This is a genomic window from Nocardia sp. NPDC051900 (genome assembly GCF_044452545.1).
Lineage (GTDB): Bacteria > Actinomycetota > Actinomycetes > Mycobacteriales > Mycobacteriaceae > Nocardia > Nocardia sichangensis.
The window spans coordinates 314,082-368,886 of sequence record NZ_JBITBU010000005.1; the positions used below are offsets into that span (position 1 = coordinate 314,082).

Below are 54,805 nucleotides of genomic sequence, written 5' to 3' on the forward strand. Positions count from 1 at the left end.
CAGCCAGGGCAGCGCCAGGCAGCCGAGTACCCCCACCAGTGCGAACGCCAGCACTTTCGGCCAGCTGTCGAGGTAGAGATCGCCGAACTGGACCATCGACTGGTGCTCGACACCGTTCTCGTCGACATTCGTCGGGTGGATCAGTGCCCATGGGATCGGGGAGAGCGCGGTGAACATGGTCATCGCCACCGCGACGAGCACCAGGTAACCCACCGCGACGCCGAGCACCGCCTGAGCGAGCAGGAACAATGCCGCTCGCCATGCCGCCCGATCGGTGAAGGCGCTGCGGAAGAATCCGATCAGGCCGGACGCGGGTGCGAACGGCGGGGGCGGCGCGACGACGATGCCGAGCAGATCTTTGGCCAGGGCGCGGTAGATCCGGCCCCACAGCCGTCCGCCGAGCAGCACGCCTGCCAGCACCGGCAGGCCGATGACGGTGATCGCGAGATACAGCCCGCCGCCGAAGCCGAGGAACAGGTAGGCGACCGCCAGGCAGCCCAGCACGAAAACGGTGAGAACGTAGACGAGTTCCTTCCAGAACTGGGCGCGCACGGGTGCGAGCAGGACCGATCGAAGGACATGCTCTTCCGGTTCCGGCGCACTGGCCGGCGCGTCGAGCACGAGGGTCGGTTCGGTGTGTGTCTCTGTCATGGAATCCATGGTGGTCGCGGCGATTCCGGGGGTCGATGGAGCCGACCGCCGAAAAAGTGGTGTAGGCAGCCACACCTACTACGATCCTGCTGATGAGCTACCCGCCGCAGCCGCCGCCGTACGGCTATCCAGCCTATGGGGCCTACGGAGCACCGGACCACCCGCAGTCCACCACGATCTTGATCCTGGGCATCCTGAGTCTCGTGCTGTGTCAGTTCATCGGACCTTTCGCGTGGGTGATGGGCAAGCGGGCGCTCAACGAGATCGACGCGTCCGGTGGAACCATCGGTGGCCGAGGGAATGTCAACGCGGGATATATCTGCGGCATCATCGCGACCGGGCTGCTGTGCGTGAGTCTGCTGTTCCTGCTGTTGATGTTGGTGCTCGCCCTGGTCGGCGTGTTCGCGGGAAGCTCGTCCGGCTACTGAGCCACGCGTCGCGGGCGCGGTGCCCGGAATTAGCATCATGAAGGTGAGTCACCCAGCGCCGGACGCGGCGGAGCAGGATCTACCCGGCCCGACGGAGTGGGGCGAGCACCCCAACGGCGTCGGTCCGTGGGCGAGCGAGCACGCCGAGCCGCCGCCGGATGATCCGCGCCTCGATCCCGAACTGCTGGCCGGTGGCGACCGCCGCAACGTGGTCGACGCCTACCGCTACTGGAGCCGCGAGGCCATCGTGGCCGACATCGACCGGCGCAGGCACCCGTTCCACGTCGCGATCGAGAATTTCGGGCACGACGCGAACATCGGCACGGTGGTCCGCACGGCGAACGCCTTCGCCGCCGCGGCCGTGCACATCGTCGGGCGTCGGCGCTGGAATCGCCGGGGCGCCATGGTGACCGATCGCTACCAGCACATCCGCCACCATGCCGACATCGGCGAACTGCTGGCGTTCAGCGAGCGCGCGGGCCTGACCGTGGTCGCCGTCGACAACGTTCCGGGTTCGGTGCCGCTGGAGACGGTCACGCTGCCGCGCGCGTGCCTGCTGCTGTTCGGCCAGGAAGGCCCCGGTGTCACCGACCACGCCAAGCAGGCCGCCGTGATGACGGTGTCGATCGCGCAGTTCGGCTCGACCCGCAGCATCAACGCGGGTGTGGCCGCCGGGATCGCCATGCACGCCTGGATCCGGCAACACGCCGATCCGGCGACCGCATGGTGAGTGCCGGACCCGCGCTCGATCGTCTGAGCTGGCGATCTTCGCCCCCGGAAGCCCACCGGCACGATTGCACATCGCTTTCGTAACAAATCGGGCGCATAAATGCGTTCTGGCCTGGCACCATTGACCCATGACCTCGCGGAGCGACGATATCGAGGTGCCGAGCGTGGAGCACGCCGAGACGGGCTCCGCGGCACCGCGTCCGCCGGCCGGCCGGGCACCGGCGGGCCGGGAGGCCGTCGCGCCGGCGACGCTGTGGTCCGAACGGGCCGATATGGCCGAATCGTCGATCATCTCCCGGCATCTGCGCGCGCTGTGGGCGCTCCCCGGCACCGAACTCGGTGTGGTCGGCTGGCCGGCGACCAAGCGGGAGCGAATCTTCGGCGCGTGGCACTACTGGTGGCAGGCGCATCTGATCGAGTGCGCGACCGACGCCGCGAATCGGGCACCGACTCCGCTGCGCCGCAGGCGAATCGCCGCGCTGGCGCGCTCACACCGCATCCGCAACATCACCGGCTGGACCAACCGTTACTACGACGACATGGCCTGGCTCGCCATCGCGCTGGAACGCGCCGAGCGCACCCAGGGCACCGACGTGCGCAGTGCGCTGGTCGCGCTGGAGAAGCAGCTGCACGACGGCTGGCAGCCGCAGGTCGGCGGCGGACTGCCCTGGCGCATCGGTTCGGACTACTTCAACGCGCCCGCGAACGGTCCCGCCGCGATCGCGCTGTTGCGCCTCGGGCGCGTCCAACGCGCTCGAGAGATGTCCGACTGGCTGGACGCGACCCTGCGCGATCCGGAGACCGGGTTGATCCTGGACGGCATTCACCTACCATCCGGCGAGATCGAGCGTCCCGTGTTCAGCTACTGCCAGGGTGTGGCGCTCGGCCTGGAGACCGAGCTCGCCGTGCAGACCGGCGAGCCCAGGCACACCGAACGCGTGCACCGGCTGCTCGCGGCCGTCGAGGAACACATGACCACCGACGGTGTGGTCGACGGTGGTGGCGGCGGCGACGGCGGCCTGTTCAACGGCATCCTGGCCCGATATCTGGCGCTGGTCGCGGTGATGCTGCCGGGCGAGGACGCCCAGCGAATCGCCGACCGCCGCGCGGCCGCCGCTATCGTCACCGCGTCCGCCGAGGCGGCGTGGGCGAACCGGCTGCAAGTCGAGGGCGAGCCACTGTTCGGGCACGACTGGAGCAAGCCCGCGCGGCTGCCCGGCGGCAGCGCGGGAGCTGGTTACCTCACCTCCGGCGGCTCGGTCACCTCGTCGAAAGTGCCGGGACGCGACATGTCGGTGCAGTTGTCCGGCTGGCTGCTCATGGAGGCGGCCTACCAGGTCAGCGCCGCTGGGCTGTGACCGAGGATCAGCCCTCGGGCTCCAGCACGGCGCTCGGAGCCGTTTCCAGCGCGAAGTCCTCGGCGGGCTGCGACATCTCCTGCCGGTAGTGCCGCACGCCGAGCGCCGTCCCGATGATCAGGCCCACCACCAGCGTGCCGATCACGATCGGCATCAGCCATTGCACGCGCTGCAGGAAGCTGCCCGCGTAGTACCCGATGAGCAACAGCACCGGCGCCCAGACGATCGCGCCGATCGTGCTGGCGACTGTGAACTTGCGGTGGTCCATCCGCGCGGCGCCTGCCACCGAGGGGCACAGGGTGCGCACCCACGGGATCCACCGGGCGATCAGCACCGCGACGAAGCCGTGCCGATGCAGCAGTTCCGCGACGCGTTGCAGGTTGCGGACGTTGATGTATCTGCCGTTCTTCCTGGCCACCAGGTGTCGTCCGGTGCGGTGCCCGATGACGTAGCCGACCTGATTGCCCGCGATGGCCGCGACCATCGCGCCCACCGACAGCGCCCAGACGTGCGTCTCACCCGAGGCGTGCGACGCCATCACGATGCCCGCGGTGATCAGCATCGAGTCACCGGGCAAGAACAGCCCGAGGATCACCGCGCACTCGAGGAAAACGAAGGTCAGCACCACCGTCCAGACGAGCGCGGGGCCCGCCGACAGTAGCGGATCGAAACTGCCCACGGCTAGGGGCGACGATTCCGTCGTCACCGGCTTCAGCGGGTGGACTCGCTGGTCGAGGCGGGCAGCTTCGCCTCGGCCTGCTCTCGCGCCTGCGCATTGCGGCCGAGCAGCTTCTTCGCCACCGCGCTGATGCCGGGCAGGATCGATACGAAGACGATGAGCAAGAAGATCGCCTCGACGTGGTCCCGGATGAACGCGACGTTGCCCAGGAAGTAGCCGAGCACGGTGACACCGCCGCCCCACAGCAGCGCGCCGACGATGTCGAACGCGACGAACTTGCGGTAGTCCATCTTGGAGACACCGGCCAGCACCGGCATGAAGGTGCGCACGATCGGCACGAAGCGGGCCAGGATGATCGTCTTCGGCCCGTGCTTTTCGAAGAACTCGTGCGTTTGCGTCACGTAGTGCTTCTTGAAGAAACGGGTGTCCTCTTTGTGGAACAGCGCGGGCCCGATCGCCCGGCCGATCCAATACGCGCACTGGTCTCCCGCGAACGCGACCAGGACGACGGCGGGCACAAGCACCCAGATCGACACCGGCGGATTCGGCTGCGCGGCGAGCAGGCCGCCGGTGAACAGCAGCGAGTCGCCGGGCAGGATCGGGAACAGCAAGCCGGTCTCGATGAAGACTATGACCAGGATGGCCGGCAGCACCGCGTCCTTCAGCCACGTCTCCGTGAGCAGGTGCATCGGATCGAGCAACTCGGTCAACGCGAGGTTACTCGTCACCGATTCTGTCGCTGCCTGCAGAATCACGTGGCCTCCTGTCCCGATACGGCTGGCCTGCATCGCTTGCCACCGCGTCGGAAGCTGCCAGCGCAAATTACCGGCCCCACAGTACCGGCTCCACCTGAAAAAGCTCGTGCTGTGCGCAAAATTACCGGCGGGTCAACTGCGCACTCCCTCCCTGCATACCAGGCGAAACACCGCTGCCTTAGGGTGAAGGCTGACAAAATAGGTCTTTGCCGCACAACACGGAGGTCTTACAGTGCCCATCGCGACTCCGGAGGTCTACGCCGAGATGCTCGGTCGGGCCAAAGCCAATTCCTTCGCATTCCCGGCCATCAACTGCACGTCGTCGGAGACGATCAACGCGGCCATCAAGGGTTTCGCGGACGCGGGCAGCGACGGCATCATCCAGTTCTCCACCGGCGGCGCGGAATTCGGCTCCGGCCAGGGTGTGAAGGACATGGTCACGGGCGCGGTGGCGCTGGCCGAGTTCGCGCACGTGGTCGCGGCCAGGTACGACGTGACCATCGCGCTGCACACCGACCACTGCCCGAAGGACAAACTGGATACTTTCGTCCGTCCACTGCTGGCGATCTCCCAGGAGCGGGTCAACGCCGGCCAGAACCCGCTGTTCCAGTCGCACATGTGGGACGGTTCCGCGATTCCGATCGACGAGAACCTCGAGATCGCCAAGGAGCTGTTGAAGGCCACCCACGCCGCGAACATCATTCTCGAGGTCGAGATCGGTGTCGTCGGCGGTGAGGAGGACGGCGTCGAGGCCGAGATCAACGAGAAGCTCTACACCTCGCCGGAGGACTTCCAGAAGACCATCGACGCCCTCGGCGCGGGCGAGAACGGCAAGTACCTGCTCGCGGCCACCTTCGGCAACGTGCACGGCGTGTACAAGCCGGGCAACGTGGTGCTCAAGCCCGAGGTGCTCGCCGAGGGCCAGCGCGTCGCGGCGGCCAAGCTCGGCCTCGGCGCCGACGCGCAGCCCTTCGACTTCGTCTTCCACGGCGGTTCGGGCTCGCTGAAGTCCGAGATCGAGGACTCGCTGCGCTTCGGCGTGGTGAAGATGAACGTCGACACCGACACCCAGTACGCGTTCACCCGGCCGGTCGCCGGGCACATGTTCGCCAACTACGACGGCGTGCTGAAGATCGACGGCGAAGTGGGCAACAAGAAGGCCTACGACCCGCGCAGCTACCTGAAGAAGGCCGAGGCCTCGATGTCGGCGCGTGTGGTGGAGGCGTGCAACGACCTGCACTCGGCCGGACGCTCGATCAGCGCCTGACCCTGATACACCCGTCAGGGGCTTGGTGCACATGAGTTTGGATGTGCGCGTGCTCGGGCCCGTGCGGCTGCTCGTCGGTGGTGAACCGGTGGCCGTCGGCGGGCCCAAACCGCGAGCTCTGCTCGCCGCGCTCACGGTGAATCGGCGGCGCGCGGTGTCGTCGGCCGCGCTCGCCGATCTGGTGTGGAACGAGGAACCGCCCGACGCCTATGCCGCCAGCCTGCAGGTCTTCGTCTCCAACATCCGCAAGGCGCTGCGTAATTCCGGGGTGGACCCGGCGACGGTGCTGCGCACCGAGTCGTCGGGCTATCGGTTGGAGATCGACGAGACCGCGTGCGATCTGGGACGTTTCGAAGCGGCGCGGGAGGCGGGCGCCCGTGCCGCGGAGGCGGGTGATCACGCCGGGGCGGCGCAGCTGTTCGGCTCCGCGCTGCGCGAGTGGAGCGGCCGGGCGCTGGCCGATCTGGCCGGATTGCAGTTCGCCGACGGGTTCGCCACCGCCATGGACGAGGAGCGGTTACTGGCCGCGGCGGCCCGGATCGACGCCGAGATCGCTTGCGGGCGAGCGTCCTCGGTGATCGGCGAGCTGGTGGCGATGACCAACGAGCACCCGTTGCGCGAACCGCTGTGGGGCCAGTTGATCACCGCGCTGTATCTGTCCGGACGGCAGGCGGACGCGCTGGAGGCGTGCCGGAAGGTGCGCGGCGTGCTCGCCGACGAGCTCGGCATCGACCCGGGGCCGGCGCTGATCGACCTGGAGCAGCGCGTGCTGCGGCAGGAGCCGCTGAGCACGGTCGAACTCCGGCAGGTCGAGCGCCTGGCCGCGGCGATGACCGAGACGGTCACCGAGGTGCCGCGTGCGGTGCGCAGCGGTCAGCTGCGGATGCCGGACGGTCGCGTGGTGGCGATCGCGCAGGGCGGCCTGCGTATCGGGCGGATGACCGACAACGACTTGGTGCTGGAGGACCCGCGGGCCAGCCGCTACCACGCGCACATCATGCCGAGTCGCTCCGGTCTGCTCATCAAGGATCTGCATTCGGCCAACGGCGTCTACGTCAACGACGACGCGATCGACAGCGGCGTGCTGCTCGCCGACGGCGACCTGATCCGGATCGGCGCGACGATCCTGACCTTCCAGGCGCTGCACTAGTCGCAGGCGATCCCGTCGCCGTCCCGGTCCAGCTGGGCGTTGAAGCCGGGCTGCCCGCGGTACAGCGGCCCGGCGCCCTCGGCGCGCACCTGGTCGCAGTCGGTGTAGATCTTCGGCGACCGCTCGGCGGGTTCCTCGGGTCGCTCGCTGTCCCCCTTCGGCCCGGTCCGGTTGTGCGGGATCGGATGGTCGTCGTGCGGTCCGGCGATCGCGACGGCCGGGGGCGGGACGGCGGACGCCGCCGACGGCACGAGCGCGCACGCTCCGGCCGCCAGCAGCGCCGCCCCGATCGCGGGTGCGAAGCGGAGAACTGACATGGTCACGTCTCCATCCTGCTCCCGGATCGTCCGGCGCGCCTCACTCGCAAGCGATTCCGTCGTTGTCCCGGTCCAGGTGAGGGGCGTAACCCGGCTGTCCACGCCGCGGTGGGGCCTTACCGGCGTTGCGGACCTCCGTGCAGTTCTTGTAGTAGGGACCCGGGGGCGCTTGCGGTGGCAGGTTGTTCGGCGGCGGCGGATTGTTCGGGGCCGGTGGATTGCTCGGCTGCGGCGGAGTTTGCGGCGGTGCCGGGCGTGTCGTTCTGACCGCCTTCGAAAGGCGAACGGGGTAGGGTCGTTCCGCTGGTTCGTCTTCGCAAGATTCGTGTCCGCAAAGGATTTCGAGGGGTTGCTATGGCGATGCGAATGTTCGCCGCGGTCGGTGCGATCGTGGTCGGCGCGGGAATGCTCGTCTACGCCGACGGGCCTGCCGCCGCCGCGCCCGAAGCGGCGGGCCCGCTCGCGGGAGTGGGTCCGTGCGCGACCGACCCGGTGGCGACCCACGAGCCTTTGGTGCCGAAAACGCTGGAGGTGCCGATTCCCTATCCGGTGATCACCGTGCTCCCGCCACAGCCGCCGGAATCCGCGCCGAAGCGAACGCGGATGGAGCTCCCGCCGGATCCCTGCGCGAATCCCTGCCCGGATCTCACCGATCTGCCCGGCGCGCCACCGAGTCTCGCCGGACAGCTCGGGATCCCCGAAATCCTGCTCGATCCCAAACCGTTCCACTTCGCGATCCCCGGCCCCGGCCCGGACCCCGGTCAGGTGCCCCCACCACCCGCGCCGGTGCGGCCGCCGATCGAGCCCGCGGCGCAGTCACCGGCTCGCCCCGCGCCGCGGCTCGGCCCAGCTCGCGAGGTGGCGAAGCTGACCGGCGCGAACTCGGTGAACCGCACCGACAAACGCTGGCAGGTGGACGGCACCGACCTCGGCATCATGTGGGAGAGCGCACCGGGCGAGATCGCGACCGCGTTCGGCGACACCGTCGGGCGCGGCTTCCATCCGCCGGGCGGCATGGGGCTGGATTGGCGCAGCAACGTCCTCGCCTTCAGCACCGACCGGGATCTCGCCGACGGGGTGACCTTCGACCGGATGGTGACCGACGACCGCTGCCACGCGGCCGAGGTGCTCTCCAGCCGCAAACTCGACAATGTCGAGGTCACCACCATTCCCACCTCGGGTTTCGCGCTGGGCGAGCGACAGTATCTGAGCTACATGTCCATTCGGACCTGGAACAGCCTGCCCGGCACGTTCTTCACCAACTACGGCGGCATCGCCTACTCCGACGATCACGGTCAGACCTGGACGAAAGACCCGCACGCGCGCTGGGACAACATCTTCGGGCTGGCGAATTTCCAGGTGAGCGCGATGGTGCCGCACGGGGGTTACGTCTACATGTTCGGCACGCCCAATACCCGCCTCGGCGCGGTGGGCCTGGCCCGGGTGCCCGAGGACCAGCTGCTCAACACCACCGCCTACCAGTATTGGCGGGATGGCGCCTGGACCCCCGTCGGTGGCTTCGGCTCGGCCACGCCGATCGTGGACGGTCCTGTCGGTGAACTGTCGGTCCGCTACGACGCCGCCCGCGAGGTCTGGCAGATGAGCTATCTGGACACGACGAAGGCGGCGCTGGTCGTACGCGAGGCGGACACACCGCAGGGCGTGTGGTCGGAGAGCACGCCGACGGTGTCGGCGCTGAGCTATCCGGAGCTGTACGGAGGCTTCATCCACCCGTGGTCTTCGGGTACGGATCTGTACTTCACCATGTCGACCTGGAGTGACTACAACGTGTACCTGATGCACTCGGTCGTCGGCGAGTGAGCCGCTCGGGTCAGCGGAGCCGGACCTCGGCCAGGGCGCGACCGAACAGCTTGCGACCCTCGGACGAGCTGCCGAGCAGGATGGTCGCGGTGCGCGCGGCGGCGTCCAGCGACTTGATCCGGCCGGTGAACTCCACCGTGCCCGCCGTGTCGGCGGGAACCGGAACGAAGCCGGAGAAGCGCACGCTGAACTTCTGGATCGCGGTGGGATCGCCCAGCCACGAGGTGAGGTAGTCACCCGCCAAGCCCATGGTCAGCATGCCGTGCGCGACCACCGTCGGCAGCCCGGCCAGCTGTGCGGCGTGGTCGCTGAAGTGGATCGGATTGGCGTCGCCGGACACGCCCGCGTAGTTCGCCAGGTCGCCGCGGGTCAGCTGGAACGCGCGGTCGGGCAGCTGGTCGCCTGGAGCGAGCTCGTCGAAAGAGAGCAGCGTGTGCACGGGCGTGGACTCGTGCTCGACCGGCTCCACCAACGGGCTGACGCCGAGCGACACCAGCACATCGTTGTGCGCGGGGTCGGTACTCCGGGATTCGACCGGGCGCCCGTGCATCATGACGTTCTCGACGATGTCGTCGAGCGTGTCGTCGACCTCGGCTCCGCGGCGCGCGACGATCGTGGTCGACCCGACGATGGCGACCTCGCCGTGCTGGTTGCTCAGCGTGAAGCGCACCAAGATGAAGTCGTTGTCGCCGAACTGGCGGATCGATTCGATGACGATCTCGCTGCGCATCCGGTCGCCGGCCAGGATCGGCCGGTAGATCTCGAAGACCTGATCGGTCTGCAGGAACTGGGAGAGGTCGTACTCGGTGAGCACCGTGTCGAGCAGCGCCCTGGTCCCGGTCATCCCGATCACCGAGGCGAAGGTCGGCGGCGCGATGAGGCCGGGATACCCGAGCGCGCGTGCGTCGGCTTCGTGCTGGTGCGCCGCGTGGTGGTTCTGTACCGCGCGGGCGAACTCCCGGACTTTCTCCCGGCCGACCTCGTAGTGGTCACGCACCCGGAATCGCTGTCCGATCGGCGTCACCGGGACGACATCGATATCCGGCCGCGCCATTGTCTGCTCCCTGCTCATGATCCGGGCCATGCTACTGCGGGGCCGGACCATTGACCAGGTGAGTGTGACGTGTGTGACCGGCATCGATGCGTGGCGGCTATCACGCTGCCAGGTGGTTACTGGCTGCTGGAGGGCGGATCGCAGACCTTCCATCCGTCGTCGGTGCGCTGCAGGTCGAAGGTGCGGGCGGACCGCTTCGCCGGGTCGGCCTCGGTGTACACCGTGGCCTGGGCGATGGCGGTGGCGTCGGTGATGCGGATGGCGTCGATGCTGTCCACCACCGGGATGTTCTTGCGTTCCATCGACAACTTGTGCACGCCGGCGAACTGGTCGCTCGGAATGCCCTGATAGAAGTCGTGCAGCGGACCGCAGGTGGTGGAGCGGAGCGCGTCCAGATCGCCGCTCTTCAGCGCGTCGGTGTAGCTGGTGATGGCGCTGCGCACCTGAGCCTCGGGGGAGTCGTCGCCGGACATCGTGACAAGCGACACGATCACCGCGATGAGCGCGATCACCGCCACGGCCGCCGCTCCGAGCACGATCAGCCGTCGATCGGGCCGAGTGGGACCGGTGGCGGTCGCACCGGCGGCCTGCGAAGCAGGGGGGATCCGTTGCGGCGGCGCGACGGGCCGGGTCTGCGGCGCACGCGGACCCCCCATCGACTGCGCGGGCACGGTCTGCTGGACGTCCGCGGGGGACGGCGCGGTCGCCACCTGTCGCGGTCTGCCGCCGGGACGCTGCGGCGACGGGCGGGTGTCCTCGACGCCAGGTCCGTGCTGCGGCGGCGCGGCAGGGCCGTGCGGGCCGGGCTGTTTGGGACCGGGAGCCGGACGCGGCGTGCTCGGCGGCTTGGTGACCGGTACCGGACCCGCCGATGGAGTGACCACGCGATCGGTGCCCGGCCTGCCGCCGTCGCCGGGGCGCTGGATGGGCAACGCGACGGTCTTCGCGTCGTCCAGGCCGACCACCGGCATCGCCATCGTCACGTCATCCGAACCGGGCGGGTTCTGCGCCTCGGCCGGGGTGGATTCGCCGGTCCGCTCCGGCGCGGGAGCCGGTCCGGCCGACGGCTTGCGTATCACGACGGTGGCGGATTCGCCGCCCCCCGGGATCGCGGCGGTCTCGGCCTCAGGCTTGCCGCCGGGCGGAGTAGAGGCACCGGCGGTCTCGGGCGGCGTACCCGGGGTCGTCTCGGCCGTCGCCGCGTTCTTCGAGGCGGCCGCCGGTCCTGCCTTCGCGCCGGAGGCGGGTGCCTTGTCCGTCGCTGGTCGATCCGGCTGCGCCGCTGCGTCTTTCGAAGCGGACCCACTCGCGGGGGCCGCGCCGGACGGAAGCTGATCCCGTTTGATCACCACGGTGCGCGACTGATCCGGAGCGGAACCAGGCTTCGAGGCGCTACCGCCGGTCTCCGGCGCGGACTCGCGCTCGGGCGCGGCCGTTTCCGCATCGGCGCCCGATGCTGGGCGTGGGCTGGATGTGCCTGGCCCGGAGGGTGCCGGTGCGCCGCCCACCTTCCCCGCCGGGCTGTTCGCCGGTCCGGGACGAGCTGTGCCTTTGGTGCCGGGCGTGTTCGATGCGGCGGCCGGGGCGGAGGGCGTTGGTGTGCTGCCGGTTCTCCCTGGGGTGTTCGCCGGTCCGGAAGGGGCTGTGCCTTTGGTGCTGGGCGGGTTCGATGCGGCCGGGCCATTGGGTGCTGGTGCGCCGCCGAGTTTCCCTGCCGGGGTGTTCGCTGGTCCGGAAGGGGCTGTGCCTTTGGTGCCGGGTGCGTTCGACGCGGTCGGGCCGGAGGGCGGCGGTGTGTTCCGGCTGGCTGCGACTTGCCCCGCAGGTGGTTTCGCGGCTGGTTGCCCCGCCGGGGACGGCGCGGAAGAAGCAGGAGGGTTCGGCTTACCGGTACCGCCTGCTGACGCCGCCCCAGCGGCCTTCGCCGCGCTCGAGGGGCCGGCGGCAGGTGTGCTATCGGCGCTGGTCCCACTGGTCGCGTTGGACCCAGCCGGGGTCCCGGCCGCTCGGGGGCTCGCGGCTGCGGGCCGGTTGGTGGCATTCGCCTGGTTGCCGGGGGTCTTCGGACCGCCGGAAGCTCCGGACTGCGTCGAAACCTGTGGCGCGGGACCCGCGGGTGCGGAGCCGCTCGCATTGGAAGCCGGTGGATTCGTAGCCGGTGAGTTCGTACCGCTCGCTGGACCGTTGGCCGGTTTCGTGCCCGCCTCGGCCGTGTTCGCGCCCTTCCCGGGGACCGGACCTCCACCGGGAGCCTGTTTCGGTTGGCCGCCGGGGGCTGGACTACCGGTGCCCGCGCCAGCCTTCGATCTCGCCGCGGAAGCATCCGAGGCGGCTGCCGCGGCGCCGCCGGACGGCGTCGCACCCGGTCGCTGCGCCTTGGCGATGCGCTCGGTGGGGGCAGCCGACGAAGCGGAACCGCTCTTGCCCGAGGCGGGGATACGTTCGGTGGCGGCCTCGGGGCGTGCGTCGGCCCCGGCGGCGTCGGCCGGTCCGGCGCTGTCTCGCGCCGTGCTCTTCTCGTCGTTCGGGTCGGACACGCACACCCCTCGCTAAGCGGAACTGTTTGAACTCGACGGCCAGCCTAATGGGCGCGGCCCGGCGAGGTCCGGCATCAGCCCACGTCGAGCCGAACGAATGCCGACCCGTCACCTGACCTCCTTGTTCGGCCTACGCCGTGACGCGAGGAGGCGAGGCGGTCGGCTGTCGAGCAAACCGTCGTGCGGTGCACAATGAACCGCATGACCTCGTTCGGTGACCTGCTCGGACCGCAACCGGTATTGCTACCAGAAATCTCCGACGCCGAGGACGCGCTCCTCGACGGCGCCGATCCGGTGCGGGTGGCGGCCGAGCACCCGGCCGCCTCGATCGCCTGGGCGCACCTCGCCGAGGCGGCGCTGTCTCGTGGCGAAGCCCAGGACGAGGCGGTCAACCACGACATCGTGGCCGCGTACGCGTTCGCCCGCACCGGCTACCACCGCGGCCTCGATCTACTGCGCCGCAACGGCTGGAAGGGCTTCGGTCCCGTGCCGTGGAGCCACGAACCCAATCGCGGCTTCCTGCGCAGCGTCGGCGCGCTGGCCCGCGCCGCCAAGGTGATCGGCGAGACCGACGAGTACGCTCGCTGCCTCGACCTGCTGGAAGACTGCGACCCCCATGCGGCCGCGGAGCTGGGCCTCGACTGAGTCGTAGTGATCGGAGCACCGCGTAGCGATTCGATGGTAGGTAGCGGCCGGGTGACGGGTGCGTTCGACCCGATGTCCCGGTTCGGCGTGGCCCGCGCGAGTGGCATGGCGAGGCTACGCACCTCGTGGGCGCGGCTGCGCCGGTCGGCGCTGCCGATCATCCAGTGTTCGGTCGGCGCCGCGCTGGCCTGGTTCCTCGCGCATCACGTCATCGGCCACGCGCTGCCGTTCTTCGCGCCGACGGCCGCCGTGGTGTCGATGGGCATCTCCTTCGGCGCGCGGCTGCGTCGCTCGGTGGAACTGGTGGTGGGGGTCGCGGTCGGCATCGGCATCGGCGATCTGTTCATCTCCCACGCGGGCACCGGCATATGGCAGATCGCGCTGGTGGTCGCGGTCGCCATGGCCGCGGCGGTGTTCCTGGACGGCGGTCCGGTCATCACCGTGCAGGCGGCGGGCTCCGCCGTGCTGGTCGCCACGTTGCTGCCGCCCTCGGCGGGCGGCGGTCTCTCCCGCATGATCGACGCCTTGGTCGGCGGTCTGGTCGGCGTGGTGGTGGTCGCCGCGATCCCCCTGCATCCCGTGCGCAGGGCGCGGACGCTCGCCGGGGACATCCTCGCCGTGATGGGCAGATCGATCACCGAATGCGCGGACGGACTGCTCGAACAGGATCCGGAGAAGGTGCACCGCGCGCTCACCGCGATGCGCGCCACTCAGCCGCAGATCGACTCCTTGCGCGCCACCCTGGAAGGCGGCCGCGAGATCAGCCGGATCTCGCCGTTGTACTGGAACTCCCGTCCCCGGCTCGAACGCATCAGGGCCACGGCGGATCCGCTGGACAACGCCATCCGCAACACCCGAGTCCTGTTGCGGCGCTCGCTGACTCTGGTGCGCGACGACGAAATCCTCGACCCCGGTTTGATCGACGAGGTGGAGCGCCTGGGCCAGGCCGTCGACGTGGTGCGCCGGATGATGCTGGCCGACCCCGGCGACCAACCCGACCGCGCCGAGGCGGCCCGCGTACTGCGCTCGGTCGCGAAGGGCGCCCGCCCGGAACTGGTAACCGGCGCGGGCCTTTCGGCGCACGTCGTCTTCGCGCAGGTGCGTTCGACGCTGGTAGACCTGATGCAGGTGTGCGGCGTGCAACGTATCTCGGCGATTGCCCTGCTGCCGCCGACGGTCAAGAACCCCTACGTGCGGCCCGAGGTCTGAAGCCCTACTACTCAGCGGTATTCGGACATTGTTGCCTGCCACCGTGGTCCGATTCCCGTGCGGCGCGCCGGAAGTTCGATCTTCGGGTAGTCCGCTACTCGGGTTCCGCGCGTCATCCCGCCGTAGTTTTGCGATGTGACCGCGAGTCGCGGGGTATCGCGGTCGACCACTTCGCACGTGGACGAAAGGACCTTCCGGCCAAGGGGTGTGGCAGCCGGAAGGGGGGCGGATCGGAAGCGGCGAAGAAGCGGGGCCGCCCGGCAACCCGACCGGGCGGTCCCGCGCCCACGTGTACGGCGAGTCGCCGAGATCAGGTCCAGAACCGAGTCAGGTAGCCGCCGTAGCGCGACCAATTCGACGGAACCCCGGACAGTTCGAACAGCGCGTACACCGCGTCGAAGAACACCTGATTGATCGCGGGCGTGAACAGCAGCGCGAACAGGATCAACATGCCGAACGGCTTGAACTGGTCGAGCGAGCGCCGGGTCTGGTAGCTCAGCGACGGCTCGACGATGCCGTAGCCGTCCAGTCCCGGCAGCGGGATCAGATTCAGCAGAGTCGCCGTGATCTGCAGGAAGGCAAGGAAACTGACGCCGAACCAGAACGCGGGATGAGTGGCCGAGCTGCCCCAGATCCGGACGGCCGCCAGCAGCAACACCGCGCACAACGCGTTCACGGCGGGCCCCGCGCCGCTGATGATCCGCTGCGTGCGCGGCGCGACATTGTGCGTGTGCACGTAGACCGCGCCGCCGGGCAAGCCGATGCCGCCGAGCGCGATGAACACCATCGGCAACACGATCGACAGCAGCGGATGGCTGTACTTCAGTGGGTTGAGCGTCAGATAGCCGCGCAATTCCACTTCCCGGTCACCCGCGCGCCACGCCGAGTACGCGTGCGCGAACTCGTGCAGGCACAGCGAGACCACCCAACCGAAGACCACGAGGACGAACACACCGGCCTTGGCTCTGGTGGAGTCCAGCGGGGCGTCCCAGGCCAGCGCGCCGCCGACCGCGGTCACGACCACCACGAGCAGGAACACCGGGCTCGGCCGGACCGCACGCGCTCGGCGGTTGGTCGGGAAACTCATCGCACCAGCAGCCAGGGTTCGTGATGGCGGTAGAAACTCGAGCGCGGCACCGGGCGATCGGCGCGGACGCCGTCCCTGGTCACGATGGCGCCTGGCGTGCCGAGCTGCGCCGCTCGCCCCTCGACCCAGCGCCGTTTGCGGAACCTTCGCCGCACGGCCGCCCGTACACCGGGCGGTTCGAGGCACGGCGAGACGAGCATGGCCGTCACGTCACCGGAGAACAGCAGGGTGTCGTCGACATAAGCCTCACCCTCGAGCCGCTCGCCGCCGATGCCGGTGATCACCGCCCGGCCCGCGAGCACCTTGCCGGTGTCGTCGCGAACCAGTGGCGTCTCGACGGCGCTGCCTCCGATGGCGCGCTTGGCGGCGGCGTTGCCGGTGCCGGTCTGGTAGGCGCGTGCGGCGTAGGTCTTCTCGACCGGCACGTACCCGATCTCCACGTGCAGGCGCTCGGTGCGCATCAGATGGGTGAGCACCGCGGCCAGCGCGGCGTCCTCACCCAGCACGATCAGGCGCGGCAGGCTGTCGGCGGCCAGCACGGGAAGCAACTCGTCGATCACGGCGGGATCGGGGATGGCGGCCGTCTGGGTGGTCGGCAGCGCCGCGAGCGCGATGGGTACGGGAGCGCCGTCGCAGCGGAGAACATGGGTACTCAAGCTGCCGTACACCCTCCTCGGTTCGAGCCGACACCGTCGGGCCCCTCGCCATTGGCGGGCGAACCCGAGCCGCGGCTCGCCCGTGCCCGCCGCGCTGCCGCTCGGCGTGCCGTGCAACCTTAGCCCTGCCCGGCCGCGACCACACGGTTGTCGAGCCTACGACGAGATGCGCTGCGATGCCGCCGGGGACGGGTCGGCTAGACTGTGCTTCCGGCCACCGCCTCAGTACGGCAGGTAGCTGCAACACACCAGTGTTGCCTGTCGAACCGTAGGAGACACGACCATGCCGGCAATCGTCCTGATCGGCGCCCAGTGGGGCGACGAGGGGAAGGGCAAAGCAACCGATCTGCTCGGTGGTCGGGTGAACTGGGTGGTCCGGTACCAGGGCGGCAACAACGCGGGTCACACCGTGGTGCTGCCCAACGGCGACAACTTCGCCCTGCACCTGATCCCCTCCGGCATTCTGACCCCGGGCGTGACGAATGTCATCGGCAACGGTGTCGTCGTGGATCCCGGCGTGTTGCTGGACGAGCTGGCGGGGCTGGAGCAGCGGGGCGTCGACACCTCCGGGCTGCTGCTCTCGGCCGACGCGCACTTGATCATGCCGTATCACGTGGCCATCGATAAGGTCACCGAACGTTTCCTCGGCAACAAGAAGATCGGCACCACCGGCCGCGGGATCGGGCCGTGCTACCAGGACAAGGTGGCGCGCGTCGGCGTGCGCGTCGCGGACGTGCTGGACGAGAAGATCCTCACCCAGAAGGTCGAGGCGGCGCTCGAGTTCAAGAACCAGGTGCTGGTCAAGATCTACAACCGCCGCGCGCTTGATCCGCAGCAGGTGGTGGACGAGGTGCTGACCCAGGCGGACAGCTTCAAGCACCGGATCGCCGACACCAGGCTGAAGCTGAACCTCGCGCTCGAGCGTGGTGAGACGGTGCTGCTGGAGGGTTCGCAGGGCACCTTGCTCGACGTCGACCACGGCACCTACCCGTACGTCACGTCGTCGAACCCGACCTCGGGCGGCGCGGCGGTCGGCGCGGGCATCGGACCGAACAAGATCAACACGGTGCTCGGCATCCTGAAGTCCTACACCACCCGGGTCGGCTCCGGACCGTTCCCGACCGAGCTGTTCGACGAGTTCGGCGCCTACCTGGCCAAGACCGGCGGCGAGGTCGGTGTCACCACCGGGCGCGCCCGCCGCTGCGGCTGGTTCGACGCGGTGATCGCGCGCTACGCCACCCGGGTCAACGGCATCACCGACTACTTCCTCACCAAACTGGACGTTCTATCCAGTCTCGAGACGGTGCCGATCTGCGTCGCCTATGAGGTCGACGGCGAGCGAGTCGAGCAGATGCCGACCACGCAGACCGAATTCCATCACGCGAAGCCGATTTTCGAGCAAATGCCCGGTTGGTGGGAGGACATTTCCGGCGCGCGCACCTTCGAGGAGCTGCCCGCCAACGCCCAGGCGTACGTGTTGCGTTTGGAGGAGCTGTCCGGCGCCAGGATTTCTTGCATCGGCGTGGGTCCCGGCCGGGATCAGACCATCGTCCGGCACGACGTACTCGACTAGAACCTGTTCGAATTCCGCGCGTGCCAGCGGAAATTCGGCAAGATCACCAGAAATTCGCCACATCTATCGTGCTCGCTCGGCTTCGATCATGATCGGTGAAGAACTACAGTTAGAGCATGGCTCGGAACTGGCCGATGATCGAGCGCGAGAGCGAATTCGAGGCGATCCGTGCGGCGCTGACCGGTCCGGGGCACGTCGGCGTGGTACTGACCGGTGACGCGGGGGTGGGCAAGACCACCCTTGCCCGGCATGCCACCTCCGCGCTCGGCGGCAATGTCCGCTGGGTGGCGGGCACCGAGTCGGCGCGCAGCATTCCGCTGGGGGTGTTCGCGCATATGGTCGGCGTCTATACGGCGCACGATCCGGTCACGTTCATGTCGGCGGCGCGCGAGGCGTTGCTCGCCGACGGGGACACGGTGATCGGGGTCGACGACGCGCATCTGCTGGATCAGCTCTCCGCCACGCTGCTGCTGCAACTGGCCATCGACAAAGCCGCCCACATCGTCGTCACCGTGCGCAGCGGAGTCCCGGTGCCGGACGCGGTCACCTCGTTGTGGAAAGACGGCCATCTGACGCGCATCGACCTGCGCCCGTTCACCCAGCGCCAGAGCGTCGAACTGGTGGAATCGATGCTCGGTGGGCAGCTCGAGGGGTTCACCGCCAATCTGATGTGGGAGTCCTCCGCCGGAAACGCGTTGTTCCTGCGGCATTTGGTGGAGGGTGCGCTGGAGGCGGGCACGCTGCGTCAGGTCAACGGCGTGTGGCAACTGCGTGGGCGCGCGGCGGTGACCTCGGAGCTGGCCGCGCTGCTGGAGGACCGCGTCGAGCAGTTGCCCGAGCCGGTGCTGCGGGTGCTGGAACTGCTGACTTTCTGCGAGCCGATCGATCTCGACGTCCTCGCCGAATTGGCGGGCGAGGACGCGGTGGAAGCCGCCGAAACGCGCGGGGTGATCCGGGTGGTGGAGAATTCCCAAGATCTGATCGTGCGCTACAACCACCCGCTGTTCGGTGAGGTGATCCGCCGCAGGCTCGGCATCGCCTCGGCGCGGCGTTTGCGCGGCAGGTTGTATTCGTCGCTCAAGGACCGCCGGATAAACTCCGCCGCCGACCGCATCCGCCTGGCCGAATTGGCGCTGGACAGTGATAAATCCGCGGATCTGGAATTGTTCGAGGCGGCGGCGGCCGACGCGATCGGATTGGCGAATCTGCCGCTGGGCGAGCGCTTCGCCCGCGCAGCGGTGGAGCGGCGCGGCGGCGTGGAGGCCGCCGACCTGCTGGCGCGCGCCCTGCTGTGGCAGGGGCACCGGATCGAGGCCGAGCGCACCCTCGCCAGCTTCGACCCCGACCAACTCGACGAGGTGCAGCTGGCGCGCTGGGGCAGCACCAGGGTGGCGAACCTGTTGTGGGCCATGGGCGATGCCGATCGCGCCGACGAGGTGCTGAAGCTGGTGCGCGCGAAGGTGCGGCATCCGAAGATCGCGGCCATCTTCACCGGCCTGGCGTCGGCGAGTCTGGTCAACGAGAACCGGGTCGACGACGCGATCGCCGAGGCGGAGACGGTGATGTCCGCCGACGGCGCACCGCCGTGGGCGGTGTGGTGGGCGTCGTTCGGCGGCGGCCTGGCGTCGGCGTTGATGGGCAAGGGGGAGGCGGCCAGGCAGTACGCGGCCCGTGGGCACGAGGTGGAAGCGCACATCGACGGACTCAACCGCTTCATGTCCACGCACGCCGAGGTGCTCGCCCTGACCTTCGCCGGCGATCTGGAGGCCGCGCGGCGCTGCGCCGGGGCATTCGTCGGCTACTCCTCGCCGGGCCAGTATCTGGCCTGGGGCATGTCGAAGATCCTGCAAGGGACCGTCGATGTGGCGCAGGGCCGGTTCCTGGACGGCATCGAGAATCTGGAACAGGCGCTGGCCGCATTGGCCGCGGAGGGCGCTGCCGCGTGGATGTTCCCCGCGCGAATCCGTCTGGCGGAGGCGTATTCGGCGCTCGGGCGGGCCGGCGACGCCTCCGAGTCGATCGCGCACGCCACCGCGCGGGGCGGCAGGCACAGTGCCGTGTACGAACCGCAGCTGGAAGTGGCGCGCGCTTGGCTGGCCGCCGCCGAAGGAACCGTCACGCCTGCCATCCGCATCGCGGTGGGCGCCGCCGACGCGGCCGCACGCTCGCATCAGCACGCCATCGAGGCCATGGCGCTGCACACCGCGGCCCGCTTCGGCGACCATTCCGTCTCCGGACGACTGGCGGAACTGGCCGAGCGAGTGGAAGGACGGCTGGTACAGGCGCAGGCTCGGCACGCGGTGGCGCTCGCCGACCACGACGGACCCGGGCTGGACTCGGTCGCCGCCGAATTCGAGCGCATCGGCGCGCTGTTGTCGGCCGCCGACGCCGCGGCGCAGGCCGCCTCGGCCCACGAGCGAGCCGGGGATCGGCGCAAGTTGCTGGAGTCCGCCGCCACCGCCAACCGGCTCGCCGCCGCCTGCGGCGGAGCGAGCACCCCCGCGCTGCGGCAGGCCGCACAACCCTTGCCCTTGACCGCGCGGGAACGGGAGATCGCCAACCTCGTCGCCGCGGGCCTGTCCAACCGGCAGATCGCCGACCGGCTCACCGTCTCGGTGCGCACCGTCGAAGGCCATCTCTACCGGGCCTGCATCAAGATGGACGTGACCGATCGCGAGTCCCTGGGCGCGCTGATGCGCGGAGAGTCCGGGAGCGGAAAATGACCCTGCGAGCGGCCGCGGTGATCGCTGCCACGGCGGCGGGTCTGGTCTTGGCCGCCGGGTGCTCGGACGGACAGCCGCAACCGGTCACCAGTTCCGCGCGTCCCTCGGCGACAGTGGCGACGAAGACCGAGACGACGCAGGAGCGCAACGCCCGGATCAGGCAGAAATTGATCGAACTCGGCTGCTCGACGAACGCCTGCATCCAGACGTACTTCGGCTGCGAGGACGGCTACATCACCGGGGACGCGTGCGAATTCTTCCGCGCGCATCCCTTGCGCTGAGCCGCGCGTAGTAGCCGGCGGGCTGATCGGCGCCGGTGCGGAACGAACCGGCGACGGGGGCGAGCAACCCGATCTTCGGATGATGGCCGAGCCGGAGAATCTCCCGGAAAACGGCGTCGGGAAGTACCGCGGCGATGGCGCGGGCTCCCTTCCGGAGCAGTGCGTCGGACTTGCCGCCTGCGGTCACCAGAGTGGGAACGCCGGACCAGTCCTCGGGCCGCAGCGTCTCGCCGCGCATGAAATCGCGCATCACAGCCCAGTCGTGTGTGGTGGAGGGAGTGGTGGCGCTTTCGCTCTGGATCGGCGGGTGCTGCCGATGTCTCGCTCAGAGGGATGAAGCGAAGTACACGAATTCATCGGACGTGCCGTATCCATGACTCCGAGAACAGGACGCACTGGTCGGTGCTGGTCGTTCAGAACAAGGTGGGCTCGCCGAATCCAGGTGTGCGCTCGATGGTCAGCAGGCGCTGCTTGGTGTCGATGCCGCCGGGGGCGGAGAAGCCGTGCAAAGCGTGGTCGGCGGCCAGTACGCGGTGGCAAGGGATGATCAGGGGAATCGGGTTGCGGCCCAATGCTTGTCCGACCGCCTGGGCGGCGCCTGGCGCGCCTACGCGGTCGGCGACCTGGCCGTAGCTGAGGGTGTGGCCCGGGTCGATGGCGCGCGTGACGGCGTAGACGGCGCGGTGGAACTCCGGAATTCCGCTGGTATCCACGGCGATCCAGCGCAGGTCGTCCAGTTCGCCCGCGAGGTGGGCGCGGATGCCCGCGATGGCCTCGGCCACGACCTCGGTGGGCGCCTGTTCGTGGATCTGCTCGCTCGGGTGCCCCGCGCGGCCGCGCGTGATGCGCGCGCGGGTGGCCGCCGGGCTCGCCTCGGGGAGTTGGAATCGGAACACGCCGCGCTCGCTCCAGGCGATCGCGCAGCAGCCGATCGCGGTGTCGAACAGCGTCGCCACGATCGGGCGGTCCGGTGCGGGAGTGCCAGAGGCCACGGGCTCGGCGGCCTCGGTCGCCGGACGATCGGTGGCGAGGCGAGTGGCGTCACTCATGAGGCAAGTCTGCACCGCGGGACCGACAAGTTCGCAATGAGAAGGCCAGTTTTCCGGAACTGGCCTTCGATGAGCCGTGACCCCGACTCGCTCCCGGCTGGTTCGCGCCACTGGGCAGGTCCGGGTCCGGCACGTCGCCGCGGCCGTAGATCGCCGCGAGATCGGAGTATCGGCGCTGGTGGTCGTAGTACGAGAGGGGCTGGTCCGACATCGGTGTAGCGGGGTGGAAGCGTTCGAGGCGAAAGGTGCGCGTGTCGCGTTCCGGCGCGAATCGGTAGATCAGGCAGCCGAGCAAGGCGGTCAGGAGCAGGGTGGCGAGCATCATGTCCGTCAGGGTGCGCGCCACTGGCCTTGCCAATAAATATCCAATCGGCCGATACTGGACCGTATGGCGACAAGAGTGATCGGCGCGGGCAGCCTGGCTCGCGATCTGGGCCATTGGCGGCACGCGCACGACGGCGATCCGGATTCGGCCGGGCGGCGCTCCACCCGCCCGGCCTACTTGGCGCTCGCCGAAGGAATCCGGCTGCTGATCCACGACGGGCGCGCGCCGCTGGGTGTCGCCTTGCCCAGCGAACGGGATCTCGCCTGCACCCTCGGGGTCAGTCGCACCACCATCACCTCCACCTACGCGCTGTTGCGCGAGCACGGCTACCTGATCAGCCGCCAGGGCTCGCGCAGCACGGTGGCCCTGCCCCGCGACGTGCAGCACGACGGCGTCAAGCCGGCGCGGAGCATCCTGGCCATGATGGGCTCGCCCGAACTGCCCACCGTCGACATGACCTATGCCGCCATGGCCGCCCCGCTGGAGATGCAGGACGCGTATTCGGCTGCCCTGGAGGGCATTCCCGCCTACCTCGGCACGCACGGCATGGACCCGGTCGGTGTGCTGGCACTCCGTGAGGCGATCGCCCGCCGCTACACCGCGCGCGGGCTGCCGACCGAGCCCGATCAGATCCTGGTCACCCTCGGCGCTCAGCACGGCTTGCGCCTGCTGCTGAACGTGCTCACCGCGCCCGCGGCCCGCGTGCTCATCGACCACCCGACCTACCCGAACGCCATCGAGGCGATCCGCGACGTCGGCGCCAGGCCGGTGCCGGTGCCGCTGCGCCCGGAGGACCCGGCGGGCGGCTGGGATCTCGACGGCGTCCGCAGTGCCGCGCGGCAGACCGCGGCCAGCCTGGCCTATCTGGTGCCGGACTACAACAACCCGACCGGCCTGCTGCTCGACGCCGACGGCCGCGCCGAACTGGCCGCCATCGCCAGGGACACCAGGATGACCATCGTGATCGACGAGTCCATGGCGGATCTCGGGCTCGGTGCGGACGACCCGCCGCCGCCGGTCGCCGCTTTCGCCAGAGGATCCGAGATCGTGACCATCGGGTCGGCCTCGAAATCGTTCTGGGGCGGTCTGCGCGTCGGCTGGATCCGGACCAACCAGGCGCTGATCACCAAGCTGCTCGGCATCCGCTCCACGGTCGACCTCGGCACCCCCGTCATGGACCAGTTGGCCACCGTGCACCTGCTCGAGCACGCGGAGGTGATCCTCGACCGCCGCCGGGACCAGTTGCGTTCGCAGCGTGCCGCTCTGCTCGACGCGCTCGCCGAGGAACTGCCGGACTGGCGCGTCACCGTCGGCGCGGGCGGCATGTCGGTGTGGGCGCAGCTGCCGACCTCGGTTTCCACGGCGCTGGCGGCCACGGCTCCCAACCATGGCGTATTGCTCGCCGCCGGGCCACGATTCGGCGTGCAAGGCGCGTTCGAACGGTTCCTGCGGCTGCCGTTCACCCACCAGGAACCCGAATTGCGTTTGGCGGTCAAGGCCATCGCGTCCGCCTATGTGGCGCTCACGCCACGCGCCGCCGACCCGTTGACGCCGTTGACCTGCTACTGAGGCGATTTCGTCGCTGGGGAGAGCCTCCGCAGGCGGTATGTCCCCTCCGAGCACCGCCGAGCACGATCGGCCGGCCACCCCTCGGGGCTGGCCCTCGTCGTGCTCGGGCGGTGTGCAGAAGCTCGCACGGCGCGGAGGCCTCCAGCTCGAGCAGCGGTCAAGGAGCGGACCGGACGAGGTTCGCGATTCTCGAAAGCCACCTGCTCGCGGACAGTATGGCAGGCCCGGCACCGAACTGTCGAACCGGTTGGTATGTTAAAAGTTTCAATTATCAGCCGCGAAGCGGGGTGGCGCCATGCCACCCCGCTCGGCGCTCAGTCGGCCCAGACCGTCTCGATCGGGGTGGCGGTGGTGGGCGGCGGGGTCGGAATCCCGTTCGGAGTGCGGGAGAATCGCGGCGCGGGTGCGTGCTGGGTGATGTCGTCGAGCTCCAGCAGCGAGCCGCGGGCCGCGATGTGCTCGTTGCGCGTCGCCTCGTCGAATGTCAGCACGGGAGAGACGCACGCGTCGGTGCCGACGAAGATCTCGGCCCATTCGTCCCGGGTCTTGGTCCGGAAACGCTCGGCGAAAAGCTTTTTCAGCGTTTCCTGACCGGCGGGGTCGAGCTGGAAGGGCAGGCCGTCCGCCTCGATCTCCAGTCCGGCGAGCAACTGGGCGTAGAACTGCGGTTCGATCGCGCCGACCGCCATGTACTTGCCGTCGGAGGTTTCGTAGGTGTCGTAGAACGACATTCCGGTGTCGAGCAGGTTCACGCCACGCTCATCGGACCAGGCGCCCGCGCCGCGCATGCCCCAGATCATGTGCGAAAGGGCAAGGGCGCCATCGACCATGGCCGCGTCGATCACCTGGCCCTTGCCGGACTGCTGCCGCTCGACCAGCGCGGCGAGGATGCCGAACACCAGGAACATCGAGCCGCCGCCGAAATCGCCCACCATGTTCAGCGGCGGGACCGGGCGTTCGCCTTTGCGGCCGATGGCGTGCAGCACGCCGGTGATGGAGATGTAGTTGATGTCGTGTCCGGCGCGATCGGCCAGCGGGCCTTCCTGACCCCAGCCGGTCATCCGTCCGTAGACCAGGCGCGGGTTGCGGGCGAGCGCGTCGTCCGGGCCGATGCCGAGCCGCTCGGTGACGCCGGGGCGGAAGCCTTCGATCAGCACGTCCGCCTTCTCGACGAGGCCGAGGACCTTCTCGATGTCGGCGGGGTCCTTGAGATTGGCCTCGACGATCGTCCGGCCGCGCAGCTGCGGACGGTCGAACCCGCCCGGCAGCTGGCCCGCGCGCTGCACCCGCACCACGTCGGCGCCCAGATCGGCGAGCAGCAGCGCGGCGTGCGGACCGGGACCGATCCCGGCCAGCTCGATGACCTTGATGCCCGCGAGCGGGCCCTGCTTGGCGGTGGATGGAGTGCTCACGCCCTACCTCGGTTCGTCGTTGATCCAGCGCACCGGCGGTCCGGCGCGTCCTCCCGTACGGCGGCCGGGAGGGTTGTATTGACAGTATGACAATAAAGTCGGGGCCGGAGCCGGGGGCATACCCGGACGACGGATGGACGACGGGTTCGACGACGAGTCGCCCGTTCGGTCGCCCGGTCCTAGGCTGCACGTGTGCAAGCGCTGTCTGATCAGGGGTGGTACAACCTTCTCGCCGGTCTCGCGATTCTGGTCGGTCTGGTCGGCATCGTCGTGCCGATCCTGCCGGGCGTCATCTTGATCTTCGCGGCCATCGCCGTCTGGGCCTTTCTCACCGGGGGCGCCACGGCCTGGACGGTTTTCGCGATCAGCACGGTGCTGCTGGTGGTCTCCGGCGTCGTCAAATACACCTGGCCGGGGCGCAGGATGAAGGACGCGGGAGTGTCCAATCGCGCTGTCCTGCTCGGCGCGATACTCGGCGTCATCGGCTTCTTCGTGATTCCGGTGATCGGCCTGTTCGTGGGCTTCGTTCTCGGCGTTTATCTTTGGGAACTCCAGCGGCTGCGCGTCAACCGGCAGGCGTGGCAGGCGACCGTGCACGCGTTGAAGGGCGTCGGACTGTCCATCCTGATCGAACTCTTCGGCGCGTTGCTTGCCACCGGTGTGTGGCTCGCCGGTGTGTTCGCCGTCTGAGCGCTACCTATCGATGGCGGGGAACGGGATCGTGTCGCCCGCGCGGCTTCCCGGGAGTTCGTCGCGGCGCAGCCGGAGGGTCGGCGGTTCGGGCCGGTACAGCGGCAGCGTGGGGGCCGGTTCCTCGCGGACGACGCGCTCGCGGGCCGGGAGCCGATAGAACGCGCGCGCGTTGTCCTCCAGCACCGCGTGCATGTCGGTGCCCACCACGTCGCAGAGCAGATCCACGTCCGAGTCCCGGAACGGACGTCCGGCTCGGGTACCGGGCAGATCGGTGCCGAACATGAGGGCTTCCGGATTCACCGCGTGCACGCGGCGCAGCGTGTCGGCGACGTTCATCGCGACCCGGCCGAAACCCGTCGCCTTGACCTTGGCTCCGCGGTCGACCAGGTCCAGCAGGAAGGGCAGCCCTTCGGCGGACATGCCCAGATGGTCGACCGACAGCGCGGGCAGCTTGGAGATGACCGGTTGCAACGAGGCCAGCATCGTGCCGTCGATGTAGACCTCGACGTGCCAGCCGGCCAGCTCGTACGCGCGCAGCGCCTGCAACGTCATTCCGGCGATGTCGGTGGCCGCGCGCTTGAGGTTGAAACGCAGTGCGCGCACACCGATCCGGTCCAGTTCGAGGATCTCCTCGTCGGAGGCGTCGAGATCGAGCCGGGTGACGCCGACCCAGCCCTCGCCGAGTTCGGCGAGGGCGGCCTTCAGGTAGGTCTGGTCCGTGCCCTGGAACGACCCGCTGACCACGGCGCCGCCGCTGACGTCGTAGCGCGCCATGCGCTTCCGGTAATCGGCGATGGTGAACGGGTCGGGCAGGTAGCCCTCGTTCTCGGCCAGCGGAAACCGCGGGTCGAAAATGTGCAGGTGGGCATCGAACACTTGTACAGAATGCCTCAGGGTCGAATTTTCCGCTGCCACAGCAGGGGTGTCGCGATGGCGGCGGAGGGGGTCACTGCGGGGTGATCAGACCTTGTGGGGTTCGCTGGCGCGCAGCATGTCCTCGCGTTCGACGACCTTGACGCGCTCGCGGCCCTCCGGCTCACCGAGGGAGCGTTCGTGCGCGTCGAGGCGGTACCAACCCGCCCAGGTGGTGAACGGGATGCCCTTGCCTTCGAGGAACTCGATGACGGCCTCGGGGTCGGGCCGCTCGGCCGGGGTGAAGCCGGGAGCGTCGTCCAGCAGGCAGGCGATGGTCTCGTTGGCGTCGCCCTTGGTGTGGCCGATCAGGCCGACCGGGCCGCGCTTGATCCAGCCGGTGACGTAGGTGGCGGGCAGGTAGCGCGCGGCGCCGTCGGCGTTCTCGTCGACGAGCACGCGGCCCGCTTCGTTCGGCACGGTGCCGGCCTGGTCGTCGAACGGCAGGTTGGTCAGGTTCTGCGACAGGTAGCCGACGGCGCGGTACACCGCCTGCACGTCCCAGTCCTTGAACACGCCGGTGCCCTTGACGTTGCCGGTGCCGTCGAGCTCGGTGCGTTCGGTGCGCAGGCCGACGACCTTGCCGTTCTCGCCGAGAATCTCGGCGGGGGATTCGAAGAAGTGCAGGAACAGCTTGTGCGGCCGGTCGCCCGCGTCGCGGATGGCCCACTGCTCGAGCGTGTTGGCGACCATGTCGACCTGCTTGGAGTGACGGCGCGCGGCTTCGGAGCCTTCGTCGTAGTCGATGTCCTCTGGGTCGACGATGACCTCGATCGTGGGCGAATGGTCGAGCTCGCGCAGTTCCAGCGGGGTGAACTTGGCCTGCGCGGGACCGCGGCGGCCGAAGACGTGCACCTCGACGGCCTTGTTGGCCACCAGGCCCTTGTAGACGTTCGGCGGGATCTCGGTCGGCAGCAGTTCGTCGCCGGTCTTGGCCAGCACGCGGGCGACGTCGAGGGCGACGTTGCCGACGCCGAGGACGGCGACCTTCTCCGCCTCCAGCGGCCAGGTGCGGGGGACGTCGGGGTGGCCGTCGTACCAGGAGACGAAGTCGGCGGCGCCGTAGGAGCCGTCGAGGTCGATGCCGGGGATGGGTAGGGCGCGGTCGGCGTTGGCGCCGGTGGAGAAGATCACCGCGTCGTAGAAGGCCCGCAGGTCGTCGAGGGTGATATCGGTGCCGTAGTCGATGTTGCCGAGCAGGCGCACCTGCGGCTTGTCGAGGACCTTGTGCAGGGCGGTGATGATGCCCTTGATGCGGGGGTGATCGGGTGCGACGCCGTAGCGGATCAGGCCGAACGGCGCGGGCATGCGCTCGTAGAGGTCGATCGACACCTCGGCATCGGACTTCATCAAGGCGTCGGCGGCGTAGATCCCGGCCGGTCCGGCGCCCACGATCGCGATGCGGAGCGGGCGGGTCTTCGCGGTGTGCGCGTCAGGCCCGGAGGAGGAAGCCTGCGTCACCACGGAGGGCTCGCGGACACCGCCATCCTCTACTGCACTCTGTTCGGTCATCTCTTTACGCGCACCTTTATGGTCGAAACAATTAATGACGTCGGGCTTAGCTTAGGCTAAGTTGACGCACCGGCTCGGTCGCACCCGTCCGGTGCGGACGCCGGCGTCGCCGGCTCGTGGCTGCACGGTGCTCCGTTCGCCGCGGCGTAGAGCTGCCGATTCGCTATGACAGCAGGCCGCCGTCCCGCGATTCTATCGGGATGGCCGACGCCGCCCCGCGTCGGTGCGTGAACTCGACGGATGCCATCGACAGCCACGATTGCCGCTTACCCGCTCGCGCGCGGTCTATCGCCGCCGCTCGCCCCTGGTCGGCGCCGCGCCGGTGTATTGCCCGGGGCCGAGCGCTCGATACCGGCGCCGACCAGGGATCATCGAGCCATGACCGAACAGCAGCCGACCGCGGGCGAGGACGAGATCATCCGGGTCGATCAGACCGATAAACGCTCGGTGGTCCCGTTCGTCGCCGCCGCTGTGGTCGCGGCGATCGTGCTGATCGCGATCGTGCTCGGCGGTGTGCTGTCGCCCGCTGAGAAAAATGTCACAGACGCCGACCGCATCACGGCGGCCGTCCGAAACTTCGTGGACGGCTCCAACCGCAGCGACGCCGTGCCGCCGCCCGGCACCGCGTGCCAGGGCTTCGACGCCGCCCACTCACCGCTGGCGGGCCAGGACGGCGCCGGAAAGCCCGTCGAGATCACGAAAATCGACCCGCCCATCGTGGACGGCGACCGGGGCAAGGCGACCGTCACCACGAAGGTGGACGGGCAGGAGAAGACGACGACCTGGATTCTCGCCAGATCCGGCGACAAGTGGCTGGTATGCACCTGAGCGTTCGCGCAGGGTGCGTCACCGTTTGACACGGTGACCCGGGTCGGTGCAATCTCAGTCGAAGGTCATGAGAACCAGTGTCAAGCCCCGGCATTGCTGGTCGGCAACCCTCCTCCGCGGTGGGGTGCTCCGGGTGACGACCTGGCGGCGCCCTGGTCCCGGGCGCGGCAAGTGCGGATTCGCAGGAGGTGCACATGAGTTATGCCGGTGACATCACCCCTCAGCAGGCTTGGGAGTTGCTGCGGGACAATCCGGAAGCCGTCCTGGTGGACGTGCGGACGGAAGCGGAATGGCGATTCGTCGGAGTCCCCGACACGAGCCCGATCGAACGGCCGACCGTGCTGATCGAGTGGGTCGATTCCACGGGGGCGCGCAACGAGACGTTCGTCGAGCAGCTGAAGCAAGCGCTCGACGGCCATGACCCCGAGGCTCCTGTCGTCTTCCTCTGTCGCTCCGGTCAGCGTTCGGTGGGCGCGGCGATCGCCGCCACCTCGGCGGGCTACCGCACCTCCTACAACGTGCTGGAGGGCTTCGAAGGCCCGCTCGACGAATTCGGGCATCGCGGCGGCTCCGGCTGGCGCGCCCTCGGACTGCCCTGGCGGCAGTCGTGATCACCGGCGGCGCGTTCGACAAGCCGCTGCCCGAGAGCGTCGGCCCCGCGACGCTCGGCGTGCGCGGCGGGCTGCGGCGCTCCGGTTTCGAGGAGACCGCCGAGGCGCTCTACCTCACCTCCGGCTTCGTCTACGAGAGCGCGGAGGCCGCCGAGGCCGCGTTCACCGGCGAGGTCGAGCATTTCGTCTACTCCCGCTACGGCAACCCGACGGTGGCCATGTTCGAGGAGCGGATGCGCCTGCTCGACGGCGCCGAGGCGTGCTTCGCGACCGCGAGCGGCATGGCCGCGGTGTTCACCGCGCTGGGCGCGCTGCTGGGCGCCGGCGACCGGCTCGTCGCAGCGCGCAGCCTGTTCGGCTCGTGCTTCGTGGTGTGCAACGAGATACTGCCGCGCTGGGGCGTGGAGACCGTCTTCGTCGACGGCGAGGATCTCGACCAGTGGGAACAGGCGCTGTCCGTGCCCACTCAGGCGGTCTTCTTCGAGACGCCCGCCAATCCGATGCAGACGTTGGTCGACGTGCGGCGGGTGAGCGAGCTGGCGCACGCGGCGGGCGCGAAGGTCGTGCTGGACAACGTGTTCGCCACTCCGCTGCTGCAACGCGGCTTCGAACTCGGCGCCGACGTGGTGGTCTATTCGGGCACCAAGCACATCGACGGCCAAGGCCGCGTGCTGGGCGGCGCGATCCTCGGCGCCCAGGACTACATCGACGGCCCGGTGAAGACGTTGATGCGCCATACCGGCCCGGCCCTGAGCCCGTTCAACGCGTGGACGCTGCTCAAAGGCTTGGAGACGATGCCGCTGCGGGTGCGCCATTCGACGGAGTCCGCGCTGCGGATCGCCCGCTTCCTGGAGAGCAACCCGGCCGTCAGCTGGGTGCGATACCCGTTCCTGGATTCGCATCCGCAGTACGCGCTGGCCAGGGGCCAGATGAGCGGCGGCGGCACCGTGGTCACCTTCGAGCTGAACGCACCCGAGAACGAGGCGAAGAAGCGCGCATTCGAAGTCCTGAACCGGTTGCGCATCGTCGACATCTCCAACAACCTCGGCGACGCCAAGTCCCTGATCACCCACCCCGCGACCACGACACACCGCGCCATGGGCCCCGAAGGCCGGGCCACCATCGGTTTGTCCGACGGCGTCGTCCGCATCTCGGTGGGCCTGGAGGACGTGGAAGACCTGCTCCAGGATCTCGACCAAGCCCTCGCCTGAGCAGGGATCGGTCACATCGGCATGGTGACGCCGGGTGAAGACGGTGCACCGTGCAGGATCAAGTGGCTCGGAACGTCGTCTTTCTTGTCGTTCTTCTTGCCGTTCTTGTTCTTGCCCGGCAGGTCGAAGGCCAGCCGGATCGTGCCGGCGCGGCCGGGGCGCGATGCGTGCGAAATCGTCGCCGGGCGGGTTGAGTCCGGCGGTGGCCGCCGCGTCGGGTGCGACGGAGCGGCCCGCGGTGGTGACCAGCCGTTGACCGGTGATGTCGAGGACTTGGTCGCGGTCGGACACGTTGGTGACCGTCAGCGTGACGATGGTTCGGGAACCGCCGCCGGAGCCCACATCGGTCACGGTGAAAGCGAAGTTTCCGTCGCGCACGGCAGTACCCGGATTCGCGGGTTGTCCGCCGGTCGGGGGCAGCGGAGTATCGGTCGGCGTAGCGGATTCGCGGGTCGTCGGACCCGCGACGGGCGCGGACCCGATGCCGCCTACCAGCAGCCACAACGCCGCCGCGGCGACGAGCGCCGCCCCTGCGGCGACGGGTATCCATCGGCGCTTCCGCCGACGATGGAGCTGCCCGGTCGGAGCGGGTGAACGTACCTCGGGCGTCGGCTGCGCCGCAGTGGCGGCGGTCATGACGCGAGTTCGCGGGCGGGCGGCCGGTGCCGGGAGAGGCGGGGCCGGTCGCGCAACCGTGGACCGGGCCAGAGCGGCCGACGCCGCCGCGGCGAATTCCCCCGCGCTGCCATAGCGTGCGTCCGGCTCTTTGGCCATTCCCCGGGCGATGACGTCGTCGAGTGTGGCCGGGACGCCGTGGGCCGCCCGCGAGGCGCGCGGCGGCTCGGCCATCAGATGTGCCCGCATCTGTTGTGCCGGATCGCCCGCGCCGTAGGGCGGTTGTCCGGTGAGGGTCTCGTAGAGCACGCAGGCCAGCGAATAGACATCCGACCTGGCATCGACCGTGCCGGTGAATCGCTCCGGCGCCATGTACCCCAGCGTGCCGACCACCAGCCCGGTGGCGGTGAGCGCGGTGCCGTCGGCGGCGCGGGCGATACCGAAATCGATCAGATATACGAAACCGCTGGTGTGCAGAAGGATGTTGCCCGGCTTCACATCGCGGTGCACGAGTCCGGCCGCGTGCGCGGCGTCCAGCGCCTCGGCGGCCTGGGCGATGACGTCGACGGCCCGATCCGGCGGCAGCGCGCCCGATCGCAGCCGGGTGCCCAGGTCGACGCCATCGATGTAGGCCATCTCCAAGAACAGATGGCCGTCGACCTCGCCGAACGCGTGGATGGGCACGATGTGCGGGTCGCGCGCCCGAGCGCCCAGCCGCGCCTCCCGCTCGAAGCGCTGCCGATAGAGCGAATCCGCGGTATACGCCGCGGACAGCACCTTGAGCGCCACGGCGCGGCCCTCAGGGTCGTGTGCCAACCACACCTCACCCATGCCGCCACGACCCAGCAAGCGTTCGAGCGAGTAGTTCCCGAACGTGCCACCGGCGCTCTGCACGGACATGCCTCGACCGTATCGCCGGGTTTCGTCGCCATCGCGGGCGGGAGGGCGTCCGCTTTCGTGCTGTCGACGCCGCACGTTACGCGGAGAAGGCTTCGTCAGGCATCGGCGGTGCGCTCGATGTCGGCGAGATGGGCGATGTTGGCCCGGTCGTCCGGGGACGAGCTCGGTTCGGTGGTGAACCAGGAGTCGAGGATCTCCCGTAGCTCGGCGCTGGAGGTCGAACGCAGGCTCAGGGCAAGCACATTGGCGTCGTTCCAGGTGCGGGCGCCCGCCGCGGTCGAGGCGTCCGCGCAGAGTGCGGCGCGGACGCCTGCGACCTTGTTGGCCGCGATCGAGGCGCCCGTGCCGGTCCAGCAGCAGACGACGGCTTGGTCGGCGTGGCCGGAGGCGACATCACGGGCGGCCGCTTCGCTGGCCCAGGCCCAGTCGTCGCGTTCCTCGTCGGACAGCGCGCCGTGCAACACGAGTTGGTGGCCGCGCTTGCCCAGTTCGTCGACCAGTTCCGCGGCCACTCCGACCCGCTCGTCCGCCGCCACCGAAATTCGCATGCGTTCAGCGTAGTTGCCGGTTCGCGGGCAGTGCAGACGATCGTTCTCATTGACAGTATGCTGTCAAATATGACAGCATACTGTCATGCTGAAGACCGTGCACATGGCCGTTTACGACACGCTCGCCGACTGGGAGGTGGGCGCGGCGACCGCGCACATCAACAAGCCGAGCTGGCACCGGGAACCGGGAACCTGGCAGGTGAAGACGGTCGGCCCGACCGTGGAGCCGATCACGACGATGGGCGGCATGCGCATCGTGCCGGATGTCGTGCTCGCCGAGCTGACCCCCGCGGACAGCGCGATGTTGATCCTGCCGGGCGCGGACACCTGGGAGGGGCCGCACTTGGATCCGTTCGCGCACAAGGCACGCGAGTTCGTGGACGCCGGTGTTCCGGTCGCCGCGATGTGCGGTGCGACGTTCGGCTTGGCCAAGGCGGGTCTGCTCGACACTCGCGAGCACACCAGCAACGTCGCCGAATACCTCCGCTACAGCGGGTATTCCGGCGCGCACCACTACGTCGACGAACCGGCCGTCACCGACGGTGACGTCATCACCGCCGGGGCGAGCGCGCCGTTCGAGTTCGCGCGCGAGGTGCTCGGCAGGCTCGGCGTGTACGAACCGCATGTGCTGGATGGCTGGTACGCGTTGTACGCGCACTCCGATCCGGCGGGATGGGCGGTGCTGGCGGAATACGACGCGCAGCACGCGTGAGCGAGACTCGTCGGTGATCCGGCCGGATCGCCGGCATCGGGAGGCGACACATGACCCCAGAACAGGAATTGTTCGCCGCGGCGGCGATCACGTCGTTCCGTTTGAACGGTCAATTCCTCGGCGTGGCCGAGGAACTGGCGCGACCGGCGGGCCTGACCGCCGCTTGGTGGCAAGTGCTCGGTGCGGTGCTGCGTGCGCCGCTACCCGTCGCGGGCATCGCCCGCGAGATGGGCATCACCCGCCAGAGCGTCCAGCGCATCGCGGATCTGCTCGTGGACAAGGGGCTCGCCGAATACCAGCCCAATCCCGCCCACCGGCGCGCGAAACTCGTCGCGGTCACCGACGCGGGCCGGGCCGCGGTGCACCGCATCAACCCGCAACACAAAGTGCTGGCCGAACGGCTCGTAAACGAACTCGGCCGCGAGCAGCTCGCGCGCACCGTCGAGGTGCTCACCACGCTGTCCGCCGCGATCGACGCGATCACCACGGACGGCGCCTAGCCGCGCCGACTAACGACGATCGCGTTCGACCGCAGCGTACGTCGTCGTAGGCGGCAGTGCGGGTCGCGGAATGTTCTTCGCGCGCCGAGCCTCTGGGCCGCGGCTGTTGTCGCATCGACGAGTGCCTGGTCCCCGGCGTCCGAGACCCAGGAGGCGGCAGCGGCGGCGTGGTTCGTCGCAGGTCCGGACGGGTCGCTCAGTCGGCGAACGGCGACTCGGTCTTCCCGATCAGATCGGCGACGGAGTCCACCACCATCGTGGGGCGGTAGGGGTAGGCCTCGAAGGACGCGCGGGTGGAGATGCCCGAGGTGACCAGGATCGTGCGCATGCCCGCTTCCAGGCCGGAGATGACGTCGGTGTCCATCCGGTCGCCGATCATCACCGTCGACTGGGAATGTGCGCCGATGCGGCGCAGCGCGGAGCGCATCATCAGCGGGTTCGGCTTGCCGACGTAGTACGGGTCGCGTCCGGTGGCGCGGGTGATCAGCGCGGCCACCGAGCCGGTCGCGGGCAGCGAGCCATCGCGGGACGGGCCGGTCGGGTCGGGGTTGGTCGCGATGAAACGGGCGCCTCGCTCGACCAGCCGGATCGCGGTGGTGATGGCCTCGAAAGAGTACGTGCGGGTCTCGCCGAGGACGACGTAGTCCGGGTCGCTGTCGGTCAGCACGTAGCCGATCTCGTGCAGTGCGGTGGTGAGGCCGGATTCGCCCACCACGTAAGCGGTGCCGTTGGGGCGCTGTTCGTTCAGGAAGGTGGCGGTGGCCAGCGCGGAGGTCCAGATCGCTTCTTCCGGGATGTCGAGCCCGGTGTGCCGCAGTCGCGCCTGCAGGTCGCGCGGCGTGCGGATCGAATTGTTCGTCAACACCAGGAACGGTGTCTCGTTGGCGCGCAGTTCGGCGAGGAACTTGTCGGCGCCCGGAATGAGATGGTCCTCGTGCACCAGCACGCCGTCCATATCGGTCAAGTAGGACAGGATCGGCTCGTCGTCTGCGCTCACGCGGCCATTATCCGCTATCGCCCTGCGGCGGCCACCGCAGAAACATTTCGCCCCCGCCGCGGTGTTCTCCGCTGTGAAGATCATCCGCGTCGGGCCGTCGGCGCGGAGGGCGGCAGCGTTGACTACTGTCGATGACGGATCGCGATGGCGGCGAAACGAAACGCGAGGAGCGTGCAGATGAGCGGACTCAAGCTCGGATACAAGGCATCGGCGGAGCAGTTCGGTCCCCGTGAACTCGTCGAGATCGCGGTGCTGGCCGAGCAACACGGCTTGGACAGCGCCACCGTGAGCGACCACTTCCAGCCCTGGCGGCACAAGGGCGGACACGCGCCCTTCTCGCTGGCCTGGCTGGCCGCGGTCGGTGAGCGCACGCAGCGCATCCAACTCGGCACGTCGGTGCTCACCCCGACGTTCCGCTACAACCCCGCGGTGATCGCGCAGGCATTCGCCACCATGAGTTGCCTGTACCCCGATCGCGTGATGCTCGGTGTCGGCACCGGTGAGGCGCTCAACGAGATCGCCACCGGCTACACCGGCGAATGGCCGGAGTTCAAGGAGCGTTTCGCGCGCCTGCGCGAAGCGGTCGACCTGATGCGCGCCCTGTGGACCGGCGACCGCGTCGACTTCGACGGCGAGTACTACAAGACCGTCGGCGCCTCCATCTACGACGTGCCCAAGGGCGGTGTCCCGATCTACGTCGCCGCGGGCGGCCCCCTGGTCGCGCGCTACGCCGGACGCGCGGGCGATGGCTTCATCTGCACCTCGGGCAAGGGGATGGATCTCTACACCGAGAAGTTGATGCCCGCCGTCGCGGAGGGCGCGGCGAAGACCGGCCGCAGCGTCGACGACATCGATCGGATGATCGAGATCAAGCTCTCCTACGACACCGATCCGGAACTGGCCAGGGAGAACACCCGGTTCTGGGCTCCGCTGTCGCTCACCCCGGAGCAGAAGCACAGCATCACCGACCCGATCGAGATGGAGGCCGCCGCCGACGCGCTGCCCATCGAGCAGATCGCCAAGCGCTGGATCGTCGCCAGCGACCCCGACGAGGCCGTCGCCCAGATCAAGCCCTACATCGACGCGGGCCTCAACCACCTGGTCTTCCACGCCCCCGGCCACGACCAGCGCCGCTTCCTCGACCTCTTCCAGCGCGACCTGGCCCCCCGCCTCCGCGCTCTGGCCTGACCGTCCACGAGTGGCACACCACGCAGAGGTCTTCTCGGCCGATGCCGCAGTGGTGTGCCACTCGCGAAGTCACGCCCGGCGGAGGGCGAAGATGCGCAGGTCGCGGGTGGTGCGGGAGCGGTAGGCGGCGTAGGCGCCGGTGATGTCGACGAAGCGTTGGAAGATCGCGTCTTTGTCGGGAGTCTCGACGGGGGTGGCGGTTACCCGGATGCGTTCGCCCGCGATCGCCACCGTCGCGGTGGGGTGGGCCAGGAGGTTCGTGGTCCAGGCCGGGTGGTGCGCCTGGCCGAAGTTGCTGCCGATCACGTAGAGCGTGTCGCCGTCGTGCACGTACAGCAACGGCTGGGTGCGCGGTTGGCCGGACTTGCGTCCGATCGTCGTCAGCAGGATGACCGGTGCGCCGATCGGGCCGAGCACGGTGTACTTGGCATGGGTGCGCTCCAGGACCGCCCGGTCCAGCGGCGTGAGGGCCCGGACGAGTCGGGAGCCGGGCTTGGTGGCCGCGAATCTGCTTGCCGCGCGAGCGAATAGGTTGGTCCGCGAACCCCACTGCCGGTCCGGAAATTGCTCAGCCATGCCCGGACTATAGCGGCCCGGGATATCGGCTTCGGCGGCTTCGCGCCAGCACGTATCGAACCTCGCCGAGCAGGCCCGGTGGGTGACGATCGTCGCGCGGCGGGTTCCGGTTGCCGCTGGTTCACTAAGCTCTGGGACATGGCCGACAACGCTCCATCCGCCGTGTACATCGCCTCTCCCGAAGGCGACACCGGTAAGTCGACGGTGGCCCTCGGGGTACTGCAGACGCTGTGCGCGACGACCGCGCGGGTCGGGGTGTTCCGGCCGATCACACGCTCGACCACCGAACCCGACTACATCCTCGAACTGCTGCTCGAGCACAGCACGGCGGACATCGACTACGCGCAGGCGGTCGGCACCACCTACGAGCAGGTGCACGCCGATCCGGACGCGGCGATCAGCGAGATCGTGCTGCGCTTCCACGAGGTCGCCAAAGTGTGCGACGCGGTGGTGGTGGTCGGCAGCGACTACACCGACGTGGCCAGCCCCAGCGAGCTGCGCTTCAACGCCAGGATCGCGGTCAATCTTGGCGCACCCGTGTTGCTGGTGGTCCGCGGCGCCGGGCGCACTCCGGACGAGGTGAAGCAGCTGGCCGAACTGTGCGCGTCGGAGCTGGCGCACGAGCACGCGCAGCTGGTCGCCATCATCGCCAATCGCTGCGACCCGCAGCGGCTGGACGAGGTGAGCGCGGCGCTCGGCGGGTTCGACGTCCCGTCCTGGACACTGCCCGAGGTCCCCTTGCTGATCGCCCCCACCATGGCCGAGCTGTGCGCCGCCATCGACGGCGAGATGTACAGCGGTGATCCGGAATTGCTGCACCGCGAGGCGCTGAAGGTCATGGTCGGCGGCATGACCGCCGAGCACATCCTGGAACGGCTGACCGAGGGCGTGGTGGTGATCGCGCCGGGCGATCGGTCCGACGTACTGCTGAGCGTCGTGAACGCGCACGAGGCCGAGGGCTTTCCCTCGCTGTCGGGCATCATCATGAACGGCGGCCTGCTGCCGCATCCCGCGGTGGCGCGGCTCATGACCGGCCTGAAACCCAAGTTGCCGATCCTCACCACCGAGCTCGGCACCTACGACACGGCGGGCGCCGCGTACCGCAGCCGCGGCCGCATGTCCGCGGGCAACCCACGCAAGGTGAACACCGCTCTGGCTCTGATGGAGGAACACGTGGACGCCGCGGAGCTGTTGCGGCGCATCGACGTTCCGCACAGTCCGGTGGTCACGCCGCAGATGTTCGAATACCAGCTCATCGAGCGCGCGCGAGCCGATCGCAAACGCATCGTGCTGCCGGAGGGCGACGACGACCGTATCTTGCGCGCGGCCGGACGGGTGTTGCAGCGCAAGATCGCCGATCTGGTCATCCTCGGCGACGAGACGGCGGTGCGCGCCCGCGCCGCCGAACTCGGGGTGGACATCTCCGCCGCGCAGGTGCTCGACCCACGCAACTCCGGCTACCTGGACGAGTTCGCCGCCGAATACGCCGAACTGCGCAAACACAAGGGCATCACGCTGGAGCGCGCCCGCGAAACCGTCGCCGACATCTCGTATTTCGGCACCATGATGGTGTACAAGGGGATCGCCGACGGCATGGTCTCCGGCGCGGCGCACACCACGGCGCACACCGTCCGCCCGTCGCTGGAGATCATCAAAACGGTGGAAGGCGTCTCCACCGTCTCCAGCGTGTTCCTGATGTGCCTGGCCGACCGGGTGCTCGCGTACGGCGATTGCGCGGTCGTGCCGGATCCGACGGCGGAGCAGCTGGCCGATATCGCGATCTCGTCCGCGGCGACCGCCGACCGCTTCGGCATCGAGCCCCGGGTCGCGATGCTGTCGTACTCCACCGGCGAATCCGGTAGCGGGGCGGACGTGGACAAGGTGCGCGTCGCGACGAAGCTGGCGCGCGAGCGCGCACCGAAGTTGCCGGTGGAGGGGCCGATTCAATACGACGCCGCGATCGAACCGACCGTCGCCGACGCCAAGCTGCCCGATTCGGAAGTCGCCGGGCGCGCCACGGTGTTCGTGTTTCCCGACCTCAATACCGGCAACAACACCTACAAGGCGGTGCAGCGCAGCGCGGGCGCGATCGCGATCGGCCCGGTGCTGCAAGGTCTGCGCAAGCCGGTCAACGACCTGTCGCGCGGCGCGCTGGTGGCCGACATCGTCAACACCGTGGCGATCACCGCCATCCAGGCGCAGGACAGCTGATGGGTGCGTTCGCCGTCGCGGCGCGGGCGCGTCGCGGAACAAGCGCGTGGTGATCGTGGTTGCCGAGCGAGTGCGACGCGACCGCGGGACACGGGAGGCGTGATGAGCAAGACGGCCGAGGGCATGGTGCTGGTGATCAATTCCGGCTCATCGTCCATCAAATACCAGCTGGTGGACCCGGATTCGGGCGTGGTCGCGGCCGCGGGCGTGGTCGAGCGGATCGGCGAGGACGACGGTGGGATCGAGCATCGCGCCGACGGCTCGACCACCGAGCGCCGCGAGCGGATCGCCGACCACGCCGCCGGGCTGCGACTGATCTTCGACACGTTCGCCGCGACGGGCCACGACTTGGTACGCGAAGGCGTGCGGGCGGTCGGGCACCGGGTGGTGCACGGCGGCGAGGTGTTCTACCGGCCCACCCTGATCGACGACGACGTAGTGGCCGCGATCAGCGAACTAGCCGCGCTGGCGCCGCTGCACAATCCGGCCAACGTCGCCGGGATCGAGAGCGCGCGGGCGCTGTTGCCGGGCGTGCCGCAGGTCGCGGTGTTCGACACGGCGTTCTTCCACGGCTTGCCCGCCGCCGCGAAGACCTACGCCATCGACGCCAAAGTGGCGGCCGCGCATGGCATTCGGAAGTACGGCTTCCACGGCACCTCGCACGAATACGTGTCCGGCTGCGCGGCCGACTTCCTCGGGCGTGACCCCGCCGAGCTGAACCAGATCGTCTTCCACCTCGGCAACGGCGCGTCGGCGTCGGCCATCCGCGGCGGTCGTCCGATCGACACCAGCATGGGCCTCACGCCGCTGGAAGGCCTGGTGATGGGCACCAGGTCCGGTGATCTCGATCCCGGCATCGTGGCGCATCTGGCGCGGTCGGCGCACCTGGACATCGATGCGATCGACACGCTGCTCAACCGGGATTCCGGGATCAAGGGCCTGTCCGGCGTGAACGACTTCCGCGAACTGCGCCGTCTCATCGACGGCGGGGACGAGGCCGCGCGGCTGGCCTACGACGTGTACATCCATCGGCTGCGGCGCTACCTCGGCGCGTACCTGATCGACTTGGGCGGCGTCGACGCGATCACCTTCACCGGAGGAGTCGGCGAGAACAGCCCACAGGTGCGGGCCGACGCCCTGGCCGGTCTCGGCGCGTTCGGCATCGAGGTGGATCCTGCGGCCAACACCGCGGAAAACCGTGCCGCGCGGCGTATCTCCCCGCCCGGCGCACCGGTCGCGGTGCTCGTGGTGCCGACCAACGAGGAACTGGCCATCGCCCGCGCCGCGCGGCACGTGGTCGACGGCTAGATCCAGGTCTTCGCGCGAATGAGGTTGGCCAGGTCGACGAGCGCGTAGCGATGCCCGCGGTTGGGCGCTCCGCGAGCCAGCGAGCGCAGGCCCGTCTCGGCGCCCGCGCGGAGTTCGCGTTCGGTGAACGGCGCGCCGAACAGTGTGGCATCGGGACGCTTCGGCGTGTTGCCCGCCTGGAGCCACGCGAGGGCCGCGCCGAGCACCAGCACCCGCATCTGCACCGCGCGACTCTCGCCCGCGGGCAGGCTCAGCATCCGAGACGCCGAGATGTGCAGGGTGGCCTCGTCGAGTTCGGCTATCGGCGCGGCGGTGAGCATCAGCAGCACCGCCGTCATCCGCGCGGTGGTGAAATGCCGTGACGCGGCGGGCACGGCGTCCAGCGCCTGCACGGCCTCGGCCACCCGCTCGTCCGCCGCCAGCTGCCTGGCCAGCCCGAAGGCGGCGCTCACCACGGTGCGGTCGGTGCGCCAGACGGTCTCGTAAGCTTGCTCGGCATAGCTGCGCCACTGTTCGGGATCCGGCGAATCCCAATGCTGAAGTATGAGTTCGGCCGTTGCGGCGAGCGCCAGCTGGGGGGCGAGTTCGCCGGGGAGCACCCGGAAGACCTCGTCGAAGTCGGTGAAGGCGCGCTCGTACTCCCGGTCGAGCAATTCGGCCATGCCCCGAAACCAGCTCACCCGCCACTCCCGTTCGGGCAGCCGCGCCAGCAAGTCCAGCACCGTGGCGGACTCGCGCAGATCGAGCCGCACGCGCGCCTCGGCGAGGGTGAGTTCCAGCTCGAGCGTCTCCGGGGCGTTGCCGGGATCGGCTTCGGCTCGCTCACGTGCGTGTCGCAGCGCCTCCAGCGCGTGGGCGGGCTCGGGATGCACGGCGGCCGAGAGCAGGGGCGCGGACGGGTCGGCCGGATCCAGCAGCGGAATCGGCAACGCCGCCACCACATCGCGGGCGTCGAGCAGGCTGCTGCGGGGGCGGCCGTCGGTGTAGGCGTCGGTTTGGCTGATCAATTCCTCGGTGCCGAAACTGGACCGCGGCGGCGTGAAAGCGGTGGACAACTGCGGGTGTTCGGTCTCGGTCTCCAGCGCGAGGATCTCCCGCAGCACGCCCGACATCTGGGCGGACATCGCACGGGCGGAGGGAAAGCGGCGCTGCGGGTCCGGGTCGGTGGCGCACAGCAGCAGACGATGGAAACACTGGTAGCGAGCCAGCACCGGCTGGTCGGCGGGGTCGGGCAGGCCGTCAAGGTACCGTCCGTGCTCGGAAGGCATGTTCAAGGTGAGCACGGCCAGCGTGCGCCCCACGGTGTAGACGTCGGAGGCGACGGTCGGGCCCGTACGCGCGATCTCCGGCGCCTGGAACCCTCTGGTGCCGTAGAGGTTTCCGTACGCTTCGATGGTGGCGACGGCCCCGAGATCGATCAGTTTGACCTGGTCGTCGGTGACCATCACGTTGTCGGGCTTGAGGTCGTTGTAGGTCAGGCCGGTCGAGTGCAGGTAGTCCAGCGCGGGCAGGATCTCGAGCAGGTAGGCGATCGCCTCGGTAACCGGCATGCGCTTCGGGCGTTCGTAGGAGTCGAGGATGTCGCGCAGCGACCGGCCGCCGACGTACTCCATGACGATGTAGCCGACGGGTGTGCCGTCCGCGCCGGTGTGCTCGACGAAGTTGTAGATCTTGACGATGCTGGGGTGCGCCACCTCGGCGAGGAATTGGCGTTCGGCCATGGCGACCGCCTGCGCTTCGGCGTCACCGGCGTGCAGCAGGCCCTTCAGCACGACCCAGCGGTCGCTGACATTGCGGTCGATCGCCAGGTAGATCCAGCCGAGTCCGCCGTGCGCGATGCAGCCCTGGATCTCGTACTGTCCCGCCACCATGTCGCCCGGGTACAGCGTGGGGCGGAAGTCGAAGGGCGCCTCGCAGGTGGCGCAGGTGCCCGCCGTGGTCGCGGGCCGGGTCGCCGTCGCCCGGCCGACCGGTTTGCCGCAGCGCCAGCAGAATCGCCTGCCTTCGGAGACCACCGCGTTGGTGAGCACGGCGTCGCGGGGATCCGCGGGCGTCACCGTCGGGATCGGCACCAGACCGGCGCCCAGCCGCCGGACCGCAGGCCGGGTCCGCGCGGTGCGCACGCTGCGTCCGGAGGTGCGCTGCGGAGCCGACGCGGGTTCGGAATCCGTGCGTCGCGTCTGATCCGATGTCGCCGCGTACGCCGCCGTGCCCTGGGTTCCGCCCGGTTCCGGTGTCTCCTGCCTTTCGGCGGGGTCGCGTAGCCACGCGGCCGTGCTCGATGCCGTTTCCGGGCGGTTCACCTGCGATCGGGTCGCGTCCGAATCCGCCTCTTCCGCCGACTGTTCCGCATCCGTGGGCGATGGTTCTCGTTCCGTGTCCGGTGGGTTGTCCCGCGTGGGCGGCGCATGTCGCTCCGCACCGGTGCGGTCCGGTGTGTCGTCGGTGGACGAGGCCGATTCCTCGGCGTCGCGCACGGCAGGGTTCCGTGGGGTCTGCGCGTCCTCGGGCGGATCAATGTTCTCGACGCGGTTCAATGCGACTGTGCCGAACGAGGTCGCCGCACGACCGATCGGCGTTAACGTGGTGTGCTCGATTTCTTCGGCCGCAACCGTTTCCGGCTCGCCCGCACCCGCGCGCCGCCCCGTTCCCGTGGCGTGAGCCCCCAGTTGTCGCGGGTCCGCGTGGTCTCCAAGCGACGGTTTCGCCACCGCCGCGTTCTGCTGCCGCCCGGCCGCGCTGGATCCACCCTCGAACACAGCGGCCGGGCCGGGCCCTACCGCGGCGTTCTCGTCCGGGTCGGGCTCGGGGGCCTGCCGTGTGCTCATCGACCCGTCAGTCCTGATACGTAGGGGCGGGTGGAGCGGGTACGGGGCCGAGGACGGTGAGATATTTCTGGTACAGCCCGACCCAGGTGCCGTCGTTGCGGATACGTTCCAGTGTGCCGTTGACGAAGCGGACCAGGTCGTCGTTGCCCTTGGTGATGCCGATGCCGTACGGCTCCTCGCTGATGCTGCCGCCGACCAGCTCGGTGTAAGGGTCCTGCGCGGCCAGGCCGGCGAGCACGGCGTCGTCGGTGCTCACCGCGTCGACCTGGCGCTGTTGCAGCACAACCAGACAGTCGGCCCAGCTCGGCACGGTGAGGATGGTCGCGGCGGGCTGGTCGCGGCGCATGTGCTCCAGCGACGTGGTGCCCGAGACGATGCACACCCGTCGGCCCGCCAGATCGGCCAGGCTGCGGATCCCGGAGTTCTTCACCGCGAGCACCCGTTGGTTGGCGCGCAGATAGACGGTGGAGAACGTGACCTTCTCGCGGCGCTCGCAGTTGATCGTCATGGTCTTGGCGACCAGGTCGACGGTGCGGTTCTGCAACGCCGTCTCCCGCTCGGCGGAGCCGAGGCTGCGGAACTCGATCAGATCCGGGCTGCCGAGCAGATCGCGGGCCACTTCCCTGGCGATGTCGGCGTCGAAACCGACGATGGCGCCGGAGATCGGGTCACGGTAGCTGAACAGATTGCTGCCGGTGTCCAATCCGACGAGCAGCCTGCCGCGCGCCCGGATCGCGTCGATCGCCGCGCCGCGCGCGGCCGCGCCCGCTCCGGTCGGACGCAGGCTCACGGTCGGGTCTCCACACCGCGACGTGCCCGGCGACGGCGGGACCGGCGAATCGGTGAGCACCGGAACGGCCCTGGCGGGCAACGGGGGATCGGTGTACTTCGGCGTCTTGCCCGACACCGGCGCGCCGGAATCGCTCGCACAGCCGCTCGCCAGCGTCACTACGACGAGAGTGGCCACCAGAATGCCGCGCGCGGATCTCATCGGTACTCCCGAAGCCGGGGCCAGATGCCCAGTCCGACATAGCCTGCCGCCAGTATGCCGAGCACCATCGCGCCCGCGCCCAGGAAGTCCAGGGTGCGGGCCGCACGGGAGATCCTGTCGCGCAGCGTGTCCCTCGTGGCGGCGATGCCTTGCTCCAGCGAACGGTCCAGCGCCTCCACCTGCACGGTGACGTCCGCCGAGCCAGGTCCGGTCGCCACCACGGCCGCGCTGTTGAAATCGCCCTTCGCCAGCGCGTCGTTCATGCGCTGGTGCGCCACCCGCCAGCGCGCCAGGGCAGGCACGGCATTGCGCATCTCGTTCGCCGCGGGCGCGGAGCCGGGATACTTGCCGATCAGATCGGCCAGCCGTTCGATGTCCGCGTCGTAGGTGCGGTCGTAGTCGCCGGTCGCGTCGCGGCGCACCAATTTCAAGGTCTCCGCGGCGCGCGCCTGCTGCACCAGGATGCGGCTCTCGGTCAACCGGGAGGAGGGCACCGCGCCGTCGTCGCGAGCGCTGATCATCGCCGCCGCCGACACCGAGCCCGCGATCACCGTCCACGCGAGCAGGATCAGCATGGCCGCCGACGCGAGCACCAGTCCCGGGTTGAGCACCCGCCGCCAGCGTCGCGCCAGATCGCGCTGGACCCAGACCAGCACGCCGAGGGTGAGCAGCAGCAGGCCGATCGCGGACCACGGCGGGCGCACGTGGTTGCGCTGCGCGGCGGTCACCGCCGCCGAGCGATGATTGTGCAGTTCCTCGGCCATCGGTAGCAGCGTCGTCTGCATCTGGTTGGAGGCCTCGCTCAAATACGCGGCGCCGACCGGATATCCGCTGCGATTGTTCGTCCGTGCGGTTTCCACCAGACCGGAGTACACCGGCAGGCCGGTGACTATGCCGGTGCGCAGCCGCGCATCCGGATCGGCCGCCGCGTCGGACTGGGTGACCAATTCCGCCGACGCTTCGCCCAGTGCCTGCGTGTAGCGATCCCGCACCGCCTGCGGCTCCAGCCCGCCGGAGATGAAGGCGGTGCTCGCCGCTGCGTCGGCGATCGACAGCGAAGTGTAGAGCCGGAGCGCGGAATGCGCGTCCGGTTCGGTGTCGCGCAGCAACACATCCAGGCCCTGCTGTCGGTCACCGACCGTCGCGGCGGTCATCGAGCCCGCGGCCAGGCACAACCCGATGAGCAGCAGCCCGAGCGCGATCAGCCGTCCCGGTGAGGAATTGGCGAACGAACGCAGATTGGTCAGGTCGAGACGTTCGCGCACCACCGCGACGCTCAGGCCGCCCGGATCGTCCCGACCGGCGGGCTCGGGCGCGGACGACGGCCGGAGTTCGGCCGTCGTCGGCTCGGAGCTAGCCATGTCCACCTCCCCAGTTTGGGCCGCGTACGCGGATTTCTCGACGGCTGGACCGGATATCCGATCGATCCGTGCGTGTTGGTGCGGAGTTTATTGTGGTCGTACGGGCGCCGCGGCGTGTGAAACACCCCCGATTGGGAGGAGACGGCGGTGAGGCGCTGCCCGCGGCTGGACGAGGATGGGTACGACATGCGTGGTGACGGTGACGGTTGGTCGCATGGCCCGGACGGATTGCGGCACTGGGGGCGCTTCGGCGCCGCCGGACTGCTGCTGCGCGCTCCGCTGGCCGATGGCGGTTCGGCGGTGCTGCTGCAACACCGCGCGCCGTGGAGTCATCAAGGCGGGACCTGGGCGTTGCCCGGCGGGGCGCGGGACAGTCACGAGACGCCCGTGCACGCGGCGGTCCGCGAGGCGTGGGAAGAGGCGGGCATCGATCCGGCCGACGTCCGGGTGCGCGGCGAGCGGGTGACAGCGTCGGCCCTGAGCGGCTGGACCTACACCACGGTCGTCGCCGACGCGGTGATGACGCTGCCGACCACCGGCAATCGCGAGAGCACCGAATTGGCCTGGGTTCCCGAGGACGACGTCGACGCCCGCCCGCTGCATCCCGGTTTCGCCGCGTCCTGGCCCACTCTGCGCGCCGCACCGGCGCGGGTGCTGCTCGCCGAACTCGGCGACGATCGAGCCGTCGCCGCCGCCCTGCCGCGCACGCTCGACCTCGCCGACCTCGGTTTCGTTTGGCTGCATTCGGATCCGGCCGGTCCGGGCGACTACGCCAGGATCGTCGACGAGCCGGGCGTGCAGGCCGCGGAGCCCGCGTCGAACGGGAACACGGCGGTGGAGACCGCGCTTTCCTTCACCCGCGGACAGGTGCTTTCCTGACCGCGGCGCTCACGCGTTCGCCAGTAGCGCCGTTTTCAGCTCACGCGCCGCGGCTTCCGGATCGCGTGCCTCGGTGATCGCGCGCACCACGACGACCCGCTTCGCCCCGGCTTCCAGCACCTGCGCCAGGTTCTCGGCGTTGATCCCGCCGATCGCGAACCAGGGCCGGGTGGGATGGGCGTCCGCGGTGGAGCGAACCAGTTCGGGGCCCGCCGCCTGCCTGCCGGGTTTGGTCGGGGTCGCCCAGATGGGGCCGGTGCAGAAGTAATCGATGTGCTCATCGATCGCGGCGAGCCCGGCCTGCGCGCGATTGTGCGTGGATCGTCCGATCACCACGTCGGGCCCGAGGATTCGGCGCGCGTACCAGGGCGGCAGGTCGCCTTGGCCGAGGTGCAGCACGTCGGCGGTGGCGGCGAGGGCGATGTCGGCGCGATCGTTCACCGCGACCAGCCCGCCGTGCCTGCGCGCGGCGGCCTTCAGTTCGGCCAGCGCGCCGAGCTCGGCCCTGGCCTCCAGCGGGCCGAACTCGGCCTCGCCCGGTGATCCTTTGTCCCTGAGCTGGATGATGTCGACTCCGCCTGCGAACGCGGCCTCGGCGAACTTGGCCAGATCGCCCTTCTCCCGGCGAGCGTCGGTGCACAGGTACAGCCGCGCGTTCGTCAGACGCTCCCGCGGCGAGGCGGGTCGATTGGGGTGGGAGGGTTGCACGCCTTCGACCGTAGCCGCGCTACCGTGGGATGCGAAACAGGAGGCAGGTGGATCGGATGCGGACTCTGGCCGTCGTCGGTGGCGGCGCCGTCGGGCTCGCCGTGGCCTGGCGGGCCGCCGAGGCCGGTTGGTCGGCCACCCTGTTCGATCCGGCTGTCGCCACCGGGGCCTCCTGGGTGGCCGGGGGCATGCTCGCACCGCTGTCGGAAGGCTGGCCCGGCGAGGATCGGGTGCTCGAATTCGGCGCAGCGTCGCTGGCCCGCTGGCCGGAATTCGCCGCCCGGCTGGCGGACGCGACCGGCGTCTCGGTTTTCGTGGCGGACGAGACCATGACCGTCGCGCTGGACGCGGCCGACGCGGCCGACCTGCGCACGGTGGCCGATTGGGTCGGCGGACGCGGGCACGATCTGCGCCTGCTGGACCGCGCCGGAGTGCGTGAGCGAGAACCCGGCCTGGCCAGGACGGTGCGCGCCGCGCTGCTCGCACCCGCCGAACCCGCGATCGACAACCGCAAGCTGGTCGCCGCGCTGCGGCAAGCCGCCGAGGCGGCCGGCGTCGTGGTACGCGCCGAGTCCGTAGACTCGCTGACGGAACTTCCGCACGAGCAAGTCGTGCTCGCCGCGGGAGCCGCGTCGGCGGCATTGTGGCCGGAGCTGCCGGTTCGCCCGGTCAAGGGCGAGATCCTGCGCCTGCGGCAACGGCCCGGCGTCGCGCCGGCGCCGCGCCGGGTGATCCGAGCCAGAGTGCACGGGCGCGCGGTCTACCTGGTGCCGCGCGCCGACGGAATCGTCGTCGGCGCCACGCAGTACGAGGCGGGTTTCGACACCGCGGTCACCGTCGCCGGCGTCCGCGACCTGATCGCCGACGCGGAGGCGGTGTTCCCCGGCATCGGCGAATACGAACTCGCCGAAGCGAGCGCCGGTTCCCGGCCGGGCAGCCCGGACAACCTGCCGCTGATCGGCCGGCTCACCGACCGGATCGTCGCGGCCACCGGGCACGGCCGCAACGGCATGCTGACCCTGCCGCTCACGGTGGACGCGGTGGCGAGCCTGCTCGGCGGGGCAATGCTGCCCGAAGCGGAAGTAGCCGACCCGCAACGCTTTTCGACGACTGTAGGAGGAATTCGATGACGCTGTCATCCGTCCCCATCGGTGTCACGGTGAACGGCGACGAGCACGAGTTCGCCGAGCCGCTCACCGTGCGCGAGTTGTTGGAGCGCCTCGGACTGCCGTGCCGGGGTGTCGCGCTCGCGGTGGACGGAGCCGTGTTCCCCAAGTCGCGCTGGGACGAACCGGTCGGGCGCGGCTGGCAGATCGAGGTGCTGACGGCGGTTCAAGGTGGCTGAGGCTGCGACGGAATCCGCGCGGGCCGACGCCCCGCTGCGGATCGCGGACCGGGAGTTCGGTTCCCGCCTGATCATGGGCACCGGCGGCGCGGAGAACCTCGCCGTGCTGGAGGAAGCGCTGATCGCCTCCGGCACCGAGTTGACCACCGTGGCCATGCGGCGCATCGACGCCGCGGGCGGCACTGGTGTGCTCGACCTGCTGAAACGTCTGGACATCGCGCCGCTGCCGAACACGGCGGGCTGTCGCACCGCGGCCGAGGCGGTGCTCACCGCGCAGCTGGCGCGTGAGGCGCTTGACACCAACTGGGTGAAGCTCGAGGTGGTCGCCGACGAGCGCACCCTGCTGCCGGACCCCGTCGAACTGCTCACCGCCGCGGAACAACTCGTTGACGACGGCTTCGTCGTGTTGCCCTACACCAACGACGACCCGGTCCTGGCTCGCCGTCTGGAGGAGACGGGTTGCGTGGCGGTGATGCCGCTGGGCGCGCCCATCGGCACCGGCCTCGGCATCGGCAACCCGCACAACATCGAGATGATCGTCGCCGACGCGAAGGTGCCGGTCATCCTGGACGCGGGCATCGGCACCGCGAGCGACGCCGCTCTCGCCATGGAACTCGGCTGCTCCGCGGTATTGCTGGCCACCGCCGTCACCAGGGCGAAGCGCCCGGAACTGATGGCCGCGGCCATGGCGGACGCGGTGCGCGCCGGATACACCGCGCGCCTGGCCGGGCGCATCCCCAAACGGTTCTGGGCTCAGGCATCGTCCCCGGTGCTGTGAGGCGTCGGGCTCGAGTCCAGAGGCTCGGGATGTCGATGACGGCTTTCGGAATCGCGTGCTCGGCCCTCACTCCGTCGGCGACTGATGGCGGGCCAGTCGCCCCCGGACCCAGCCGTTGACGGAATCGGGTCTCGCCACGTCGTAGCAGGTGCCTGCCATCACTCGGTGTGCGAGTCCGGGCGCGCTGGGTTCGGGCCTCAGCCGTTGACGAAGGTGAGGTTCGTCGCGTCGTAACGGTCGCCAGCCACTTGCTCCGGCGGGGCTGCGGCCTCGATGGCGGCGAGGTCGTCGGCGGACAGCTCGATGGTCAGCGCTGCGAGGTTCTCCTCCAGGTACCGTTGCCGCCTGGTGCCGGGAATCGGCACCACGTCCTCGCCCCGGTGCTGCACCCAGGCCAACGCGAGCTGGCCCGCGGTGACACCTTTCGCCGCGGCCAGCTCGTTCAGCTCGGCGACGATCGCCAGGTTCCGTTCGAGGTTGCCGTCGGCGAAGCGAGGCTGGCTGCGCCGCACGTCGTTGTCCGCCAGGCCTTCCACCGAGTTGTACCGTCCGGTCAGGAATCCGCGCCCGAGCGGCGAGAAGGGGACCAGGCCGATGCCGAGTTCACGGCAGACCGGGAGAATCTCCGCCTCCAGATCACGCGTCCACAATGACCACTCGCTCTGCAACGCGGCGATCGGGTGCACCGCGTGTGCGCGGCGAATGGTGTCCGCGCCCGCCTCCGACAGCCCGAGGTGCCGGACCTTCCCGGCCTGTACCAGTTCGGCCATCGCGCCGACGGTCTCCTCGATCGGCACCTGCGGGTCCACCCGGTGCAGGTAGTAGAGGTCGATGTGGTCGACGCCCAGCCTGCGCAGCGATGCCTCGCATGCCTGTCGCACGTAGGCCGCGTCGCCACGGATGTGCGTGGGCTCGCCCAAACGGTTGGCGAAGCCGAATTTCGTGGCGAGCACCACCTCGTCTCGCCGCCCTGCGACGGCCCGCCCGATCAGCTCCTCGTTGTGCCCCGCGCCGTAGAAGTCGGCGGTGTCCAACAAAGTGACCCCCAGGTCGAGGGCATGGTGCAGCGTCGCGATCGACTGCTCGTCGTCCGCGGCGCCGTAGCCGTGACTCATACCCATGCACCCCAGGCCCTGCGCGGAAACCGTCAGCCCACCGAGCCGCCGACTCGAAATGTCGTTCATGCTGCTACCTCCTGCACTCGAATTCGTCGGCCCCGACGCTAGGTGCTGGAGCGCGCTCCATGTCAACCATTCCCGCGAGTGGCACATGGTCGAAGGTCTTCTCGCACTTCGCCGCAACCATGTGCCACTCGCGGCGCCTCAACGGCGCTCGTGGCGGGAGCGGGCGAGGTCGTAGGCGGTGCGGAGGAGGGTGCGGGTGGGCGCGGTGGTTCGGGGGCCGGGGTTGATGACTGCCAGCCAGGCGGCGGATGCGTAGACCGGGTGGGGGATCACCGTATCGGTTGCGCTCGGATTGTCGGGGGTGGAACGTTCGCGGGGAGTGTGGCCGGTCCAGTGGGTGAAGGCTTCTTTCCCGGCGGCGATGTTGACGCGGAACGCATCTGGGCGGTCCAAGTCCGAACTTTCGTCGCCGGGATAGTTCTTCGTCACGATCGTCGCGAAGGGCTGGGTCGCCTTCGGTATCACCCCGTCCGGTGAGTAGTAGAAGAAGGTATCGCCCCAGCTGATCTCCGGTGAGCCGTCGCCGGGGCCGGGGCTGAGGGTGAGGACTCCGTCGAGGGTGGAGACGAAGCCGATGATCTCGTCGATGGTCACGTATTCCAGCGTTTCATTAAGGTGCTTGTGGAGACTTTGAGCAGGAGACGCATGGCAAATGGCGTGACAAGTCGCAACTCCACGATGCGCACGGCAGATGTGGCGCTGCGGGTCGGGTACTCCGTGCAGCAGATCCGCAACCTCGAACGCGACGGTGTGCTGCCGACGGCGATACGCACTGCGACCGGCTACCGCAGGTACGGCGAGGTGCATGTGCGTTCCGCACTCGCCTATCGAGCGCTGGCGGCGGGCGTCGGCCCCGTCGAGGCCAAGCGCATCGTTCGCGCCGTCCACGAGGGACCGGTACCTCAGGTACTGGCTCTGCTCGACGCGGCACATGCCCGGCTGGACCGGGAACGCACCGATCTGGCACTCGCCAAGCGGGCGGCGGAGGTGATCTCCGCCGAGCCGATCGCCGACGCGCGCCCTTCGGATGCGATGAGCGTCGCCGAACTCGCTGCCGCGCTGGGCGTGCGCCCGTCGACACTGCGGCATTGGGACGCGGAGGGACTCGTCGTCCCGGATCGCGCGACCACGCAGCGCACGCGGCAGTACTCTCCCACCCAGGTCCGGGATGCCCGGATCGTCCATCAGCTCCGCAGAGCGGGATACCGCGTCGACACGCTGAAGACCTTGATGTCCGACCTGCCGCGCGGCCACCGATCCGATGACGTCGAGGCGGCGCTGGCGGCTCGGGACGCGAGCATCGCGGCTCGATCTCGCGCCCTGCTCGACGCGGCCGCCGCGCTCGCCGCCGTGTTCGCCCTCGCGGTGTAAACGCCTGTGATCCTGCCGCTCCGAACATCGGCGGCGCTGCGCGATCCGAGTGCGATCCCCGGTTACATCGCTCCGCTGCTGCGCGTCGCCGAACTACTCGGCCGTTGAGACTTCGGCCTCGACCCTTAAGGGATCCTGTTTCCCGTCCTCATCCTCGAGGATGATCCAACTCGGCACTAATTACCGACGCGCGCGCCCGCGATTTGCGGAATGCTGGGCGGCATGATCGAGCTGAAAGGCCTCACCAAGCACTACGGGCAGACCGTAGCGGTGCAGGATCTGACCTTCACCGTTCGCCCCGGGCAGGTAACGGGGTTCCTCGGACCGAACGGCGCGGGCAAATCGACCACCATGCGCATGATCCTCGGCCTGGACAAGCCCACCGCGGGCACCGCCTTGATCAAAGGCAGGCCGTACCACGAGCTGGACCATCCGCTGCGCACCGTCGGGGCGCTGCTGGACGCCAAGTGGGTGCATCCGAACCGGTCGGCGCGGGCTCATCTGGAGTGGATGGCCGCCTCCAACGACATCGCCAAGTCCCGGGTGGAGGAGGTGCTGCGGCTGGTCGGCCTGTCCGAGGTGGCGGGCAAGTCGGCGGGCGGCTTCTCGCTCGGCATGTCGCAGCGGCTCGGCCTGGCCGGCGCGCTGCTGGGCGACCCGGAGGTGCTGCTGTTCGACGAACCGGTGAACGGCCTCGATCCGGAGGGCATCCTGTGGATCCGCCGCTTCATGCAGCGGCTGGCCGCCGAGGGCCGTACGGTGCTGGTCTCCAGCCATCTGCTGTCGGAGATGGCGCAGACCGCCGAGCACCTGGTTGTGATCGGGCGCGGCAAGCTGATCTCGGATTCCACCACCCAGGAGTTCATCGAACGCGCCTCGGAGCAGACGGTCCGGGTGCGCAGCCCGCAGCTCGACCAGCTGCGCAGCGTGCTCACCTCCAACGGCATGACCGTCAGGGAGGACGGCGCGAGTGCCGACGGCCCCGCGCTCATGGTGGCGGGCGTCTCCAGTGACGCGGTGGGCAAGCTCGCGGGCGAGAACAGCATCACGCTGTTCGAGTTGGCCCCGCAGCGCGCGTCGCTGGAAGAGGCGTTCATGCGGATGACCGGCGGCGCGGTGGAGTACCACGGCGAAGGCTTCGATCAGGTGATGGGAGGTGCGCTCTGATGGGCGTGCTGGCAGCGGAACGAATCAAGCTCACCTCGACCAGGTCGCCCTGGTGGTGCTCGGCGATCGTCATCGCCCTCGCGCTGGGCATGGCCGCCTTGCTCGCCTCGGTGGCGCGCGCGTCCTACGGCAAGGAAGGCGCGATCGACCTGACGGTCTCCACCGCGGTGGCCGGGATCAGCGGTTTCGGCGTGATGGTCCTGATGATCATGGCCACCCTGACCGTGACCAGCGAATATCGCTTCGGCATCATCCGGACCACGTTCCAGGCGACGCCGCACCGGGCCAAGGTCATCCTGACCAAGGCCGGGCTGGTCAGCGTGTACGGCGCGCTGCTGACCATCGCCTTGGCCTTCGTCGCCTACGTGGTGGCGAAAGCGATCAGCGGGCCGGACGCGGGCGCGGCGCTCACACTGTCCAGCGCGGCCGACTGGCGCGAGGTCTACTCCATCCCGATCTACGCGTTCCTGTGCGTCGTCCTCGCGGTCGGCGTCGGCGTGCTGGTGCGGCAGTCCGCCGCCGCGATCTCGCTGATCGTGCTGTGGCCGCTGCTCATCGAGGGGCTGCTCGGTGCGTTCGGCAGCTTCGGGCGCAATGTCACCCCGTTCCTGCCGTTCGCGAACGCGAACCATTTCATGAGCGCCTCCCCGTCCACGGCCAACTGGCACTGGGGACCATGGGGCAGCCTGCTCTACTTCACCGTCTTCGTCGCGATCGTCTTCGGCGCGTCGCTGGTCGTGGTGAACCAGCGCGACGCTTGAGACGAGCTCCCTTGACGACCCGAGTCGCCTTCCCTCGCCACTCGGGTTGACGGTGCGCCGACCTTGTCGGGAGGTCCGGCGCTCCCCCCACCGCCCGTCACTGCCCGGCGGACGGTGCCCTGATCGGCCCGGTGCGAACCCTCGCGCCGGGCCGATCGTGCGTGTGAACATCGAGGAAACTATGCCCCTTGCCGGTTCCGAGACCCCTTCTCGCCCGAGTAGCCTCGGTGCAGCAACCAGCTCGTTATCCAATGCCGGGCCCGACGGTGTGCTCGCTGAGGTTCGCAGCGGAGGTGGCACATGGTGATGATCGGTAACCTGCCGACGTCGGATCGGCTGAGATACCCTCGGGGCGTGCATGAAACACCTTCCGGCGGCGCCGAGCCGGGGTCGGGGCCGGAGGCCGAGGGAGGGGTACCGCCCGAGGTGGTCATTCCGTTGGAGCCGTCCGATTCGGACGATGCTCCCCGCCGTTCCGGCGGGTTACGGCGTGGCCAGATATCCGCGCTGGTGAACGCGGCGAATCAGCGGGCGGACCTGATCGGCGTGCTGCGCAGGGCACGGCAGCAGCTGCCGGGTGATCCCGCTTTCGGCGACCCGCTGTCGGTTTCCGGGCCCGGCGGTGCGCGAGCGGTCGCGCGCGCGGCGGACAAACTGGTCGGCGACGCACCGAGCGCCGCTCGGGAGATCGGCTTCGGCGCCTTGCAGGTCTGGCAGGCCGCCCTGGAGCGGATGGGACGCGGCAAAGGTAGCCAAGAAGTAACTGTTATGTTCACCGATCTGGTGGCCTTCTCGCGCTGGTCGCTGTCGGCCGGTGACGAGGCCACCCTGGAAC

The 54,805-nt window shown here is 69.4% G+C and carries 53 protein-coding genes, 1 pseudogene and 1 riboswitch (2 of these 55 only partly in view); of the genes and pseudogenes, 29 read left to right on the plus strand and 25 right to left on the minus strand.

The genetic code is table 11. The annotated features are described in order from the left end of the window. Positions 1–651, minus strand: the beginning of a protein-coding gene (locus ACIA5H_RS10605; RefSeq protein ID WP_397075390.1) for a sensor histidine kinase. It extends 720 nt beyond the left edge of the window; only the first 651 of its 1,371 coding nucleotides appear in the window; it begins with the start codon at positions 649–651; the stop codon falls past the left edge of the window. Positions 652–743: 92 nt separating this feature from the next. Between ACIA5H_RS10605 and ACIA5H_RS10610 the strand changes: the two genes are divergently transcribed. The 3 genes from ACIA5H_RS10610 to ACIA5H_RS10620 all read left to right on the plus strand — a co-directional run bounded on the left by ACIA5H_RS10610 (position 744) and on the right by ACIA5H_RS10620 (position 3,166). Beyond that, a complete protein-coding gene (locus ACIA5H_RS10610; RefSeq protein ID WP_356962841.1) occupies positions 744–1,079 on the plus strand; it encodes a DUF4190 domain-containing protein in 336 nt (111 codons plus the stop codon). A 37-nt stretch (positions 1,080–1,116) separates the two neighbouring features. Continuing rightward, on the plus strand, positions 1,117–1,809 hold the full coding sequence (locus ACIA5H_RS10615; RefSeq protein ID WP_355071522.1) for a TrmH family RNA methyltransferase: 693 nt from the start codon (positions 1,117–1,119) through the stop codon (positions 1,807–1,809). 271 nt (positions 1,810–2,080) lie between these two features. Next, the gene (locus ACIA5H_RS10620) at positions 2,081–3,166 is read left to right on the plus strand and encodes a glycoside hydrolase family 76 protein (RefSeq protein WP_397075499.1); all 1,086 of its coding nucleotides are present in this window, start codon (positions 2,081–2,083) and stop codon (positions 3,164–3,166) included. A 7-nt stretch (positions 3,167–3,173) separates the two neighbouring features. Here the strand turns inward: ACIA5H_RS10620 and ACIA5H_RS10625 are convergent, their stop codons facing one another. Together ACIA5H_RS10625 and ACIA5H_RS10630 are read right to left on the minus strand one after the other, a co-directional pair. Further along, positions 3,174–3,872, minus strand: coding sequence for a DedA family protein (locus ACIA5H_RS10625; RefSeq protein WP_355071523.1), 699 nt, complete (start codon positions 3,870–3,872; stop codon positions 3,174–3,176). A 5-nt stretch (positions 3,873–3,877) separates the two neighbouring features. Then, on the minus strand, positions 3,878–4,534 hold the full coding sequence (locus ACIA5H_RS10630) for a DedA family protein (RefSeq protein ID WP_379250090.1): 657 nt from the start codon (positions 4,532–4,534) through the stop codon (positions 3,878–3,880). A gap of 298 nt (positions 4,535–4,832) precedes the next feature. Between ACIA5H_RS10630 and fbaA the strand changes: the two genes are divergently transcribed. Next, positions 4,833–5,867, plus strand: a complete 1,035-nt coding sequence (gene fbaA, locus ACIA5H_RS10635; RefSeq protein WP_364424668.1) for a class II fructose-bisphosphate aldolase — start codon at positions 4,833–4,835, stop codon at positions 5,865–5,867. A 31-nt stretch (positions 5,868–5,898) separates the two neighbouring features. After that, a complete protein-coding gene (locus ACIA5H_RS10640; RefSeq protein WP_355071526.1) occupies positions 5,899–7,017 on the plus strand; it encodes a BTAD domain-containing putative transcriptional regulator in 1,119 nt (372 codons plus the stop codon). On the opposite strand, the gene ACIA5H_RS10645 is transcribed toward ACIA5H_RS10640, so the two are convergent. Beyond that, complete coding sequence (locus ACIA5H_RS10645; protein ID WP_379249177.1) at positions 7,014–7,334, minus strand: excalibur calcium-binding domain-containing protein; 321 nt, start codon at positions 7,332–7,334, stop codon at positions 7,014–7,016. The two genes, ACIA5H_RS10640 and ACIA5H_RS10645, sit on opposite strands and share 4 nt — an antisense overlap. 40 nt (positions 7,335–7,374) lie before the next feature. Next, positions 7,375–7,674: an excalibur calcium-binding domain-containing protein gene (locus ACIA5H_RS10650; RefSeq protein WP_397075502.1), complete on the minus strand. Its 300-nt coding sequence runs from the start codon at positions 7,672–7,674 to the stop codon at positions 7,375–7,377. Positions 7,675–7,688: 14 nt separating this feature from the next. On the opposite strand from ACIA5H_RS10650, the gene ACIA5H_RS10655 reads away from it, so the two are divergent. Beyond that, positions 7,689–9,155, plus strand: a complete 1,467-nt coding sequence (locus tag ACIA5H_RS10655; RefSeq protein ID WP_397075394.1) for a DUF4185 domain-containing protein — start codon at positions 7,689–7,691, stop codon at positions 9,153–9,155. 10 nt (positions 9,156–9,165) lie between these two features. Here the strand turns inward: ACIA5H_RS10655 and ACIA5H_RS10660 are convergent, their stop codons facing one another. Together ACIA5H_RS10660 and ACIA5H_RS10665 are read right to left on the minus strand one after the other, a co-directional pair. Continuing rightward, the gene (locus ACIA5H_RS10660) at positions 9,166–10,227 is read right to left on the minus strand and encodes a fused (3R)-hydroxyacyl-ACP dehydratase subunits HadA/HadB (protein ID WP_397075397.1); all 1,062 of its coding nucleotides are present in this window, start codon (positions 10,225–10,227) and stop codon (positions 9,166–9,168) included. A 98-nt stretch (positions 10,228–10,325) separates the two neighbouring features. Next, positions 10,326–11,561: a hypothetical protein gene (locus ACIA5H_RS10665; RefSeq protein WP_397075399.1), complete on the minus strand. Its 1,236-nt coding sequence runs from the start codon at positions 11,559–11,561 to the stop codon at positions 10,326–10,328. Between the two features lie 1,386 nt (positions 11,562–12,947). Here ACIA5H_RS10665 and ACIA5H_RS10670 point away from each other — a divergent pair. Together ACIA5H_RS10670 and ACIA5H_RS10675 are read left to right on the plus strand one after the other, a co-directional pair. After that, positions 12,948–13,391: a DUF3151 domain-containing protein gene (locus ACIA5H_RS10670; RefSeq protein WP_379249167.1), complete on the plus strand. Its 444-nt coding sequence runs from the start codon at positions 12,948–12,950 to the stop codon at positions 13,389–13,391. Between the two features lie 72 nt (positions 13,392–13,463). After that, on the plus strand, positions 13,464–14,600 hold the full coding sequence (locus tag ACIA5H_RS10675; RefSeq protein ID WP_379250088.1) for an aromatic acid exporter family protein: 1,137 nt from the start codon (positions 13,464–13,466) through the stop codon (positions 14,598–14,600). A gap of 310 nt (positions 14,601–14,910) precedes the next feature. On the opposite strand, the gene ACIA5H_RS10680 is transcribed toward ACIA5H_RS10675, so the two are convergent. After that, positions 14,911–15,687 (minus strand): site-2 protease family protein, encoded by a 777-nt coding sequence (locus ACIA5H_RS10680; protein WP_356962829.1) that lies wholly within the window; start codon positions 15,685–15,687, stop codon positions 14,911–14,913. Beyond that, the gene (locus tag ACIA5H_RS10685; RefSeq protein WP_397075402.1) at positions 15,684–16,343 is read right to left on the minus strand and encodes a hypothetical protein; all 660 of its coding nucleotides are present in this window, start codon (positions 16,341–16,343) and stop codon (positions 15,684–15,686) included. The genes ACIA5H_RS10680 and ACIA5H_RS10685 overlap by 4 nt, the downstream gene beginning before the upstream one ends. A 283-nt stretch (positions 16,344–16,626) precedes the next feature. On the opposite strand from ACIA5H_RS10685, the gene ACIA5H_RS10690 reads away from it, so the two are divergent. The 3 genes from ACIA5H_RS10690 to ACIA5H_RS10700 all read left to right on the plus strand — a co-directional run bounded on the left by ACIA5H_RS10690 (position 16,627) and on the right by ACIA5H_RS10700 (position 20,920). Then, positions 16,627–17,916 carry an adenylosuccinate synthase gene (locus tag ACIA5H_RS10690; protein WP_379249163.1) on the plus strand — a complete coding sequence of 430 codons (1,290 nt, stop codon included), beginning with the start codon at positions 16,627–16,629 and terminating at the stop codon, positions 17,914–17,916. A gap of 116 nt (positions 17,917–18,032) precedes the next feature. Then, a complete protein-coding gene (locus ACIA5H_RS10695; protein ID WP_379249161.1) occupies positions 18,033–20,639 on the plus strand; it encodes a LuxR C-terminal-related transcriptional regulator in 2,607 nt (868 codons plus the stop codon). Beyond that, positions 20,636–20,920 carry a hypothetical protein gene (locus tag ACIA5H_RS10700; protein WP_355071546.1) on the plus strand — a complete coding sequence of 95 codons (285 nt, stop codon included), beginning with the start codon at positions 20,636–20,638 and terminating at the stop codon, positions 20,918–20,920. Before ACIA5H_RS10695 ends, ACIA5H_RS10700 begins: the two co-directional genes overlap by 4 nt. Here ACIA5H_RS10700 and ACIA5H_RS10705 read toward each other — a convergent pair. The 3 genes from ACIA5H_RS10705 to ACIA5H_RS10715 form a co-directional block, all read right to left on the minus strand. Further along, positions 20,874–21,170, minus strand: coding sequence for an alpha/beta fold hydrolase (locus tag ACIA5H_RS10705; protein WP_397075406.1), 297 nt, complete (start codon positions 21,168–21,170; stop codon positions 20,874–20,876). The two genes, ACIA5H_RS10700 and ACIA5H_RS10705, sit on opposite strands and share 47 nt — an antisense overlap. 163 nt (positions 21,171–21,333) lie before the next feature. Next, complete coding sequence (locus ACIA5H_RS10710; RefSeq protein ID WP_397075408.1) at positions 21,334–21,969, minus strand: methylated-DNA--[protein]-cysteine S-methyltransferase; 636 nt, start codon at positions 21,967–21,969, stop codon at positions 21,334–21,336. Continuing rightward, the gene (locus ACIA5H_RS10715; protein WP_397075410.1) at positions 21,962–22,294 is read right to left on the minus strand and encodes a hypothetical protein; all 333 of its coding nucleotides are present in this window, start codon (positions 22,292–22,294) and stop codon (positions 21,962–21,964) included. The genes ACIA5H_RS10710 and ACIA5H_RS10715 overlap by 8 nt, the downstream gene beginning before the upstream one ends. Before the next feature lie 63 nt (positions 22,295–22,357). On the opposite strand from ACIA5H_RS10715, the gene ACIA5H_RS10720 reads away from it, so the two are divergent. Beyond that, positions 22,358–23,863 (plus strand): PLP-dependent aminotransferase family protein, encoded by a 1,506-nt coding sequence (locus tag ACIA5H_RS10720; protein ID WP_379249151.1) that lies wholly within the window; start codon positions 22,358–22,360, stop codon positions 23,861–23,863. 314 nt (positions 23,864–24,177) lie between these two features. Here the strand turns inward: ACIA5H_RS10720 and ACIA5H_RS10725 are convergent, their stop codons facing one another. Then, a complete protein-coding gene (locus ACIA5H_RS10725; RefSeq protein WP_355071553.1) occupies positions 24,178–25,275 on the minus strand; it encodes a CaiB/BaiF CoA-transferase family protein in 1,098 nt (365 codons plus the stop codon). Between the two features lie 192 nt (positions 25,276–25,467). Here ACIA5H_RS10725 and ACIA5H_RS10730 point away from each other — a divergent pair, with 192 nt between their 5' ends. Continuing rightward, positions 25,468–25,965, plus strand: a complete 498-nt coding sequence (locus tag ACIA5H_RS10730) for a DUF456 domain-containing protein (protein WP_397075413.1) — start codon at positions 25,468–25,470, stop codon at positions 25,963–25,965. 3 nt (positions 25,966–25,968) lie between these two features. Here the strand turns inward: ACIA5H_RS10730 and ACIA5H_RS10735 are convergent, their stop codons facing one another. After that, the gene (locus tag ACIA5H_RS10735) at positions 25,969–26,844 is read right to left on the minus strand and encodes an amidohydrolase family protein (RefSeq protein ID WP_356962822.1); all 876 of its coding nucleotides are present in this window, start codon (positions 26,842–26,844) and stop codon (positions 25,969–25,971) included. A gap of 84 nt (positions 26,845–26,928) precedes the next feature. Continuing rightward, on the minus strand, positions 26,929–28,392 hold the full coding sequence (locus tag ACIA5H_RS10740) for an FAD-dependent oxidoreductase (RefSeq protein ID WP_356962821.1): 1,464 nt from the start codon (positions 28,390–28,392) through the stop codon (positions 26,929–26,931). Positions 28,393–28,770: 378 nt separating this feature from the next. On the opposite strand from ACIA5H_RS10740, the gene ACIA5H_RS10745 reads away from it, so the two are divergent. The 3 genes from ACIA5H_RS10745 (at position 28,771) to ACIA5H_RS10755 (ending at position 31,042) form a co-directional block, all read left to right on the plus strand. Beyond that, positions 28,771–29,220, plus strand: a complete 450-nt coding sequence (locus ACIA5H_RS10745) for a hypothetical protein (RefSeq protein ID WP_397075416.1) — start codon at positions 28,771–28,773, stop codon at positions 29,218–29,220. Positions 29,221–29,283: 63 nt separating this feature from the next. Further along, positions 29,284–29,400, plus strand: a riboswitch (SAM riboswitch). Between the two features lie 14 nt (positions 29,401–29,414). Next, on the plus strand, positions 29,415–29,831 hold the full coding sequence (locus ACIA5H_RS10750; protein WP_355071560.1) for a rhodanese-like domain-containing protein: 417 nt from the start codon (positions 29,415–29,417) through the stop codon (positions 29,829–29,831). After that, on the plus strand, positions 29,828–31,042 hold the full coding sequence (locus ACIA5H_RS10755; RefSeq protein WP_397075419.1) for an O-succinylhomoserine sulfhydrylase: 1,215 nt from the start codon (positions 29,828–29,830) through the stop codon (positions 31,040–31,042). The genes ACIA5H_RS10750 and ACIA5H_RS10755 overlap by 4 nt, the downstream gene beginning before the upstream one ends. Positions 31,043–31,798: 756 nt before the next feature. Here ACIA5H_RS10755 and ACIA5H_RS10760 read toward each other — a convergent pair. After that, a pseudogene (locus tag ACIA5H_RS10760) lies at positions 31,799–32,557 on the minus strand (serine/threonine-protein kinase); the annotation flags it as partial. Positions 32,558–32,652: 95 nt separating this feature from the next. Beyond that, positions 32,653–33,105, minus strand: a complete 453-nt coding sequence (locus tag ACIA5H_RS10765; protein ID WP_379249143.1) for an RpiB/LacA/LacB family sugar-phosphate isomerase — start codon at positions 33,103–33,105, stop codon at positions 32,653–32,655. Between the two features lie 85 nt (positions 33,106–33,190). Here ACIA5H_RS10765 and ACIA5H_RS10770 point away from each other — a divergent pair, with 85 nt between their 5' ends. Beyond that, a complete protein-coding gene (locus tag ACIA5H_RS10770; protein ID WP_379249141.1) occupies positions 33,191–33,817 on the plus strand; it encodes a type 1 glutamine amidotransferase family protein in 627 nt (208 codons plus the stop codon). Positions 33,818–33,867: 50 nt separating this feature from the next. Further along, a complete protein-coding gene (locus ACIA5H_RS10775; RefSeq protein WP_356962815.1) occupies positions 33,868–34,317 on the plus strand; it encodes a helix-turn-helix domain-containing protein in 450 nt (149 codons plus the stop codon). Between the two features lie 196 nt (positions 34,318–34,513). Here the strand turns inward: ACIA5H_RS10775 and ACIA5H_RS10780 are convergent, their stop codons facing one another. Then, complete coding sequence (locus ACIA5H_RS10780) at positions 34,514–35,272, minus strand: HAD-IIA family hydrolase (RefSeq protein WP_355072115.1); 759 nt, start codon at positions 35,270–35,272, stop codon at positions 34,514–34,516. A gap of 219 nt (positions 35,273–35,491) precedes the next feature. On the opposite strand from ACIA5H_RS10780, the gene fgd reads away from it, so the two are divergent. Further along, a complete protein-coding gene (gene fgd / locus ACIA5H_RS10785) occupies positions 35,492–36,502 on the plus strand; it encodes a glucose-6-phosphate dehydrogenase (coenzyme-F420) (protein WP_355071568.1) in 1,011 nt (336 codons plus the stop codon). A 69-nt stretch (positions 36,503–36,571) separates the two neighbouring features. On the opposite strand, the gene ACIA5H_RS10790 is transcribed toward fgd, so the two are convergent. Then, complete coding sequence (locus ACIA5H_RS10790; protein ID WP_355071569.1) at positions 36,572–37,078, minus strand: nitroreductase/quinone reductase family protein; 507 nt, start codon at positions 37,076–37,078, stop codon at positions 36,572–36,574. Between the two features lie 138 nt (positions 37,079–37,216). Here ACIA5H_RS10790 and pta point away from each other — a divergent pair, with 138 nt between their 5' ends. Both pta and ACIA5H_RS10800 read left to right on the plus strand, forming a co-directional pair. Continuing rightward, positions 37,217–39,289, plus strand: coding sequence for a phosphate acetyltransferase (gene pta, locus ACIA5H_RS10795; RefSeq protein WP_397075505.1), 2,073 nt, complete (start codon positions 37,217–37,219; stop codon positions 39,287–39,289). Between the two features lie 102 nt (positions 39,290–39,391). Beyond that, on the plus strand, positions 39,392–40,597 hold the full coding sequence (locus ACIA5H_RS10800; protein WP_397075423.1) for an acetate kinase: 1,206 nt from the start codon (positions 39,392–39,394) through the stop codon (positions 40,595–40,597). Here ACIA5H_RS10800 and ACIA5H_RS10805 read toward each other — a convergent pair. Genes ACIA5H_RS10805 through ACIA5H_RS10815 form a run of 3 tightly spaced genes read right to left on the minus strand, consistent with a single transcriptional unit; the run spans position 40,594 to position 45,777 of the window. Beyond that, a complete protein-coding gene (locus ACIA5H_RS10805) occupies positions 40,594–43,425 on the minus strand; it encodes a tetratricopeptide repeat protein (protein WP_397075426.1) in 2,832 nt (943 codons plus the stop codon). The genes ACIA5H_RS10800 and ACIA5H_RS10805 overlap by 4 nt on opposite strands. 7 nt (positions 43,426–43,432) lie before the next feature. Then, positions 43,433–44,416: a glutamate ABC transporter substrate-binding protein gene (locus ACIA5H_RS10810; RefSeq protein ID WP_397075428.1), complete on the minus strand. Its 984-nt coding sequence runs from the start codon at positions 44,414–44,416 to the stop codon at positions 43,433–43,435. Continuing rightward, positions 44,413–45,777: a hypothetical protein gene (locus ACIA5H_RS10815; protein ID WP_379249132.1), complete on the minus strand. Its 1,365-nt coding sequence runs from the start codon at positions 45,775–45,777 to the stop codon at positions 44,413–44,415. Before ACIA5H_RS10815 ends, ACIA5H_RS10810 begins: the two co-directional genes overlap by 4 nt. A 186-nt stretch (positions 45,778–45,963) precedes the next feature. Between ACIA5H_RS10815 and ACIA5H_RS10820 the strand changes: the two genes are divergently transcribed. Continuing rightward, the gene (locus ACIA5H_RS10820) at positions 45,964–46,656 is read left to right on the plus strand and encodes an NUDIX domain-containing protein (protein ID WP_379250084.1); all 693 of its coding nucleotides are present in this window, start codon (positions 45,964–45,966) and stop codon (positions 46,654–46,656) included. Positions 46,657–46,665: 9 nt separating this feature from the next. Here the strand turns inward: ACIA5H_RS10820 and thiE are convergent, their stop codons facing one another. Beyond that, entirely contained in the window at positions 46,666–47,364 is a 699-nt protein-coding gene (gene thiE / locus ACIA5H_RS10825) for a thiamine phosphate synthase (RefSeq protein ID WP_355071580.1), read from the minus strand. 56 nt (positions 47,365–47,420) lie between these two features. On the opposite strand from thiE, the gene thiO reads away from it, so the two are divergent. The 3 genes from thiO to ACIA5H_RS10840 are packed head-to-tail and all read left to right on the plus strand — an operon-like array spanning position 47,421 to position 49,487. Next, complete coding sequence (thiO, locus tag ACIA5H_RS10830) at positions 47,421–48,494, plus strand: glycine oxidase ThiO (RefSeq protein ID WP_397075431.1); 1,074 nt, start codon at positions 47,421–47,423, stop codon at positions 48,492–48,494. Further along, a complete protein-coding gene (gene thiS, locus ACIA5H_RS10835; RefSeq protein ID WP_355071584.1) occupies positions 48,491–48,709 on the plus strand; it encodes a sulfur carrier protein ThiS in 219 nt (72 codons plus the stop codon). Before thiO ends, thiS begins: the two co-directional genes overlap by 4 nt. Beyond that, positions 48,702–49,487 carry a thiazole synthase gene (locus ACIA5H_RS10840; protein ID WP_397075434.1) on the plus strand — a complete coding sequence of 262 codons (786 nt, stop codon included), beginning with the start codon at positions 48,702–48,704 and terminating at the stop codon, positions 49,485–49,487. Before thiS ends, ACIA5H_RS10840 begins: the two co-directional genes overlap by 8 nt. Before the next feature lie 197 nt (positions 49,488–49,684). Here ACIA5H_RS10840 and ACIA5H_RS10845 read toward each other — a convergent pair whose 3' ends face one another. Both ACIA5H_RS10845 and ACIA5H_RS10850 read right to left on the minus strand, forming a co-directional pair. Further along, positions 49,685–50,671 carry an aldo/keto reductase gene (locus tag ACIA5H_RS10845; RefSeq protein WP_379249126.1) on the minus strand — a complete coding sequence of 329 codons (987 nt, stop codon included), beginning with the start codon at positions 50,669–50,671 and terminating at the stop codon, positions 49,685–49,687. Between the two features lie 138 nt (positions 50,672–50,809). Next, positions 50,810–51,265: a DUF6194 family protein gene (locus tag ACIA5H_RS10850; protein ID WP_364424621.1), complete on the minus strand. Its 456-nt coding sequence runs from the start codon at positions 51,263–51,265 to the stop codon at positions 50,810–50,812. An 84-nt stretch (positions 51,266–51,349) separates the two neighbouring features. Here ACIA5H_RS10850 and ACIA5H_RS10855 point away from each other — a divergent pair, with 84 nt between their 5' ends. The 4 genes from ACIA5H_RS10855 to ACIA5H_RS10870 form a co-directional block, all read left to right on the plus strand. Then, positions 51,350–52,042, plus strand: a complete 693-nt coding sequence (locus ACIA5H_RS10855) for a MerR family transcriptional regulator (protein WP_379250082.1) — start codon at positions 51,350–51,352, stop codon at positions 52,040–52,042. A gap of 222 nt (positions 52,043–52,264) precedes the next feature. Next, entirely contained in the window at positions 52,265–53,209 is a 945-nt protein-coding gene (locus ACIA5H_RS10860) for an ATP-binding cassette domain-containing protein (RefSeq protein WP_364424617.1), read from the plus strand. Beyond that, entirely contained in the window at positions 53,209–53,970 is a 762-nt protein-coding gene (locus ACIA5H_RS10865) for an ABC transporter permease (RefSeq protein ID WP_397075437.1), read from the plus strand. The genes ACIA5H_RS10860 and ACIA5H_RS10865 overlap by 1 nt, the downstream gene beginning before the upstream one ends. Before the next feature lie 354 nt (positions 53,971–54,324). Further along, positions 54,325–54,805, plus strand: the 5' portion of a protein-coding gene (locus tag ACIA5H_RS10870; protein WP_379249122.1) for an adenylate/guanylate cyclase domain-containing protein. The gene runs 440 nt beyond the window's last position; the window shows 481 of its 921 coding nt (coding positions 1–481); its start codon is at positions 54,325–54,327; its stop codon lies off the right edge, out of view.

What these genes read in the sequence shown, in the direction of transcription:
- ACIA5H_RS10775 (WP_356962815.1), top strand. Translation starts at nt 33,868, where the DNA reads ATGACCCCAGAACAGGAATTGTTCGCCGCGGCGGCGATCACGTCGTTC.
- ACIA5H_RS10675 (WP_379250088.1), top strand. Translation starts at nt 13,464, where the DNA reads ATGTCCCGGTTCGGCGTGGCCCGCGCGAGTGGCATGGCGAGGCTACGC.
- ACIA5H_RS10805 (WP_397075426.1), bottom strand. Translation starts at nt 43,425, where the DNA reads ATGAGCACACGGCAGGCCCCCGAGCCCGACCCGGACGAGAACGCCGCG.
- ACIA5H_RS10645 (WP_379249177.1), bottom strand. Translation starts at nt 7,334, where the DNA reads ATGTCAGTTCTCCGCTTCGCACCCGCGATCGGGGCGGCGCTGCTGGCG.
- ACIA5H_RS10715 (WP_397075410.1), bottom strand. Translation starts at nt 22,294, where the DNA reads ATGATGCTCGCCACCCTGCTCCTGACCGCCTTGCTCGGCTGCCTGATC.
- ACIA5H_RS10750 (WP_355071560.1), top strand. Translation starts at nt 29,415, where the DNA reads ATGAGTTATGCCGGTGACATCACCCCTCAGCAGGCTTGGGAGTTGCTG.
- ACIA5H_RS10615 (WP_355071522.1), top strand. Translation starts at nt 1,117, where the DNA reads ATGAAGGTGAGTCACCCAGCGCCGGACGCGGCGGAGCAGGATCTACCC.
- ACIA5H_RS10865 (WP_397075437.1), top strand. Translation starts at nt 53,209, where the DNA reads ATGGGCGTGCTGGCAGCGGAACGAATCAAGCTCACCTCGACCAGGTCG.
- ACIA5H_RS10770 (WP_379249141.1), top strand. Translation starts at nt 33,191, where the DNA reads ATGCTGAAGACCGTGCACATGGCCGTTTACGACACGCTCGCCGACTGG.
- ACIA5H_RS10640 (WP_355071526.1), top strand. Translation starts at nt 5,899, where the DNA reads ATGAGTTTGGATGTGCGCGTGCTCGGGCCCGTGCGGCTGCTCGTCGGT.
- ACIA5H_RS10610 (WP_356962841.1), top strand. Translation starts at nt 744, where the DNA reads ATGAGCTACCCGCCGCAGCCGCCGCCGTACGGCTATCCAGCCTATGGG.
- thiS (WP_355071584.1), top strand. Translation starts at nt 48,491, where the DNA reads ATGACGCTGTCATCCGTCCCCATCGGTGTCACGGTGAACGGCGACGAG.
- ACIA5H_RS10720 (WP_379249151.1), top strand. Translation starts at nt 22,358, where the DNA reads ATGGCGACAAGAGTGATCGGCGCGGGCAGCCTGGCTCGCGATCTGGGC.
- ACIA5H_RS10670 (WP_379249167.1), top strand. Translation starts at nt 12,948, where the DNA reads ATGACCTCGTTCGGTGACCTGCTCGGACCGCAACCGGTATTGCTACCA.
- ACIA5H_RS10710 (WP_397075408.1), bottom strand. Translation starts at nt 21,969, where the DNA reads ATGAGTGACGCCACTCGCCTCGCCACCGATCGTCCGGCGACCGAGGCC.
- thiO (WP_397075431.1), top strand. Translation starts at nt 47,421, where the DNA reads ATGCGGACTCTGGCCGTCGTCGGTGGCGGCGCCGTCGGGCTCGCCGTG.
- ACIA5H_RS10845 (WP_379249126.1), bottom strand. Translation starts at nt 50,671, where the DNA reads ATGAACGACATTTCGAGTCGGCGGCTCGGTGGGCTGACGGTTTCCGCG.
- ACIA5H_RS10790 (WP_355071569.1), bottom strand. Translation starts at nt 37,078, where the DNA reads ATGGCTGAGCAATTTCCGGACCGGCAGTGGGGTTCGCGGACCAACCTA.
- ACIA5H_RS10765 (WP_379249143.1), bottom strand. Translation starts at nt 33,105, where the DNA reads ATGCGAATTTCGGTGGCGGCGGACGAGCGGGTCGGAGTGGCCGCGGAA.
- ACIA5H_RS10810 (WP_397075428.1), bottom strand. Translation starts at nt 44,416, where the DNA reads ATGAGATCCGCGCGCGGCATTCTGGTGGCCACTCTCGTCGTAGTGACG.
- ACIA5H_RS10690 (WP_379249163.1), top strand. Translation starts at nt 16,627, where the DNA reads ATGCCGGCAATCGTCCTGATCGGCGCCCAGTGGGGCGACGAGGGGAAG.
- pta (WP_397075505.1), top strand. Translation starts at nt 37,217, where the DNA reads ATGGCCGACAACGCTCCATCCGCCGTGTACATCGCCTCTCCCGAAGGC.
- ACIA5H_RS10680 (WP_356962829.1), bottom strand. Translation starts at nt 15,687, where the DNA reads ATGAGTTTCCCGACCAACCGCCGAGCGCGTGCGGTCCGGCCGAGCCCG.
- ACIA5H_RS10855 (WP_379250082.1), top strand. Translation starts at nt 51,350, where the DNA reads ATGCGCACGGCAGATGTGGCGCTGCGGGTCGGGTACTCCGTGCAGCAG.
- ACIA5H_RS10815 (WP_379249132.1), bottom strand. Translation starts at nt 45,777, where the DNA reads ATGGCTAGCTCCGAGCCGACGACGGCCGAACTCCGGCCGTCGTCCGCG.
- ACIA5H_RS10655 (WP_397075394.1), top strand. Translation starts at nt 7,689, where the DNA reads ATGGCGATGCGAATGTTCGCCGCGGTCGGTGCGATCGTGGTCGGCGCG.
- ACIA5H_RS10745 (WP_397075416.1), top strand. Translation starts at nt 28,771, where the DNA reads ATGACCGAACAGCAGCCGACCGCGGGCGAGGACGAGATCATCCGGGTC.
- ACIA5H_RS10630 (WP_379250090.1), bottom strand. Translation starts at nt 4,534, where the DNA reads ATGCACCTGCTCACGGAGACGTGGCTGAAGGACGCGGTGCTGCCGGCC.
- ACIA5H_RS10800 (WP_397075423.1), top strand. Translation starts at nt 39,392, where the DNA reads ATGAGCAAGACGGCCGAGGGCATGGTGCTGGTGATCAATTCCGGCTCA.
- ACIA5H_RS10705 (WP_397075406.1), bottom strand. Translation starts at nt 21,170, where the DNA reads ATGCGCGATTTCATGCGCGGCGAGACGCTGCGGCCCGAGGACTGGTCC.
- ACIA5H_RS10660 (WP_397075397.1), bottom strand. Translation starts at nt 10,227, where the DNA reads ATGAGCAGGGAGCAGACAATGGCGCGGCCGGATATCGATGTCGTCCCG.
- fgd (WP_355071568.1), top strand. Translation starts at nt 35,492, where the DNA reads ATGAGCGGACTCAAGCTCGGATACAAGGCATCGGCGGAGCAGTTCGGT.
- ACIA5H_RS10620 (WP_397075499.1), top strand. Translation starts at nt 2,081, where the DNA reads ATGGCCGAATCGTCGATCATCTCCCGGCATCTGCGCGCGCTGTGGGCG.
- ACIA5H_RS10695 (WP_379249161.1), top strand. Translation starts at nt 18,033, where the DNA reads ATGGCTCGGAACTGGCCGATGATCGAGCGCGAGAGCGAATTCGAGGCG.
- ACIA5H_RS10740 (WP_356962821.1), bottom strand. Translation starts at nt 28,392, where the DNA reads ATGACCGAACAGAGTGCAGTAGAGGATGGCGGTGTCCGCGAGCCCTCC.
- ACIA5H_RS10820 (WP_379250084.1), top strand. Translation starts at nt 45,964, where the DNA reads ATGCGTGGTGACGGTGACGGTTGGTCGCATGGCCCGGACGGATTGCGG.
- ACIA5H_RS10700 (WP_355071546.1), top strand. Translation starts at nt 20,636, where the DNA reads ATGACCCTGCGAGCGGCCGCGGTGATCGCTGCCACGGCGGCGGGTCTG.
- ACIA5H_RS10860 (WP_364424617.1), top strand. Translation starts at nt 52,265, where the DNA reads ATGATCGAGCTGAAAGGCCTCACCAAGCACTACGGGCAGACCGTAGCG.
- ACIA5H_RS10780 (WP_355072115.1), bottom strand. Translation starts at nt 35,272, where the DNA reads ATGGACGGCGTGCTGGTGCACGAGGACCATCTCATTCCGGGCGCCGAC.